The sequence below is a fragment of the Leyella stercorea DSM 18206 genome (genome assembly GCF_000235885.1).
Lineage (GTDB): Bacteria > Bacteroidota > Bacteroidia > Bacteroidales > Bacteroidaceae > Prevotella > Prevotella stercorea.
In genome coordinates, this window is the sequence record NZ_JH379399.1 from 1 (window position 1) to 48,623 (window position 48,623).

The following is a 48,623-nucleotide window of genomic DNA, read 5'->3' on the forward strand; positions in this document are numbered from 1 at the left end:
AGCGTGGCAATGTTGTTTTAGTAGCGTGGCAATATTTTTTAAGCAAAAAAGCTGTTGTCAGTTAATTTTTTGAACGACCCAAGGGAGTGATAAACTTCTTTAATACCATTAACTTCTGAGCTTGCGAAAGTTCAATTAATCAACAAGTTCCCCAAGAAAAGTGTGGTGGTTATTGTTAGATATAAAAACTTTTTTATAGATATTCTTTGTGGTTTAAAAAAAATGCACTACATTTGCAATGTCTAACCCAAAGTCAACTTTATAGTTGTCATAACGGAGTGAAAATCACCGTGCTGAAAGCCCTGTGGGGTTTAAGGTGGGCAGGCATATATACATAAAAGGCGTTACTGACGCTTTGGTTTTGACGTGTTAGAACTTCGCAACTTCAAACTGTAAGTCAAAAACAAAGCAACGGAAACGCCCCAGGAGGTGTATTGTATTCATGCACTTAGTGTCGTTGTCACCATTTGGTTGATGACGCAGTAAGGCGTATTATATATCTACATCGGCGTGGGGCTTTCAGCGTTGCTCGTTTCGACTTACAGGGCAATGCGAAGGCCTTAACACGTGGAACGGGCAGAGGACTGACTCCACGCTTTTTTGTATGTACCAGTAAAACTAAACAGAATTATTAATTGGTCTTTCTTGGGAGTCGGATAGATCGTCTTTAAATCCTAACATTATGGAAAAAAAGAAGAACGAAGAACTCCAGTCACGTAGAGATTTCTTCAAAAAAGCAGCTAAAGGTGTATTACCTATTTTAGGAATGGTTGTTGTGGGTCCTTCGCTTATGTCGTGTAGCAAAGATGACGATGATGATGATGATTACGATTATGGTGGTTCTGGTAGTGGTGGCTCTAGCAGTGGTGGTTCCGGCGGTGGTTCCGGTAGTAATTCTTGTACTGGATGTGCAAGTGGATGTTCTTACCGTTGTGGAAAAACATGTTCGTCCGGTTGTTATGGCTCTTGTGATAATGATTGCTCTAGTGGTTGCTCTGGCAGCTGTAAAACAGGAAGTAAATACGATAAGACCTGTAGGGTTTGTCAAAGTGCTTGTTCCGGAGGTTGTGTAAAGGGTTGTAGCGCATCATGTGCTAAATCATGTTCTCATGGTAATGCTATAGATCCTGATTAATATTGTGTAAAGTTCCATAAATGAGTATGATAAAAGAAGTTAGCTCTGATTGGGAACGTTCTTATAAAAGCATTACATTTATTGTTACCAAAGATTGTCAATTAGCTTGTAAATATTGTTATCTTGTTGGTAAGAATGCAAAAGAAAGAATGTCATGGGATGTTGCCAAGAAAACGATAGATTATATACTTAACAACCACAGCTTCTTCAATGAAGAAGCTGTGGTTTGGGATTTTATTGGAGGTGAACCTTTCCTTGAGATAGATCTAATAGACAAAATCTGTGATTATATTAAAACAGAGATGTTTAGATTGTGTCATCCGTGGTTTGATAATTATAGGTTTAATTTCTCTACTAATGGAATTAATTACAATTCTGAGAAAATTCAGAGTTTTATTAAAAAGAATATAACTCATTTGTCTATCGGAATAACAATTGACGGAACAAAGCGTAAACATGATCTCAATCGTATTTGGAAAACAGAGGATATGGAACGCGGTGTTGTGCCAAACCAAAGTGAAGAAAAGGGTTCGTATGATGATGTTGTCAAGAATATTCCGCTTTGGTTGGAACAATTTCCTGGCGCAGGAACAAAGGTAACGATAAGTAGTGCCGACATTCCTTACATCAAGGAGAGTGTGCTACACCTCTACTCGCTCGGCATACACGAGGTGAATATCAACTGTGTGTTTGAGGATGTGTGGAAAGAGGGCGATGATGAACTCTTTGAAAATCAACTCATGGATCTTGCTGATGCCATCATTGATAGTGGTTATTATCAAGATTATGCTTGTTCGTTTTTTACAGAACATATGGGAAAGCCTATGGATTGCCAAATGGATAATCAAAATTGGTGTGGCGCAGGCCGAATGCTTGCTGTAGATGCCGAGGGCAATTTCTACCCTTGCACACGCTTTGCCCAATACTCCCTTCGTTCTAAGAAGGCTTGGATTATAGGCAATGTGCGCGACGGAATAGACAAGAACAAGCTTCGTCCGTTTCTCACGCTCGACCGTTGCACACAGTCAACACAAGAGTGTATAGACTGTGAGGTGGCGAGTGGATGCGCATGGTGTCAGGGCGAAAACTATGACGCTGCCGATACGCCAACCATCTATCAGCGCAGCACGGCTATATGCAAGATGCACAAGGCCCGGGTGCGTGCCAACAACTACTATTGGAACAAGCTCTATCGCAAACTCGAAAAGGAGGGTGAGCGTGAAGCCTTTGAAAACAACAAACCTAAGTCGAACGCACCTAAATGTTAAAGCCGATATGATAAAGTACATTGTGATTTTGTTGGATGACACATCCACTTCGTTCTGTCATTACGCCAATAGCAAGACCGTCCAAAGACCGATGCCGTTGCAGACCTTGAAGGATGGCATACGTTATGCGATGAAGGAGAATCTGAATATTCAGTTCGTATATCCGGAGTATACGCTCCCCAAAGAGTATTTGGAGGTGATAGATTCCATTGACCATACGGATATAAAGCCTTTTGGTGTAAGTAATAAAATAGGCAGCACAACCCTTTGTGGGTCGGATATTGTTGTGTTCAATACATTGGAGGAAGCCGTTGACAGCCAGGTAAGAAGCGATACAACATACGTTGTACGTACTGATAAGGCGTGTCTATTTGCAGGCTGCGACGCATTGGGGACGATTCTTGGTAAGGTTGCACGTTTGAATGTTGTCATTACAGATGTTCAGACATTTACCGAAGACGATTTTGAATCGTACAAATCATTGCTTGGCAGACTTTCTGAAAAGGTGGAACGGCTTTATGTCTCAGGTAGGTCGCCGCAATTGAATCTGCTTACCGACCGGCTGCTGCTTGACCAAATGAACAACTGCGGTGCCGGCGAAACGACAATAACGCTTGCTCCCGATGGTCGCTTCTATGTGTGTCCAGCTTTCTATCAGTCTGCAGGAGGTTACGCTGTGGGTGACCTTGAACATGGTCTTGACATAAAGAATCAGCAGCTATATCGTCTTGACCATGCACCGGTTTGTCGTAATTGTGATGCATGGCAGTGTCGGCGTTGTGTATGGATCAATCGCTTGACTACGCTCGAAGTGAATACTCCGAGTCATGAACAATGTGTTGTGGCTCATTTGGAGAGAAATCAAGCAATGAAATTGTTGAAACGCTTGAAGACTAAAGGGTTTGGTTTTGACCAAGAGATAAAAGAAATCGATTATTTGGATCCGTTTACAATAAGGCGTGAGTGGTAATAATAAGGATTTATAGAATGAAAAAGTTATTTTATTTAATGTTATGGAGTGCATTAAGTTGCGTTCCATACAATGTGCAATCCCAAAGTTTGGAAAGCCTGTTCGGTAAATTGGGAGAAAGTGTGGCATTGGGAGCTATTTTGAAAAATCCCAATCTTCAGTCTCAGGATATGCGAAACTATATTGCATATGTTAATTCTGGTGACAATTGTATCAATAACGCAAAATATGCAGATGCAATGTCATACTATAAAGAGGCAAGCAACATAATAAATCGAACTTACGATGGAAATTTGAAAAAATTGTATTTCAATTATGGTTGGGGCGATGCTTTGAAACAATCTTATGATTATGCTTATAGTAAGTATAAATTACAACAGCCACAAACAAACAATTCTTATGGTGACAGTGGAGGTTATTATTATGTGCCATCCACACCGTCTACGGGAAATAACTACTCCAATTCAACAACTCCCAAAAGCAGAACTTGTAATCTGTGCCATGGAACAGGTAGAAAGATAAAGTTGCAATATGCTGCAGGTAAAGAGAAAATTTGTAGTGAATGTGGTGGAATAAAAGTTAGTGCTGGTCATTATCATGTAACTTGTGATTTGTGCCATGGGTCAGGAGTTCTTAATTATTAATTGGTAAATACTTTTATATTATGAGAAAAAAAATAGTTTTGCTTTTTGTAGCAATTCTTTCTTTAGCATTTTGTTCTTGTGAGGAAGATACTGGGGAAATATGCTTTGAATGTAATGGACTCGGGTTGTGTACCGAATGTGTGGGAACAAAACTCTGTATGGTATGTTATGGTGGCACTGATTTGTATTGCTCTTATTGTAGAAATACAGGTAAATGTCCTCATTGCAAAGGTTCGGGCAAATGTCCTAGTTGTAAAGGAAAAGGAACTCATTAAATATTAGAATATTATGGCAACAAAAAGAATAGTAGGACAGGTTTTGCCTGAAGAACGCGACGAGATACAGCAGCTCTTTGAACGTCGCAACGGATTGAATGAGCTTGCACGTATTGTTACAGCTGACAACATTGAGCTATATGAAAAACTCGTGAAGGATTTGGGTGAGACAGGCACACGTTTTCATCAATGGTGGGAGCGTATGGAACAGAAATACCAGTGGGAAGGTTGCGACGACAGCAGCTGGGAGATAAACTTCAATACATGTGACATATATCTTGTAGGAGGACAATGCGATGGATGCGGTGCTTAGTGTGATGATATTGCCTATGATGATAGGAACGTCGGAACTTCTGCTTATCGGAGCTTTGGTACTCCTTTTGTTCGGTGGCAAAAAGTTGCCGGAAATGATGCGTGGTCTTGGACAGGGCGTTCGCAGTTTCAAGGATGGCATGAAAGAGGGAAGCAAGGCGGAGGATTCTGAGGAAGACGAAAAAACATCGGCTGATGACAAACAATGACAACGGACTTATGACATTCGGGGGGCATCTTGAGGTTTTGCGCAAGATGCTCTTCCGTATTATTGGTGTAGCATTAGTGTTTGCCATTGTGATATTCTGTGCAAAAGATACCACATTCCGTTTGTTGCTTGCTCCGTGTGACAATGATTTTATGACCTATCGTTGGATTGAGAATATTGCACAGGAATTTGGCGTGGAATTTCGTTTTGCCCCGTTCCATGTGCAGCTGATAAACACCGAATTGTCGAGTCAGTTTATGACACACGTTTCAACATCAGTGTATCTTGCTTTACTTTTTGCTTCACCCTATGTCGTTGTGGAACTTTATCGTTTTGTAGCTCCTGCATTATATGAGAGCGAACGGCATTATTCTGTTGGTGTGTCTGTAGCGATATATGTGCTTTTTATACTCGGCGTACTGATGAGTTATTATGTGCTATTTCCATTTGCATTACGTTTCTTGGGTACTTATCAAGTGATGCCTGATGTCATGAATCAGATAAATCTCTCGTCATATATATCTACGTTTACTACATTAACGCTACTTATGGGGCTCGTTTTTCAAATACCTGTCCTATCGTTTTTTCTTGCCAAGATGAATATGCTTGAGGCTGGTTTTATGAAGCACTATCGTCGTCATGCTTTCATTCTGATAGCAGTAGTCGCTGCTTTTATAACCCCTCCAGATATATTTACATGTTGTCTTGTAACGCTGCCGATGTATGGGTTGTACGAAATTAGTATTGTGATTGTGGGTAAGGTGAATACTACAAGTGCTCTTTCAGATAAGCAGTAATCTATTGTACGAAAAAAGCGGCTGCAGGAAATGTGTTGTTTCCGTCAGCCGCTTTTGTTATAATCTAACAAACTCAACGCCTTTAGTTGAATGTTTTTTGTCTTAATTATAAAGCAAATAGCTCTAATTCATACTTGTTTTTATTGTTAGTTGATGCTATTTAATCAATAAGTTCCCCAAGAAAAGTGTGGTGAATGCTTGTAAGTTCGCCAAGAAAAGTGTGGTGTTTGTGTGAAAGTTCGCCGAGAAAAGTGTAGTGAATGCTTGTAAGTTCGCCTAGAAAAGTGTATCTTTGCATTGTAAGTGTCAGTAAATTAGTAAATTAAGTAATTATGGAGCGTAGCATATATTCGAGTTTGAAAAAATGGAAAGACTCGCCAACCCGGAAACCGCTGATATTACAAGGCGCACGTCAGGTAGGAAAGACCTATATATTGAAAGAATTCGGAGCACGCGAATACTCGGAAGTAGTCTATATCAACTGCGACGACAACAACGATATGCAGAATATGTTCGTCGACTATGATGTAGATCGCATCATACGCAGTCTGAGTGCAATCTCCGGCATATCAATAAAGCCCTCAACCACACTTCTTATTCTTGACGAGATACAGGAAGTGGAGCGTGGACTTGCCTCGTTGAAGTATTTTTGTGAGAAAGCACCCGAATATCATGTGGCTGTAGCTGGTTCGCTTCTTGGCATAACCCTGCACGAGGGCACATCGTTTCCCGTTGGCAAGGTGGATATGTTATACATGTATCCAATGGATTTTGAGGAATTTCTGTTGGCTATGGGCAAGGAGCAGCTCGTAGAATTGCTGCGCAATAACAGTTGGGCGACTCTGACACCATTGCGAGGTATGCTGACCGAACTGTTGCGTCAGTATTATTTCGTAGGTGGAATGCCTGAGGCTGTGAAGACATACGTAGAGCGTGGAGATATATGGGAGGTGCGTTCCATCCATTCTAAGATAATAGATGCCTATCGCAACGATATGTCGAAACACGTGCCCAAGCAGCAGGTGCAGCGCATAAACATGGTGTGGAACTCTATACCGTCGCAGTTGGCTCGCGACAACAAGAAGTTTATCTACGGGGCGTTGCGCAAGGGCGCACGTGCCAACGATTTTGAGATAGCAATACAGTGGCTTGTTGATTCGGGTTTGGTGCATAAGGTGCATCGCATAAGCAAACCGGTTGTGCCGTTGAAGTTCTATGAAGACATGGCTTCGTTCAAACTCTTTCTGCTCGACTGCGGACTGCTTGGTGCTTTGTCAGAAACACCTCCCGAGCAGATACTCATCGGCGACAATGTGTTTGAAGAGTACAAAGGCGCTTTCACAGAGAACTATGTCCTGCAACAGTTAAAGTCGTTGTCGCGCACCTTCGTCTATTATTACAGTAATGACAATTCGACATTGGAGATTGACTTCGTTGTTCAGCACGAAGCGCATGTAATCCCGATAGAAGTGAAGGCTGAGGAAAATCTCAGGGCTAAGTCGTTGCGCCAGTTCGTCACAGACAATGCAGGTCTGCACGGCGTGCGCTTCTCTATGTCCGACTATCGTGAGCAGGATTGGCTGACGAATGTGCCACTGTGGGCTGTAAGGTGGGCGTTTTAAGGCGTAGGCAATCTGCGAAGGCATACGAAAAAGCGGCAGCTGGAAACGTTTCGTTTCCGGCTGCCGCTTTTACTTTTCTTACTTAAAATGCTATGCTTAGGGTGCGTGGAGGGTGTGTCAAAACTATAGAATTGTGATGAATGGCTAACTGTAGGAGACTACGGCATTCTTGCCGTAGTCATTGCAAACAGTTGTATTTCAGTTACTAATGGCTACGGCAGGAATGCCGTAGCCTCCTACGATTAGAACCGTTTGCTATTCAATTTGCCAAATATTTTAGTTTTGACACACCCTCCTCCTATCTTTTTACTTTTAAAAGCAGAGCGTTTTACTTTTTTACTTTTTTACCTTTTTACTTTTACCCATTACTGCACAACGTACTTCTTTCCGTTTACGATGTAAATGCCCTTGTTGAGTCCGTCGAGGGCGTGGTCGGCATCGTTGGTGGTGCGCACGAGTGTGCCGCTGATGGTGTAGATGCGTACCGGGCGCGGAGTGGTGGGCGCGTTGACGGTGATGATCGACGTTGGGTTCTGGTAGTTGTCGTAGCTGAACGGCACGTTCTGCATGTCGCCCCAGATGTAACGCTCCAGACCAGGATAGTCGACGAACGGGTTGCGGTTCTTCTGCACGCCGTAGGCAGCCGTGTTGCGGTTAATCTCCTTCTCGCTCACGGGGTCCTGCTCTGCCCACTTCAGCAGCAGGTTGAGCGCCCACTCCTTGTAAGCAGGATAGGAGTTGCCGGCGAGCATCGGGCTCGACCAACCGCTTATCTTGCTCTCGTAGCATGTAGCCATGTAGAGATAGATGCGCGCGAAGTCGCCCTTGTAGATGTCGTTCGGCTCGAATACGGTGCCCGTGTAGCCGGGAGTTGTTGACTTACCGAGTTTGCTGAAACCCTTGTTTGATTTGTATGTCTCGCCCTTGGTCTCACCGAACGGATTGTTGCCGCGCATACCATTTACCTTTCCGTCGGTTGGCACTACGTGAACAATGTCGCTGACCATTGGCGATTTCTTGTTAAACCAACTTTTCGGGAACGAGTGTTCGCGGTTATATATATCGCCTTCTTTCTGATAGTTGCCACCATTATCGTTGAAGTTATAGTTGGTCGTGCAAGAATACATATCCCAGACTTTGCCGTCATCGCGGCGGTCGGTCTTCTGATAAGCCGAAATAAGTCCGTTATATGAAACAACGTCTGGGTTGCCGATAATCTTTGATAATGCTGTCTTCAGAGCCTTTCCCTTCTTGCCGTCGGCAGCGCTGTAGTAGGTGCCACTGTTGTTGGGGCCTTGTGCGAAGGCACCGACGAACGAGAAGATGGCGATAGTGAATAATGATTTGCGTAAAGAAATATTCATCTTCCTGTTTTTTTAGTTGTGTACCAGTGTGCCGATTTCCTCGCCCTGCATCACCTTCTTCAGGTTGCCCACGATGTCCATGTTGAACACGTAGATAGGCAGGTTGTTCTCCTTGCACATTGTGGTGGCGGTGAGGTCCATCACCTTCAGACCGCGTGTGTAGATTTCGTCGTAAGTGATGTCGGTGAACTTCGTAGCTGTCGGGTCCTTCTCGGGATCGGCTGTGTAGATGCCGTCGACGCGTGTGCCCTTGAGCATCACGTCTGCCTCAATCTCGATGCCGCGGAGCGACGAGCCGGTGTCGGTGGTGAAGTAGGGCGAGCCGGTGCCGGCAGAGAAGATGCAGACATATCCTGCCTCCATTGCCTCGATAGCCTTCCACTTAGAGTAGAACTCGCCGATAGGCTCCATGCGGATAGCTGTGAGCACCTTAGTCTTCACGCCTAATGCGCCGAGCACCGAGCTGAGTGCGAGCGAGTTGATGACGGTAGCGCACATGCCCATCTGGTCGCCCTTCACGCGGTCGAAGCCTTTCGATGCGCCGCTGAGTCCGCGGAAGATGTTGCCGCCACCGATGACGATGCCAATCTGCACGCCCATTTCGTGTACTTCCTTGATCTGCTCTGCGTATTCGCCCAGACGAACGGGGTCGATACCGAAGCTCTGCTTGCCCATGAGGCTCTCGCCACTGAGCTTGAGGAGAATTCTCTTGAATTTTGCCATGTTGTATGTTTTGTTTGTTTTATTTGTTATTGTTGGGGTGTTCTCTCTGCTTGGTTGGTGCACCCCCTTGTGTGCACCCCCTTGTGATGCAAATGTACTGCTTTTTCGTGATGTAGCCAAACCATTATAGGATAAACCTCACTTCCTTCATCCAATACGTGCGTTCTTGCCCATTTGCGTCGGTGAGATGCAGGCATCCGTTGGGCGCAACGCGGCTTATGCGTGCCTCGAAGTGCTCATGCGTGGTGCAGTCTTCGTAGGCGTGCAGCCCCTCGCGACGGAACAGTGCAGCGTTGTATTCGTGGATGATGCCGCTGATGTCGCCCTCTTCGGCGCGCCGGTAGTATTCGTTGAAGCTAAGAAGCACGGCATCAAGCACCTCGTTGAGTGGTGTCTCCCTACCTATTATATTATATAGCGACACGGGATTGGGCGCATTGCTGCGAAATTCGTGTTGGTTCACGTTCAGTCCGATGCCGTAGACACAACGCTCCAGGGTCTTGCCCTTCACGGTGGTCTCGATGAGTGTACCGCTAATCTTGCGGTCGCGCCAGTAGATGTCATTGGACCACTTCAGCGTGATGTGGTCGGTGTAGCGGTCGAGTGCCGCCTTCAGAGCCAGTGCGCCAGCCATCGACAGCACATATTGGTCAGCCACGCCGATGCTCTGTGCGTTTGCCAGTATGGAGAACAGCAGGTTCTTGCCGCGCTCGCTCTCCCACGAGTTGCCGGCTTGCCCACGTCCTGCCGTCTGATATTCAGCCACCGCCACCACCATCTCCTTAGGCGGTGGAATGGGGTGGGCGAGGAGCACATCGTTCGTCGACGTGGTCTCCGTGAGTTTTAGTATCTTCATTTTCAGAGTTTTGAATTCAAAATGCCAAGCACGGGTTGAACGCATCGACGATGTGCTCCACTTGCGCCGTCTCCTTCGTGCCGCCGATTACGGAAATCACGTCGAAGCGCAGTTCGTCAAGCACGTTCAGCATCTTTACATACGAGTCGGCAGCCATGCCGATGTTGCGTATCTTCTTTCGGTCGATCGCCTCCTCCGGCTTTGTTATGACATCGTTCGATCGCGTCTTCACCTCCACGAATACGATGGTGCGCAGGTCGGGCGACCGCGCGATGATATCGATGTCGCGGTGACCATCGCGCCAGTCGCGCTCAATAATCTCGTATCCCGAGTTGCGCAGATAGTCGGCAGCCATCTCCTCGCCCCATTTTCCCGTGTCGTTATGCTTTGCCATGTTGTTCGTTTTGCAGGCAAAGGTACTGCTATTTGGAGAGACGACAAAGCAAGTAGGCTTGTTTTTGTTTAATTCGACCTCTACCACGTTACGGAGTAAAGCCACTTTCTACTTCCAAACATGGCAATAGCAGTTGTTTGAATGTTAAAATTGGATGGTATTGACAGATTTTTCGTATAAACCTTGCTTGTTATGATAAAATATCATTAAATTTGCAGTGGCTCTCAAGTCTGTGTGTCAAATTGGGTTCGCTCAATATCGATACGCAGGCAGCCAACGCCGAGCTGAAAACTGAGAAGTCCAAACAACTTTCTCGGTAATAAGCGGGCTATGGGTGGGAAGAGAGTCAAGACATATAGAAGGCGTTTATCTTACGCTGTGTTTGAGACGAACTGGAATCTTGCAACCTCTCAGTATCTAAGTCTTGAATATGGTCAACGGTAGATGTCCCGGGTGTGATTTATCAATTCCCGTGGAGACCTTGTAAGCATGGATTGCACCATTTCGGATGCAATCAAATGTATTATATAGGTCTCTTAACGGTACTGGTTTTCATATCGGCGTGGGCTCTGACGTTGTCTGTTCGACTTAGATAGGCAATGCAAGAGCCTCAGTTCGTGGAATGGACAACAGGACGATTCCACGCTTTTTTGTGTCAATAATTGCGGACTTAACGTCAGACATAAAAAACGATATGAACGCATTGCTTAATGCGCATACTCCCAAAGGTCGAAGCAAATCTCCTCACGTTGGACTTACCTCCAACGTCCTCCCCGAAGCTCAACGCTCACAAACAGGGGTGTCCTCGGACTATGTGCAAAAGGCAGATCACGAATGGTTCGTGTTGCGAGTTACATATAACAGAACACAGAAAGCACATGGCATCATATCAACCTCTGCCGTTCAGTCATATATGCCTATGCATTATGTTATTAAGAAAGAGATTGGGAAGAAGAAGCGAATATTACAGCCTCTTCTTCCCAATCTCTTTTTTGTATATGCTACAAGGGAGACTGTAAACTCCATTATCAAGAAAAAGGGAGAAGAAACATCTGTTTTGAAATTTTATCTTGATAAGACAAAACCATTGGAGGACAATGGCAAACATCCCCCTCTCACCATTCCATTTACATCAATGACGAACTTTATCAAAGCTACAAGTACAGACAGTGAGCATGTACGGATAGTGTCCGCGGAACAATGCCACTATAAAAGTGGTGACATAGTAAAGGTGATTGGTGGAGAATTTAAGGGAGTAACAGGTCGTGTGGCTCGTATAGCAGGACAGCAACGTGTCGTTGTGGAAATATCAGGGTTATGCTTAGTCGCAACAGCTTATATTCCAAATGGATTTTTAGAAACAGTACAAAATCAATTATAAATTAAAAGATTCCTACAATGAAAAAAATGTTCGTATGTACGTTTGCTATTCTTTGCCTTAGTGCAAACATAACAGCGCAGACAACAAAAGATGTTCGTAAAGAACGTCAAGAGATGCGTAAAGCGTCCAAGAGTGAGTTAAACGAAAAAGCATCTAAAGCTGCAAGAAAAGATGCCAAGAAACTAACAAAAGAAGGCTGGATAACGGCACCAGGTGCCTTACCTTTAGAGAAACAATTGGACAAGTCTTACATGATGCAGATGGAATATGATGATGACATGTACCCTAAGTATCTTATGGGCGAAGCGATGAGTATTGGCGAGAATTATGATGCAGCAAAAATGCAGGCCTTGGAATTAGCTAAGCAGAATCTTGCAGGTCAGATACAAACAGAAGTAACTGCATTGATTAAGAACTCAGTAGCCAATCAACAACTTGCAAATGAAGACGCTTCTTCATTGACTCAAAGTATTATGGGAGCCAAGAATCTCATCTCTCAAAACATCGGTCGTACCATAACTGTCATGGAATGCTATCGCATAAAGACGAACAAGAATAAAGAAGTGCTTGTTCGCATAGCATATAATGGTGCTATGGCAAAGGCGGCAGCAAAGCGAGCTATACAAGAGGAGCTGAATGAAAAAGGGGAAGAAATACATAAGAAACTTGATGAGATATTAGGATGGTAAAGAGGCTCCTGTGCTGCTTGATGTGCATCACATTCTCCATCTGTTGTTTTTCTCAACAGACTAAAACAGTAGATGGAGAATACACATACTTTGTGCCTGAGAATGTTGATTTGGAAAAAGCCAAGCAAATAGCGTTGGAGCGTCTGAAAATCCAATTGATTGCAGATGAGTTTGGCACAACCATATCACAATCGAATTCTACATTGGTTAAAAATAGTAATGGTGAATCGGATGTAGATTTTCTTTCTGTTGGAGGAAGTGAGGTTAGAGGAGAATGGATAGAGACGATAGGCAAGCCACAATTCAACATATCCTACGAAAAAAACATGCTTGTAGTGCGTGTTGCGGCAAAAGGACGAATAAGAGAAATTGTTTCTGCATCCGTTGACTTCAAGGCTTTGGTTTTGCGCAATGGCACTGATGACAAGTTTGAAAGCAACTCGTTTAAAAGCGGCGACGACCTCTTCATGTCTTTCCAGTCGCCCGTGGATGGTTATCTTGTCGTATATCTTATAGACGCTGACCAGCAAGCCTACTGCTTATTGCCATACCAAAACATGAAGACTGGCTGTTTCCACGTAGAAGCAAATAAAAAGTATGTGTTATTCTCAGCACAAGAGGTTTCTCCCAAGTTGAAGCCATACATTGATGAATATACAATGACTTGCTCTCGTAAACAAGAAACGAACATTATATATACTATCTTTTCTACAAACATATTTACGAAGGCTGTAGACAATAAGAATGATGAAGGGCTACCAAGAGAACTGTCTTATGAGGAGTTTCAGAAATGGCTCATACACAATCAGAATAAAGATAGAAACATAACCTATAAAATGACAGCAATAACAATTAACAAATAAACAATGAAAAGATTATACCTGACTTTTATCACAGCTTTATTCCTATGCGCAATAGCGTATGCAAAGGATATTAATGTAGGAGGTTTTCATTATAGAATTCTTAATGATAAAGAAGTTGCCGTTATTGGAGCCGAAGTCAATGATACGGTGCTAAGAATACCTTCTACTGTTTCTATACAAAACAAGCAGTATACTGTTGTGGAAGTTGCAAATAAAAAACCAGAGAAAAAAGGGAATGGTTGGGGATCTTACAAGAATCAATACTGGGGTGCTGAGACGAAAGATATTATCATTCCTCAAACTGTAAAAAATATTAGAGCGGGAGCGTTCTATTTTAATTCTTTTCGGAATATATATTTACCAGAAGAAATGGAGTATATTTCGAACTATGCTTTTTGTAGTTGCACGATAAATTATATACGATTTCCTAAGCGTCTTAAAGATTTTTATTTAGACGCTTTTGCATATAGTAATATAGGAGCATTGGATTTTAGAGATACACAGTTCTCTTATTTTGATATAAAATGGCTGGGCTCAATCAGACGACTCCATACCTTAATACTTCCACAAGGTATAGAAAAATTGAAACCTGTGGGTTCTGATTACTGTAATGAAATATTTGGTTATTATGATTTTTCGCTTCATTTGTCTATAGATGGCAATACTATAATAAAATCACTTGAAGACAAGTATAGTTGTTCTGCTCTATTTGAAAAAGTCATAGATTTGCAAATCAGAAACATTGAAAAAATTGACTTTAAAGTTCTTGAGAATTTTCCTAATTTGAAAGAAGTGTATTTAACAAAACATATAAGAGAAATTGGGAATAGTGCTTTTGTTGCTCTTCATCAAATAGTCAACTTGAAAAAGTTTACTTAAATGACAATGTTGAAATAATTGGGGACAATGCTTTTAGAGGAAATCCTAAATTATCAAATATACATTTTCCCCAAAAACTAAAGTCAATAGGTAATGATGCCTTTCATGGTTGTAAAGGTTTAGCTCATATAGATATTCCTACTTCTGTTACCTATATTGGCTTTTGTGCCTTTTGGGGTACGGGCATAAAAAACGTAAAAGGTTTGAATTCAAATATTAAGTATGGTATGTACGGCTATAAAAGCGACAATCCTGAATCTCCTTTTATGGGAACTCCCTTTGATGAGAAATTCGAAAAGATACAAACAACATTTAGCTATATGGCATTAGGCAAAATAGCTAAAGAAATACCACAATGGCAAAAAAAGAAAGAATATGAAACCACTGAACAATGGAAACAACGAGTTACTGCTGAAAATCAGAAAAATAAAGTTGATGAGATTGTAAATCAGGCAAAGACTGAATATATAGCTCTGCACAAACCTAAAACAACAAAAGGAACATTAGGTACATACGATGCCGACTATGGAGCTTATCCTGTTAGCATAGAAGGTGCAAACACCATCTACGCAAAGATACCGTTAGAAGAAGCAATGCAGTTCAAATCTAATTGGAGCAAAGTAGCAATGCAGCCGACCTATGGTATTATAGATGACAATATCGCTGTGACATCTTGCATATTCAGTTTAGGCAACAAGTCGTGGAAGAGCACTGAGAGGGCTGCGAATGACAATCTGGATTATTTAAGCTATGACGTGCCGACTCTGAATGTTGATCTTGACGGAAAAACTTCGGTCGCTCAGAATGCGTCTCCTAAGAAAGCTGTAGACAATACTATCGACAAGAACATTCCGCAAACTGCATCATTACAGTCGAACACTTTTGTCATTGCAATAGGCAACGAGAACTACAACCTTGTGCCAAAGGTTGCGTTTGCCAATAACGACATGAACATATTTGCGCAATATTGCCAAAAGACACTTGGCATACCCATGCAAAACATTCGTAAATATAAGGATGCTACATTTGGTTCTATGCTCTCGGCTCTCAATGACATTAAAGAGATTGCCAATGCTTATAACGGCGACATGAATGTCATCTTCTATTATGCTGGACATGGTATACCTAACGAGAAAGACCAAACAGCATATCTGCTTCCTACCGACGCTGACGGCAAATCAACAGAGGTGTGCTTCCCTCTGGCAAGGCTTTACAAAGAATTGGGCGAACTTAATGCTAAGTCTGTAATCGTATTTATGGATGCTTGCTTTAGTGGAGCACAGAGAGGTAATGGTATGTTGGCTTCGGCTCGTGGTGTTGCAATTAAAGCCAAAGAACAAAAACCTATGGGCAAACTTATTGTTCTCACAGCATCATCAGGGGAAGAAACCGCTTATCCGTATAATGAGAAAGCCCATGGTTTATTTACCTATTTCCTTTTGAAAAAACTGAATGAGACAAAAGGAAAATGCTCTTTAGGAGAATTGTCTGAGTATATCACTACAAATGTAAGACGCCAGTCTATCGTGATAAATCGGAAACCACAAACTCCCGCAATAATTTTCTCTGATTCCGTAAAGGATGAATGGATGAACTATAAGTTGACAAGATAATTTTATGAAGAATGATTTAAATAAACTCCGAATCATAAAAGAGGAAATAAAAACTGCTTTATTGTATAAAGACTATGATAAAGCGATGGAAGGCATAGGAAAATTAGAAGATTTTATAGATAATAATAACGTATGTTGGTGTAATATCATAAACTGTAAATTAAGGGATTTCTTAAATAATCTACCTCTTCAGATTTATCCAGGAACAGTACCAAATAGTAAACCATTAGAGATAAGAGTTACGAAAACTCCAGAAGGTAAAAAGAAAAGTTTTTTTGACATAGTATCAATACCGGATAATTCAAAAGATTCTCCATTATTACACAAGTTTGATAAATATACAATAGGCAAGAATAAAGCGGTTGCCGCCGTTATTCCCAAAAATGAAAATGGAAAGTTTACAAAATAACTTAGCTTCGTATATAGCAGAAAATTCAAGGCTATTCAATAAACATGCAGAAAGAATCGTCTATGCCTTGTTTGGGTCTTCATGGGCAGCAATGTTTACAACAGAAACGAATTTAGAAAAGAAGCAATTTTATATCGTTATTTTCCTTTGTATTCTATACTTGTCTATCGAAATGGTGTATCGCTTTATAATGCAACACATCGCTCGAGTTTTACACAAGTATGTTCGATTTGGGAAATTAGAACCTAAAAAAGCAGCCTCTGCTTGGAATTATATAAGTGACAAGACTTCATATATTTTATTAATAAAACTGCTGCTAATAGGATTAATGGTTGTTGTATTTGGCATTCATTATTGTAACTTATATGTTTAAATGACTAAGGAAAATACTCCTGACTTAATGACATTCGGCGGACATTTAGAAGTGCTTTGTCGAATGTTATTTCGTATTATAGGGTAGTTGCAGGTGCGCTCTCTGTAATCGTTATTATGATTGTTGCTGCAATTATAACACCTCCTGATTTGATGACACTTGTGTTGATAACGATTCCTTTATACCTGTTGTATGAAGTAAGCGTTAGAATCGTTAAAATTGTTGAAAGTAAGTAGGTGGTATGCGGTAGTGGTACTTATATTATAAAAAAATAAGTACCACTTATTTTGTGTTGTCTTTCTTTTGCATTATCTTTGTATTTACTTTTTTAGTGACTTAGTATCTACGATGTACTTATTAAGTATCCACTTGAAGACATAAAACGACATGGAGAATACAGAACAGCAGAAGAAGGACGAGCAGTTTATGCGTCGTGCTCTGGTGGAGGCGGAGGCGGCACGCGACGAGGGGGAGATACCCGTGGGCGCGGTTGTCGTGGCTGGCGACCGTATCATTGCGCGTGCGCATAACCTCACGGAGACACTTGGCGACGTGACGGCGCACGCCGAGATGCAGGCGATAACGTCGGCTGCTAACCAGCTCGGCGGAAAGTATCTCACCGACTGCACGCTCTACGTCACCGTAGAGCCTTGCATCATGTGCGCCGGGGCATTGGGCTGGGCGCAGGTGCGGCGCGTGGTGTATGGTGCTGCAGACGAGAAGCGCGGTTTCCGCGCCTTCGCTCCAAAGGCTCTGCACCCGAAGTGCGAGGTGGTGAGTGGCGTTCTGGAGGAGGAGTGCCGAACGCTTATGACCGAGTTCTTCAGGTCGAAACGTGGCTGATTTATAAATAAATAAACAACAATAACGATATGAACAAATCAGAAACACAACACACCTGTTGTGGCGGAAGGCAGAACTTCTGGCTGTGGCTTGGCGCATTGGTTGTGGGCTCGTGCCTCGGACTGCTCGGCGTGGAGTGGGTGAACACGGCGGCTAACTTCGTGGCTACTGTCTTCACACGTCTCTTCCAGTTTATAGCTGTGCCGACCATAGCACTCGCCGTGACAACAACACTCGCAACGTTCGGTATGCAGCGCGAGACACGTCGCATCTTCCGCCATACCATCAGCTACACGCTGCTCACCACCATCGCTGCAGCTGCTGTGGGCATGGTGCTCTATATCATCATCTCGCCCGACAACTTGCCGATGGAGATGGTGAAGAGTAGTCGTTTGGGTGACGGCGTACCGCAGGAGGTGACCAATGGGTCGTACTTCGACTATATGATTGGCATCGTGCCCGACAACTTCCTGCGCCCGTTTATCGAGGGCAATGTGCTGTCGGTGCTGCTCATCGCCGTGGCTGTGGGCTTGGCGTTGGCGAAGATGCCCGAGGGGGAGAACAAGGTGCTGCTTATGCGCGGACTGAGTGCGCTGCAGGAGGTAGTGTCGCGACTCATACGCTGGCTCATCGCTGTGCTCCCCGTGGGCATCGTGGCGTTCGCTGCGCAGTTGTCGGCAGAGGTGTCGGCAGGCACGGTCGTAGCATCGATAGGCAAGTATGTAGCCGTGATATTGGGTGGTAATATGCTGCAGTTCTTCGTGGTGCTGCCACTGTTCCTCGTGGCTCGCGGACTCAACCCCGTGCACGTTATGCGCCGTATGATGCCGGCTGTGCTCATGGCGCTGTTCACAAAGAGTTCGGCTGCTACGCTGCCCGTGACGATACAGACCTCGGAGGAGCGTCTCGGCGTGGACAGCAAGGTGGCACGCTTCGTGCTGCCCATCTGCACAACCATCAACATGAACGGTTGCGCTGCGTTCATCTTCGTGACGTCGCTCTTCGTGATGCAGAACGGTGGCGTGGAGCTGTCGCTGCCCGTGATGCTGCTTTGGCTGTTCATCTCCGTGGTGGCTGCCATCGGCAACGCCGGAGTGCCGATGGGCTGCTTCTTCCTCACGCTCTCGCTGATGTCGGGCGTGGGTGCGCCTGTTGCGATAATGGGTGTTATACTGCCCGTCTTCACGGTGCTCGATATGATTGAGACCGCCGAGAATGTGTGGTCGGACTCGTGCGTCGCAGCGATGGTGGATAAGGATATGAAGAAATGATGGGCGGTGTTTTCCGCTGATGCTGATAAACCAAAAAGATGGAGCCAACGATTGTTGACTCCATCTTTTTTGTTTTAAGCCTTCTTAGGCTGCTTTTAAGCCGAACTAAGCCTTTTTAGGGCAGCGCGTTTAAGCCGAACTAAGCCTTTCTAAGCCTTACTAAGCCTCTTTGGGCATTGTTAACTTGCGTTTACTTGTTTTCTGCGTCAATAGCCTTTATCTTCTGGCGAACCAGTTCGAGGTCGTCGCGCAGGTGCTGCACCTTGCGGTTCATCTCGTCGATGAGGCTGTTGCCCTTCTTGGAGCTTGCGTTGAGGAAACCGAGGTTGTTCTCGTAGGTCTGTATCTCCTGCTTGAGCTGGTCGAAGCGGCGAACCAGACGTCCACGCTCGTTGTCGAGAGCCTCTTCGCCACGCTTTGCCACGTTCTTGATGTTAGCCTTGAAGTCGTTCAGACGGCGGCGCTTTGTAGAGATGTTCAGCTCCTTGTAGATGCGGTCGAGCACTTCGTGATAAGCCTCGTAGAGCTTATCCTTCTCCTTGTACGGCACGTGTCCCACCTTGTTGTACTCCTCAGTGAGTGCCTGCACCTTCTCGCGTGTAGCTTCGGCAGCGTTCTCAGCGAGTGCTTTCAGCTGCTCGATGATGCCCTGCTTCTTCTCGAGGTTGGCGTGCTCCTCGTTGCGCTGACCTGCGCCGGCTGCGTTGCGAGCCTCGAAGAACTTGTTGCATGCGCCGAGGAAGTCCTGCCAGAGCTGGTCGCCGAGCTTCTTCGGAACCATGCCAATGGTCTTCCACTCCTTCTGCAGCGCGATGAGCTTGTCGCTTGTCGCCTTCCAGTCGGTGCTGTCGGCGAGTGCCTGCGCCTTCTCCACGAGTGCCTTCTTTTTCTCGATGTTCTCTGAGAAGGTAGCCTTGAGGGTCTTGAAGTATTCAGCCTTGCGTCCGAAGAAGTCGTCGCAAGCAGCGCGGAAGCGTTCGAATATCTTCACGTTCATCTTCTGCGGAGCGAAGCCGATGGTCTTCCACTCGTTCTGTATGTCGATAATCTCCTTAGAGTGCTTCTCCCAGTCGGCAGCGCCCTTGTTGTCGGTCTTGCAGAGTTCCTCTACCTTCTCGCAGAGGGCGGTCTTGCGTGCGAGGTTCTCCTCCTCCTTAGCGCGGAGATCCTCGAAGTGCTGCTGGTGGCGCTTATTGATTACGGTAGATGCAGCCTTGAAGCGTGCCCAAACCTCCTCGCGCAGCTCCTTAGCCACCGGTCCGATCTCGCGGTACTGCTGGTGGAGCTCCTGAAGCTGGTGGAAAGCGCTGATTACGTCTTCCTCGTCGGCGAGCTTCTCTGCTGCCTCGCAGAGCTTTGTCTTTAGCTCGAGGTTCTTCTTGAAGTCGTACTCGCGAGCCTCAGAGTTGAGCTTGAGCAGGTCGTAGAACTGCTCAACATATAACTGGTAGTTGCGCCAAAGCTCGTTAGCCTTGTCAGCCGGCACGTTCTTGATGTCCTTCCACTGCTGCTGCAGCTCCTTGAACTCACCGAACGACTTGCCTGCCTCGTCGGGCGATGTAGCCATGGCTTTGATTTTCTCAATTATTTCGAGTTTCTTCTCCAGGTTGGCTTGCTTTTCAGCCTCCTGCTGCTGCATAATCTGCGCACGTTTCTCGCGGATTACAGCCATTTGCGCCTTGAAAGTTTCCTCGGTTTCGTCGGGCAAAACCTGATAAGCTTCAGGGTTTCCACCGCCGTTGATGTATTCCTTCAGGCGTGCTTCACGCTCTGCGATGTGGAGTTTGTAGAATACTGTCTTTAAAAGGTCGATTTCCTCCTTAACTGGAGCTTCGTCGCTTGCGACGATTTCCTTCAGGCGGTCAACGACTTCTTGTTTAGTTTTGTAGACTTTTGTGTTCTCTACTTGCTGAACGTCGGCTGCAGCGGTCTGCTCTACGGCAGTCTGCTCTACGTTCTGCTCTTCTTGTGCACCTTGCAACAGGGCGTTTTCTTGAGAGTCCATCATTTAACTGTTTTAAGTTTATGATAAGGGTAATTCACACGAATGTGGCGCGAAGCCACATCCTCACATTATTTATTATAGACTGCAAACTTAAATAAAATATTTTGAATAGCGACAAAAAACGCAATTTATTTTTGCATTTTGCTTTAAAGCAGTCGCTTATGTCGCAGTATAATCCACGAAAGGGCTGATATTATCACCGAGATAAGTATCGCCACGATGAAGCCGAACGGGTATTCTTCCATGCCGTTGATGAGGTTCATTCCGAAGAATGAGGAGATGAGTGTGGGCAACATCATGATGATTGACACGGAGGTGAGTGTACGCATCACGGTGTTCATGTTGTTGTTGATGATGGATGAGTAGGTGTCCATCGTCGATTCGAGGATGTCGGAGTAGATGTTCGTCGTCTCACGAGCCTGCGACATCTCGATGTTTACGTCCTCGATGAGGTCGGCATCCAGTTCGTCCACCTGCAGCTTGAACTTCAGTTTGGCGAGCAGGGTCTCGTTGCCACGGATAGATGTGACGAAGTAGGTGAGTGAGTCCTGCAGACGCGAGAGTGCTATGAGCGACTCGTTGTTCACGTTGTGGTCGAGGTTGTGCTTCGCTTTCTCGATGAGCGTGTTAATCTGCTTCAGGCGTTTTAGATACCACACGGCAGAAGAGAGGAAGAGGCGGAATGTCATGTCAACATAGTCGGTAAATCCCTCGCCGCGCTTCTGGTGGTAGGACACGAAGTCGATCATCATGTTCGTCTCGTAGTAGCACACGGTGATGGTCACGTCGCGTTTGTGGATGATGCCGAGCGGCACGGTGGTGTACGGCGTACGTGAGCGTATCTCCTTGACGTATGGGATACGAAGGATGATGAGCATCCAACCGTCGTCGTACTCGTAGCGGGCACGTTCGTCGGTATCGCTGATGTCGGAAAGGAAATAATCGGGTATGTTAAACTCGTCTTCCAGCAATTGCTGGTCTTCTTCTGTTGGACATGTAACTTGTATCCAGCAGTTTGGCTGCCACTCTTCGATTTGTTTGAGGGTAGAATTGGTGTTCCAGTATGTTCTCATAAAGCTGTCTCCTTGGGTTAAACGATGCTTGGGAGACCGCATTGTGAGAGCGTCCTCCTGCATTACAAATTCGGGTTTTCCGCGTGATAGTCGTCCATAAATTAGTTACACTTTGATTTAACGCCTGCAAAGTTACGTATTTTTGTCGAATAAGTCTTCCTCGTAGCTGTGTTTTTTGCACAAAAGGATGCAAAAAACATAGGCGCTTTCGATTTTTATTCGTACTTTTGTCGTTAGAGTTAGATAAACGTTTCAATTCGATTGCTGCACCGGCTTGAGTGTAGCGTAACAATAAAAGTACAGCTATGAAGAAGCTAATCGTTATGTTGAGTCTGTTCTGTGCGTGCACGATGCAGGCTCAGGAGCAGAAACACTCCACATTCTATTATCAGCGTGCCACTCTGTTTGAGGCGCTGCCTACCAGCAAGAGCGACATCATCTTCCTCGGCAACAGCATCACCAACGGTGGCGAGTGGGCGGAACTGTTAGGCAATCCGCACGCCAAGAACCGCGGTATCAGTGGCGATACAACCCAAGGCGTACTCGACCGTCTGAGCACTGTGACAAAGGGCAAGCCGGCGAAGATATTCCTGCTCATCGGTACCAACGACTTTGCGCGCGGCAAGAGTATGGACGAGATTGTGAAGAACGTGGAGAAAATTGTGGAGCGCGTGAAGCGCGAGTCGCCTGCGACGAAGCTTTACGTGCAGAGCGTGTTCCCCGTGAATCCGAAGTTCAACAAGTTTTCTGGTCATATGGACCGTAAGAAGAATATTCCTGCGCTCAACGCAAAGATAAAGGCTGTTGCCGCACGCCACGGCGTTACATACATCGACGTGTACAAGTCGCTCGTAACGCCTTCTACCGACGTGATGAACCCTGAGTACACCAACGACGGCCTGCACCTGCTCGGCAAGGGATACCTGAAGTGGGTTGAGGTGCTGAAACCGTATCTGAAGTAGTATTTATAGACTCTTAACAGTATGAAACATAAAAAACTATTGATAAGCCTCGGTGCGAGTCTTGTACTGTTGTTAGGCATCGTCACCGCAGCTTCGTTCTACCTTGTCGACTATGCCCTTGTGAGTGCTGAACGCGAGCGCAACTCCGATTTGGCACAGATAGAGAAGCGTTTCCCCGAACTGAAGTCGTGGGTAGACAGCTTGCAAGCCGTGGGCGCACTGCGCGATACGTTCGTTGTGATGCCCACAACGGGTAAGCGTGCCCATGCTTTGTTTGTTCGTTCGCCACGTGCGAAGGGGCGCACCGCCGTGCTTGTGCATGGCTATTGTGACAACGCCACACGTATGTTGCCCATCGCACGCATCTACAATCGTGAGCTTGGGGCTAACGTGCTGCTGCCCGACCTCTATGCGCACGGACAGAGCGACGGCGACGCAATACAGATGGGGTGGAAGGATCGCCTCGACGTGCTGCACTGGATAAACCTGGCACCCGAACTGTTCCGCACCGAAGCCGACTCGATGCGCCTTGTGGTGCACGGCATCTCGATGGGTGCCGCTACGACGATGTGCGTCAGTGGCGAACAGACACCGCAGTATGTGAAGTGTTTCGTGGAGGACTGTGGATATACGAGCGTGTGGGACGAGTTCTCGAACGAAATATCTGCCCGCTTCTCGCTGCCCGACTTCCCACTGATGTACACTGCCTCGTGGCTTGTGCAGGTTAAGTACGGCTGGAACTTCAATGAGGCATCGCCACTGAAGCAGGTTGCGAAGTGCCAGAAGCCGATGCTCTTCATACACGGCGACAACGATACGTTCGTGCCCACCTGGATGGTGTATCCGCTCTACGAGGCGAAACCGCAACCCAAGGCACTCTGGATAGCGCACGGCAGCAAGCACGCCGATGCGTATGGCGACTACAAAGAGGAGTACACGCACAGAGTGCTGGAGTTCGTAAAGAAGTATATGTAAGAGTCTTTTTACTTTTTTACCTTTTTACTTTTAAAACTATTTCCTTCGCTGTGCGCTCCGACGGACTGTCTGCACCAATCTTCTGCCATACCTCCTCGTAGCCGGCAAGCATCTGCTGGCGTGGCTCGCCGTTGGGAAGCAGGCGTGTGAGTTGCTCGGCTACGTTAGCTTCAGAGAACGTGTTAGCCACTAATTCGGGCACCACCTCGCGGTCGGCGATGAGGTTGACAAGCGACACGTATTTCACCTTCAGCACCAACGGACGCAGCAGTCCCACCAGTTTGGGCAGCGCGGTGTTGTAGCACACCACCTGCGGAACGCGGAAGAGTGCCGTCTCGAGTGTAGCCGTGCCACTCGTGACGAGTGCCGTGTGGGCATGAGAAAGCAGAGCGTAGGTCTCACCGCGCACCACGCGCACGTTGCTTCCGCTGATGTGTGCGTCGTAGAACTCGGGTTCGATGCCTGGTGCCGCAGCAAGCACAAGCTGGTAGTCGGCGAAACGCTGCGCAGCAGCAATCATCTGTGGCAGTGTGCCCGCTATCTCCTGCTTTCTACTGCCGGCGAGCAACGCTATGATAGGACGCGCATCGAGCCCATGCTGACGGCGGAAAGTGGCATCGTCTACGTTGTATGTAGTCTGGAACTGTCTTACCTCCTCAGCAGTAGGGTTGCCTACGTAATGGATGGGGTAGTGGTGCTTCTGTTCGAAGAACGGCACCTCGAACGGCAAAATAGAGAAAAGCTCGTCGACGTTGCGCTTAATCTCCTTGATGCGATACTCCTTCCATGCCCATATCTTCGGTGAGATGTAATAATAAACGGGAATGTGCGTGTTGTTGTGCACGAACTTCGCAATCTTCAGGTTGAAGCCCGGATAGTCAACAAGTATCACTACGTCGGGCTGCCACTCCACGATGTCGCGCTTGCAGAACGCCATGTTGCGCAGAATTGTGCGCAAGTGGAGCAGTACGGCGATGATGCCCATATACGCCAAATCGCGGTAGTGGCGCACACGTGTGCCTCCGACAGCCGACATCAGGTCGCCGCCGAAGAAGCGGAACTCCGCTGTGGGGTCTTCCTTGAGCAGAGCTTTCATAAGATGCGAGGCGTGGAGGTCGCCCGATGCCTCGCCAACTATTAAGTAGTATTTCATGATTTTTTTTAGGTGGTGTTTAAGCCGAGGGCAGGTGGCGTTTAAGCCGAACTAAGCCTCTTTAAGGGTGTGTTTAAGCCGAACTAAGCCTCTTTAAGCCTTTCTAAGCCTTTGCTAACTAAGCCCTCCACGATGGGGAGGGTTGGGAGGGGCTCAAAACTTGTTTTGCCAGTTGCGCAGCAGGTCATAATCCGTAACATCGATGCGTGTCGGTGTGATGGATATGTAGCCATGTGTGAGCGCCCAGTTGTCTGTGTCCTCCTGCTCCGGCTCGTCGTTGCGGTAGGAGCCAGTCATCCAATAGTAGTCGTAGCCGTGCGGATGGCGCTGTTTTACGCATTCGTTGTACCATGTGCCCATAGCCATACGACATACTTTTATGCCCTTAAACTCAGTGAGTTTCGGGAAGTTTACGTTCAGGCACACGCCCTTGGGCAGACCCTCGCTGAGCACCTTTTGCACAATCTGACGCACATACGGGCGCAGCGGCTCGAAGTCGGCATCCGAAGAGAAGTCGCAGAGCGAGAAACCGATAGACGGGATGTACTTCATGCAACCCTCAAGTGTCACACCCATTGTGCCGCTATAGTGAACATTTACCGAAGCGTTGTCGCCGTGGTTGATGCCGCCCAAAATCATGTCGGGTAGGCGGTCAGCGAATAGCTCCTGCAGCGCAATCTTCACGCAGTCGACCGGTGTGCCGTTGCACGACCACATCTGCATACCCACCTCGTCGCGGCGCAGCTTGAGGCGTAGCGGAACTGTGGCAGAGAACGCCGTGGCGAAGCCCGATCGAGCCGATTCGGGAGCGCATACGATGATGTCGGCAATGTCGCGCAGCATGTCAATGAGCGAGTTTATACCCTTGGCATGATAGCCGTCGTCGTTAGAAATCAGTATCAATGGCTTTTTCGTATTCATAATTTTGGTTTTATTTCTTATGCAAAAGTACGAAAAAAGGTTTAAACGAGCCTATTCTCATATAAAATATGTACCTTTGCCGAATAATTTTGACTTCAAATGGGAAAGATAATAGCATTGGCCAACCAAAAAGGTGGCGTAGGCAAGACAACAACAACAATAAACTTGGCAGCATCGCTCGCTACATTCGAAAAGACGGTGCTCGTGGTGGACGCAGACCCGCAGGCAAATGCGTCGAGCGGACTTGGTGTGGACATCAAGGAGATTGACTGCTCGCTCTACGAGTGCATCATCGATCATGCTGACGTACACGATGCTGTCTACACCACCGACATCAACGGGCTCGACGTCATTCCCAGCCATATTGACCTCGTTGGAGCTGAGATCGAGATGCTCAACCTGAAGAACCGCGAGCGCGTTATCAAGAATATGCTCGACCAGATACGCGACGACTACGACTATATACTTATCGACTGCAGTCCGTCGCTCGGACTCATCACCGTGAATGCCCTCACCGCAGCCGACTCGGTCATCATTCCCGTGCAGTGCGAGTACTTCGCACTCGAAGGCATTACAAAGCTCCTCAACACCATTAAGATTATAAAGAGTAAGCTCAATCCGGCGTTGGAGATAGAAGGCTTCCTGCTCACCATGTACGATAGTCGTCTGCGCCTCGCCAATCAGATATACGACGAGGTGAAGCGACACTTCCAAGAACTTGTGTTCAAGACTGTCATACAACGCAACGTGAAGCTCAGCGAGAGTCCGAGTCATGGACTCCCCGTAATACTTTACGATGCCGACTCGGCAGGGTCGAAGAACCACTTGGCACTCGCCAAGGAAATAATCAACAAAAACGAAAAAAGAGTAAACAAACAAGACGATGGCAGTACACAAGAAATACAATAGAAGCGTATTAGGACGCGGACTCGACGAGATAGAAGGCGGACGCGGACTCGACGCTCTTATCGACACCGGTGGTGTGCGCACGCAAGGTACGTCCACAATCAATGAAATTCCGCTCAGCCAAATAGAAGCAAACCCCAATCAGCCCCGCCGCGACTTCGACCCTGAAGCACTGCAGGAGTTGGCTAACAGCATCAGTGAAATAGGTATTATTCAGCCTATCACGCTGCGTCAGGTGTCTGACGACCGCTTCCAGATTATCGCCGGCGAGCGTCGTTGGCGTGCTTCGCAGATGGCAGGACTCACAGCGATTCCGGCTTACATACGCACCATCGCCGACGAGAACGTTATGGAGATGGCTCTCGTTGAGAATATACAACGCGAAGACCTCAATGCCATAGAGATAGCACTCGCCTACGAACATCTGCTCGATGCCGACGGAATGACGCAAGAGAAGGTGTCGGAGCGTGTAGGAAAGAGCCGCACAGCCATTACCAACTATCTGCGTCTGCTCCGTCTGCCGGCTCAGGTGCAGATAGCCCTGCAGAAGAAAGAGATAGACATGGGACATGCTCGTGCCATCTTGGCAATCGATTCGCCATCGTTGCAGATAAAGCTCTTCAACGAAGTGCTCAAGAACGGCTACTCCGTACGCAAGGTGGAGGAGATGGCACAGATGCTGAAGAATGGAGAGGACGTGAACAGTGGCTCGAAGAAGATTGTGGCAAAGTCGAAGCTTCCAGAGGAGTACAACGCGCTGCGCACCCACCTCTCCGAATTCTTGCAAACGAAAGTGCAGATGACATGCTCGCCGAAAGGCAAGGGAAAGATAACCATTCCTTTCGCCAACGAAGAGGAGTTGGAGCATATCATGGCTGTGTTCGATAAGATGAAGTAAACGTTCTGTGCGTTACTTGTAGATAAACAAATCATAAAGAAGAACAGTGAAAAAGGACATTACATATATATTACAAACATTGACACTTACTGCGTTTCTGCTGCTGTTCGGTACAACGGCAAAGGCGCAAGAGCAGGTCGTAGCTGATAGTATGGATGTTCAGTTCACGTCTATAAAAGCCGATAGCATCTTCGTAGCCAGCGACACCATCATAGGCAAGCCTAAGCGCGACTGGAGCACGTGGCGACCCAACCCGAAGCGTGCAATGTGGCTCGCTATTGTCCTGCCTGGTGCCGGACAGATATACAACCGCAAGTATTGGAAACTGCCGATCGTGTATGGCGGATTCGTTGGTTGCGCCTATGCCATGCGTTGGAACAACCAGATGTATTCCGACTATTCGCAGGCGTATCTCGACTTGATGGACGACGACCCGAACACGCAGAGCTATAATCAGTTCTTGCATCTCGGAGCGAAGATTGACGAGACAAACATACAACGCTATCAACAACTCTTCAAGAAACGTAAGGACAAGTTTCGTCGTTGGCGCGACCTGAGCTTCTTCTGCTTGGTGGGAGTCTACGCACTCTCCATCATCGATGCCTACGTCGATGCATCGCTCTCCGAGTTCGATATCTCGAAAGACTTGAGCTTGAGGGTGGAGCCTACGATACTCAACAACGACCGCGAAAGAAATCCGTTCAAGGCTAATAGCTTGGGATTGAGTTGTAGCCTGAATTTCTAAAGACAAACAAACGAATATGAATAAATCACTGATACTTATAGCCGCAGCATTTTTCGGCTTTACCAGTCTGGCTCTCGCGCAGAGCGAGAATAATGACGACGAAATCGTTATAACCGATGCTCATGGTAAGCAGGAGGTTATCGACCTGCCCGAGGCACTTACCAACGATTATGATAGTCTGCTCAACAACTACAATAGCAAGACCTATCTGCATGTTAACTTCGACTGCAACATGCCCGATGTGAACCCCGTGTATAGTGCGGAGGTGTATAAAGAACGTCTGAGCCGTATGCCGACAATCATTGAGATGCCATACAATGATGTCGTACAGAAATTCATAGACCGTTACAGCGGACGCTTGCGCCGCTCGGTGAGCGTTATGCTCGGCGCACAGAACTTCTATATGCCTATATTCGAGGAGGCACTCGAGTCTTACGGCTTGCCGCTCGAACTGAAATATCTGCCAGTGATAGAGTCAGCACTCAACCCGAACGCCGTTTCGCGCGTCGGTGCCACTGGTCTGTGGCAGTTTATGATTACTACCGGCAAGAAGTATGGCTTGGAGGTGAACTCGCTTGTCGACGAGCGTCGCGACCCCGTGCGTGCATCGTACGCCGCAGCTCACTACCTGCGCGACCTCTATAAGATATTCGGCGATTGGAACCTTGTCATAGCAGCCTACAACTGCGGACCAGAAGCCATTAACCGAGCCATCCATCGCTCAAACGGCGAGAAGGACTATTGGCGCATCTATCCCTATCTGCCGAAGGAGACCCGTGGCTATGTTCCGGCGTTCATCGCCGCCAACTATATTATGAACTACTACTGCGAGCACAACATCTGTCCGATGCGTGCCGACTTGCCCGTGAAGACCGACACCGTGGTAGTCAACCGCGATGTACACTTCGAGCAGGTGGCTAAGGTGCTTGGTATGGATGTCGACCAGGTGAAGCAGCTCAACCCACAGTATCGTCGCAATGTGGTTAACGGCAGAACGAAACCGTCAGCACTGCGCCTGCCCGTGGCTATGGTGGGCAATTTCATCGATAACGAAGACTCTATCTACGCCTATCGCCCTGACGAACTGCTCACAAAACGACTTGAGGTGGCTGTGAACACAGAGACCCCAACCGTGTCGTACCGCTCTAAAGGCAGAGGTAGACACAGTAAATCGAGAACACGTAGAGGCTCGAATGGCCGTCGTAGGAGCGTGACTATACGCCAAGGCGACACACTCTCTGAAATCGCACGCCGTAGTGGAACAACAGTGAGCAAACTGAAGCGACTGAATAATATCAGCGGTACTAATATCCGTGCAGGCAAGAAGCTCCGCGTCAAGTAGTAATGATGCGGAAGTCTTCCTACTGCTGCATACATATATATACCTTATTAATATATAGGAGACCTAAATCATGGACGACCAAAATCTGAAAGACAAGCAGCGTGAGCTTGCTGATGACCAAATGATTGAACAAGCCTTCAAGGAAGTACTTGATATATACGTGGCATCGCGTCACCGAAAGAAGGTAGACATAATAACAAAGGCGTTCAACTTCGCACGACAGGCGCACAAAGGTGTGCGCCGGTTGTCGGGCGAACCATATATTATGCACCCTATCGCCGTGGCTCGCATCGCCGTAGAGGAGATGGGACTCGGCTCTACAAGTATCTGCGCCGCACTCTTGCACGATGTAGTGGAGGACACCGACTACACCGTAGAGGATATCTCGAACATCTTTGGCGAGAAGATAGCGCAGATTGTAGACGGACTGACAAAGATCTCGGGCGGTATCTTTGGCGACAAGGCATCAGCGCAGGCTGAGAACTTCAAGAAGTTGCTGCTCACGATGAGCGACGACATACGTGTCATCCTTATCAAGATATGCGACCGTCTGCACAATATGCGCACGCTACAATCGCAGCCTGCCAATAAGCAGTATAAGATTGCAGGCGAAACGCTTTACATCTATGCTCCGCTTGCCAACCGCTTAGGTTTGAACAAGATAAAGACCGAACTTGAAGACCTCTCGTTCCGCTACGAACATCCGGAGGAATACGATTATATAAAAGGAAAACTTGCAGATACGCAAGCGCAGCGCGATGTGCTCTTTGAAAACTTCACCGCTCCGATACGTGCTGCCCTCGACAAGATGGGCATCAAGTATGATCTGAAGGCGCGTGTGAAGAGTCCTTATTCTATTTGGAATAAGATGCAGAACAAGCACGTCACCTTCGACGAAATCTACGATATTCTTGCTGTACGTATAATTTATACGCCGAAGGAACGCTCGGAGGAAATCAACGAGTGCTTCAAGATATACGTCGCAATCAGTCAGATATATAAGTCGCACCCCGACCGTTTGCGCGACTGGGTGAACCACCCGAAGGCGAACGGCTATCAGGCTCTGCACGTGACGCTCATGTCGAAGCAGGGTAAATGGATAGAGGTGCAGATACGTTCCGACCACATGGACGAGGTGGCAGAGCAGGGCTTCGCTGCCCACTGGAAGTATAAGGAGCAGGGACTGGAGTCGAGCGTAGAGACTGTTGATGAAGATTCGGAACTCAACAACTGGCTCTCTACTATCAAGGAAATCCTCGACGACCCACAGCCCGACGCAATGGATTTCCTCGATACCATCAAGCTGAACCTCTTTGCAAGCGAGATATTCGTGTTCACACCGAAGGGCGAAATAAAGACAATGCCTGCACAGTGTACAGCTCTCGACTTCGCTTTTCAGATACACACCTTCCTCGGTTCGCACTGCATCGGCGCAAAGGTGAACCACAAACTCGTGCCACTGAGCCACAAGCTGCAGAGCGGCGATCAGGTGGAGATACTCTCCTCTAAGTCGCAGCATGTGCAGGCGTCGTGGATAAACTTCGTGTTTACGGCAAAGGCGAAGCAGAAGATTATGGCGATATTGCGTCGCGACAATCGCGAGTTGCAGAAACGTGGCGAACAGATACTTGATGAGTGGTTGCGCAAGAACGAGCTTGAGATGACTACCCCCGTGCTCAATAAACTCTGCGATCTGCATGAGGCGAAGAAGCATGAGGACCTCTTCTTGATGCTCGGCAAGCGTTCTGTCTTGCTCGGTGATAAGGATTTAGACGAACTGCGTGAACGTAAAACCGATCAAAATGGCGGTTGGCGCAAGTTCGTGCCGTTTCTCAAGAAGGGCGATAATAAGGAGGGTAAGAAGCCCCAACTGTTTGTTGTTGGCGAGGGCTTTAATAAGAAGAAGCCTGTCGTTATCAATGAGGAGAATATATCGCAATACATCTTCCCAACATGCTGCCACGCCATACCGGGCGATGACATCATGGGATATATCGATAACAAGAACCGCATAGAAATTCACCGTCGCGACTGCAGTGTGGCTTCAAAGTTGAAGGCAAGCTTTGGCAACCGCATCCTTGATGCGAAGTGGGATATGCATAAGGTGATGTTCTTCGATGCTACAATCGAGTTGCGTGGCATCGACCGCAAGGGTATGCTGCGCGAGATATCAGAGGTCATATCTGACAAGCTCGATGTCAATATGCACCGCATCACAATCTCGAGTGAGGATGGTATCTTCGACGGCACCATTGAGATTCGCGTTCACGATCGCAGCGAGGTTAGCGTCATCATGGATGAGCTAAAGAAGATTGAAGACCTCAAAGAGGTGCTACAGATATTATAAATATAAAATCCGCAATGCTTGTTGATTAGCATTGCGGATTTTTTTTATGCGTTTTTGCCAGAGAAGGCATTCAAAGTGTACTTTCGTGACCTACTTCTCGCCGTTCACTTCGAGCGAGCATGTGATGCCACGGCGCATCATGTCCTTCATTGTTGGCTTTAAGCGGGTGAGGAAGCCCTCCCATGAGCGGTTCTGCTGCTTTGTCCAGCCGGCTTCGGCGAGAGCTATGGCGCGTGGGTAAGCCTGGTAGTAGATGCGCTCAACGGTCGGGATACACTCGCTCCAGAGTGTGCCAGCCACACCGAAGAGGTTGTTCTGTTCAAACTTCTCATTCATGCCCCATGCCGGGTCGAGCGAGTAGGCGTCCTTCAATGTCGTTGCAGGCATACCCCAGTTCACCTCCGGCATGTCGCCCTTCGACATTGGGTAGTCGAAGTAGCAGTGCTCGCCGGGGCAGAGCATAATGCGTGCGTTGTTGCGCACGGCTGCGTCGAGTGCCTCCTGCGTCTGTCCGCTGCGCCAAGCGAAGGTTACGCAACCGGGCTGAATCTCCTTGAAGTCAGACTCGTACCAGAACATAGGTGTCTTGCCGTACTTGTCGCGCAGCAGTTCGATCATGCGGTCGAACAAGTAGCCTTGCAGACGCCAGTTCTCAGAGCGGTCGGTGGTCTTGATGCCGAGCTTCTGCTTCAGTGCCTGACACTTCGGGCAGTCGGTCCAGCAGTCGAGCGCCGGGTTGCCAGCCTCGTCGCCACCGAGGTGTATGTATTTAGACGGGAATATGTCCACAATCTCCTTGAACACATTGCCAAGGAACTCGTATGTGAAGTCGTTGCCTGGGCAGAGCAGTTCGTTAGACACGCCGCATGTTGTGCGCACCGGCACCTGACGCTGGTGGCATGTCAGTTCGGGGAACACGCTGATGGCAGCTACCTCGTGTCCCGGCATCTCAATCTCCGGCACGATGTCTACGTGATACTCAGCACCGAGCTTTACGAGTTCGCGCATCTGCTCCTGTGTGTAGTAGCCCTTGTACGGCATCTGTATGTCGTCCTGACCCCAGCGCGACGAAGCCTGCGCTGTGAGCTGCGGATATTTCTTTATCTCGATGCGCCAAGCCTGGTCGTCAACCAAATGGAGGTGCATGGCGTTGAGCTTATAGCGCGCCATCTCGGGTACAAAAGCCTTCAGATCCTCGAACGGGATAAACGTACGAGCAGGGTCAACCATCAGTTCGCGAACATGCGTGCGTGGTTTGTCGCTGATGAACAGAGCCGGGATAGCGTCGGCACACTCTGTAGAGCCGTTGCCGCGCAGCAGTTGGTCGAGCGTCATGAGCGCGTAGAACACGCCGCGTGCAGTCTTGCCCTTCGCCGTCACGCCCTTCGAGTTGATAGCGAGCGTGTACGCCTCGTCGTCGCTGAGTGAGTTGTCGAGTGCCAGCGTAATCTGTGTGCCGCGTTGACGACTGTTCACGATGTTGCCGATGCGCTCTGTGAGCACGCGGCGCGCCTGCTCAGCCTCGTTCGAGAGTCCGTCGGCAGCTATGATGTTCCAGGCGGTTTTCACCTTCAAGTCGGCACCCTTCTGCAGTCGCAGTTCTGCGGGGAACGGCACGAGGCAGTAGGGTGGGTAGCTCACCTGATACTTCTCTTTCGCGTCGTTGAAGAAGAGGCTCCAGCCCGCAGCCTTGCGGTAGAGTTTCTCGCTGCCTGTGGGCACGATGAGCTTCACGTTCTGGCGGTTGATGCCGTAGAACGCCGTAGCATCGGCCTTTGGCGGCACCTTCGAGTCGACGCGCACGGTCTTCAGTCCCTCGAGTCGTGCGAAGGCGTACTCTGCAATCTGCGGAGCGCCCTTGATTGTTATCTCCTCCAGCGCCGTGCAGCCCGAGAAGGCAGCCGCGCCGATAGTCTCTACGCCAGCCGGAATGGTTATCTTGCCCAACTTGTCGCACGCGAAGAACGCCTGCGAACCGATTGATTTCGCTGCCGTGGGCAGCGTGATCTGCTCAAGTTGGTGGCGCGAGTGGAATGCGTTGTTAGGGATTGCGGTGCTCTGCGCCTCGCTGAGGTCTACTGAGCGCATCTGGAAACAGAGGTCGCGCAACTGACGGTAGTCGCTGTTGCCCGTCGTTGACAGTTCGCCCGTGAGCTTGAGGCTTACAGCCATCGACTTCTGTTCAGGTTTCAGGTCGTCCATACGTGCTACAGTCTGCGCTGAAACTACGGCAGAGAGGAGCGTAGCGGCAGACAATAGGAAGAATTTTCTCATTGTTTTATTGTAGATTTAGTTTATAAATTAACGGTGTAAAGGGTGGGGCGGAAGGGTGAAAGCTTTATGATTGCCATCGTGCACCGAACGCCGTCCGATTGGATTGCGTCCGCTGCCCGATTGGATTGCGTTCGCCGTCGGATCGGATTTCGTCCGCCGTCCGATGAGTTTTGTTGGCGATGCATATCGTAGGAGGCTACGGCATTCCTGCCGTAGCCATTAGTAATAGAAATGCAACTTATTACTACTGTTTGCAATGGCTACGGCAGGAATGCCGTAGCCTCCTACGGTTTGCCATGCAACTCGTGTTTCTGTAGTATCTGCATCTTGCGTTATGCATCACACCATCCCGTCGAGCTGCTTCTTCAGCTCCTTCAGCTCGTCGCGCACGCTGATGAGTGTGGCGAGAATATCCGAACTCTTGTCCACGCCCGTGCGGTTCTTGTTGAGCATCTTGCGTGCTGCCGATAGCTTGAAGCCGCGCACCTTCACAAGGTTGTGTATCACGCGAATTTGCTCGATGTCCTTCTCCGTGTACTGGCGCACGTTCTGTCCCACGGTCTTGGGCTTCAGATGCGGAAACTCCGTCTCCCAAAAACGCAGCGTGCTCTCTCGTATGTCGAACATAGCAGCCACCTCCTTAATAGAGTAGTACAACTTCACGTTCTTATTGGTATTCAATGCCATATTATTTGCAATTTATTTGCAAAAGTAACCAAAACAAAGTACCTTTGCAAACGTTTTAGAAAGAAATTAAAAAACAAAACGACAATATTATATAATATGATGACAGCTAACGAAATCCGCGACTCGTTCAAGAAGTTCTTCGAGTTGAAAGGACACACCATCGTGCCGAGTGCGCCGATGGTAATCAAGGATGACCCAACATTGATGTTCACAAACGCTGGTATGAACCAGTGGAAGGACATCATCCTCGGCACACGCGAGCCCGAACCGCGCCGCCGTGCCGACACACAGAAGTGCCTTCGCGTGAGCGGCAAGCACAACGACCTCGAGGAAGTAGGTCACGACACATACCACCACACAATGTTCGAGATGCTCGGCAACTGGTCGTTCGGCGACTACTTCAAGGAAGGTGCCATCGACTACGCTTGGGAGTACCTCGTAGACGTGTTGAAGCTCAACCCCGCCGACCTCTACGTAACCGTTTTCGAGGGTTCGGAGGAAGAAGGACTCACACGCGACGATGAGGCTGCATCATATTGGGCAAAGCACGTGCCCGCCGACCACATCATCAACGGCAACAAGCACGACAACTTCTGGGAAATGGGCGATACGGGTCCCTGCGGTCCGTGCTCGGAGATTCACCTCGACTCACGTACACCAGAGGAGAAGGCAAAGGTGCCCGGACGCGAACTCGTGAACAAGGACGACCCGCAGGTTATCGAGATATGGAACATCGTGTTCATGCAGTACGAGCGCAAGGCTAACGGCTCGCTCGTTCCGCTGCCGATGCACGTTATCGATACCGGTATGGGCTTCGAGCGCCTCGTACGCGCCATGCAGGGCAAGCACTCCAACTACGACACCGACATCTTCCAGCCTATTATCAAGGAAGAGGAAGCTATCACTGGCATGAAGTACGGCGAGAAGGAGGAGACCGACGTGGCTATGCGCGTCTGCGCCGACCACCTGCGTGCCGTAGCGTTCTCTATCGCCGATGGTCAGCTGCCTTCCAACGCTAAGGCAGGCTACGTAATCCGTCGCATCCTGCGCCGTGCAGTGCGCTACGCATACACCTTCCTCGGACAGAAGGAGGGCTTCCTCTACAAGCTCATCCCCGTGCTCACACGCGAGATGGGCGAGGCGTTCCCCGAGCTGAAGGCTCAGCACGACCTCATCCTCCACGTTATAAAGGAGGAGGAAGACTCGTTCCTGCGCACTCTCGAGAAGGGCATCAACATGCTCAACTCGGCTATGGACGAACTGAAGAAGCAGGGCAAGACAGAACTTGACGGCGTGCAGGCATTCCGTCTGTTCGACACATACGGTTTCCCGCTCGACCTCACCGAGCTTATCTGCCGCGAGAACGGATTCACCGTTGCCGCAGACGAGTTCGACGCCGAGATGCAGAAGCAGAAGGAACGCGCACGCAACGCTGCCGCTGTTGAGAACTCCGACTGGGTTATCCTGCGCGAGGGCGAACAGCAGTTCGTAGGCTACGACTTCACCGAATACGAGTGCCACATCCTGCGCTACCGCAAGGTGACACAGAAGAAGAATACATACTTCGAGCTCGTGCTCGACAACACTCCGTTCTACGGAGAGATGGGCGGTCAGGTAGGCGATACCGGCGTGCTCGTTAGCGAGGACGAGACCGTTACAATCACCGACACAAAGCGCGAGAACGGACAGTCGGTACACATCGTGAAGGCTCTGCCGAAGAACCCGGAAGCCGATTTCATGGCTTGCGTAGACGTAGACGCTCGCGAGGGCTCGGCTGCCAATCACACCGCTACCCACTTGCTCGACTACGCTCTGAAGCAGGTGCTCGGCGACCACGTAGAGCAGAAGGGCTCATTCGTATCGCCCACAACGTTGCGTTTCGACTTCTCTCACTTCACCAAGGTGACTGACGAGGAACTGCGCAAGGTAGAGCGTCTCGTCAACGACCTCATCCGTCAGGACCTGCCGCTCGACGAGCATCGCGACACTCCGTTCGAGGAGGCTAAGAAGCTCGGCGCTATCGCCCTCTTCGGCGAGAAGTACGGCGACAAGGTGCGCGTAGTGCGCTTCGGTCCGAGCTGCGAGTTCTGCGGCGGTATCCACGCACAGTCGACTGGTCGCATCGGTATGTTCAAGATCATCTCTGAGAGCAGCGTAGCTGCCGGCATCCGCCGCATCGAGGCAAAGACCGGCAAGGAGTGTGAGGAACTGATGTACGACATCGAGGACATGCTGAAGGCTATCCGCGGTCTGTTCAACAACGCAAAGGACCTGCAGGGTGTCATCGGCAAGTACATCGAGGAGCACGACGCTATGAAGAAGAGTATCGAGCAGTTCCAGGCTGCTGCCGTAGAGCGCACAAAGAACGACCTCATCGCTAAGGCACGCGAGGTGAACGGCGTGAAGGTCATCACTGCTGTCCTCCCGCTGGAACCGGCTGCTGCCAAGGACCTCATGTTCAAGCTGCGCCAGGCTGTTCCGGCTAACCTGCTCGCCGTTGTAGGCTCGGTAGCTCATGAGAAACCGATGCTCAACGTCTGCATGAGCGACGACCTCGTGAAAGATCACTCGCTCAACGCTGGTCAGATGGTTCGCGAGGCTGCCAAGCTCATCCAGGGCGGTGGCGGCGGTCAGCCTCACTTCGCTCAGGCTGGCGGCAAGAACGTCGACGGACTCTCTGCTGCCGTAGATAAGGTTGTAGAGCTTGCGCAGCTCTAATCAATAGGAGGTGCGGGCATTCCAGCCCGCATCACGCACACCCACATAGGAGGCTACGGCATTCTTGCCGTAGCCTTTATTATATGCCCTTTTTCTATTCTTTTCTCTCCTTCGCATTAACCCGAATAGTTAACAAGTGTTTCACAACGTGAAATACTCTGCATATAATTCTCTATTCTGCAATTTTAGGAGTACCTTTGCAAAGATGTCCGGCACATTCGTAATATCATACTATATAATATGATGCACATGAAAACGTTCTCATGGCTTTCGGACTATCGCATACGTAGACATAACAGATGAAAAGAGTTCTCGACTTCATAATAGCTGCTGTGTGCCTCGTTGTCTTTGCGCCGTTATTTTTGATTTGCATCGTTGCCATTTGGCTCGAAGACGGTGCGCCAACGATATATCGGCAGGAGCGCATTGGGTTGCACGGCAAGCCATTCTACATATATAAGTTCCGCAGCATGACGCGCGACGCCGAGAAAGACGGACCGCAGTTGTTGCTCGAAGGAGCTTTGAACGACCCGCGCCTCACGCGTGTGGGTCGGTTCTTGCGTGCCCATCATCTCGATGAGCTGCCGCAGTTGTGGAATGTAGTTCGTGGCGATATGGCGTTCATCGGTTATCGTCCCGAACGCAAATTCTACATCGACCAGATTATGGAGCGCGACCCGCGCTATGAGCAACTCTACGCTATCCGCCCAGGCGTCACCTCCTACGCAACGCTCTACAACGGCTACACCGACACCATAGAGAAGATGTTGCGTCGCCTCGAGCTCGACCTTTATTATCTTGAGCACCAGTCGCTTTGGTTCGACTTTACCGTGCTCGCAAAGACATTCATAAGTATCGTATTTGGAAAGAAATTCTGATGGTACACGCATAGGAGGTTATGGCATCCTGCCATAACCACGCTCTTGCTATAACCACGCATCCTGCTATAGCAATAACCACGCATCCTCCTAAGTTACATAATAACAAAAAACGCGCGCAACCATTCAGTTGCGCGCGTTTTGCTTTATTCGTTAGTCGTAAGTTATGATTCAACTTTCAACTTTCAATTCTCAACTATTTACTGCTTAGTCGCAGATAAGGTTCTCGCCAGTCATCTCCTCCGGCTTCTCCAGACCCATGATGTGGAGGATAGAAGGAGCCACGTCAGCGAGGCGTCCGTCCTTAACGGTAGCCGAGTTGTTGTTGGTTACGTAGATGAACGGAACCGGGTTGAGCGAGTGAGCTGTGTTAGGAGTCTCGTCCTCGTTGATAGCGTTGTCAGCGTTACCGTGGTCAGCGATGATGATAACCTCGTAGTCGTTAGCCTTAGCAGTCTCTACTACGTCCTTAACGCAGTTGTCGATAGCGTGTACAGCCTTAGCGATAGCGTTGTAGATACCAGTGTGACCTACCATGTCGCCGTTAGCGAAGTTAACAACGATGAAGTCGTACTCCTGAGTGTTGATAGCGCCAACCAGCTTGTCCTTCACCTCGTATGCGCTCATCTCCGGCTTCAGGTCGTATGTAGCAACCTTCGGCGACGGAACAAGGATGCGGTCCTCGCCCTCGTACGGAGTCTCGCGGCCACCGTTGAAGAAGAATGTTACGTGAGCGTACTTCTCTGTCTCTGCAGTGTGAAGCTGACGCTTGCCCTGAGCAGAGAGATACTCGCCGAGAGTGTTTGCTACGTTCTCCTTCGGGAAGAGGATGTTAACGCCGGTGAACGATGCGTCGTACGGAGTCATGCAGAAGTACTGCAGACCCTTGATAGTGTGCATACCAGCCTCCTCGTGCTCCTTCTGTGTGAGCACCTCGGTAAGCTCCTTGGCGCGGTCGTTGCGGTAGTTGATGAAGATGACAACGTCGCCTTCCTCAATCTTGCCGTTCACGGTAGAGTTGCAGATAGGAAGAACGAACTCGTCGGTTACGCCCTCGTCGTAGCTCTCCTGCATTGCCTTCACCATGTCGTCAGACTGCTTGCCCTTGCCCTCAACGAGCAGGTCGTAAGCTTCCTTTACGCGCTCCCAACGCTTGTCGCGGTCCATTGCATAGAAGCGGCCTACGATGCTTGCGATGTGCGCACCGTTCTTGTCGCAGCACTCCTGAACCTGCTCGATGAAGCCCTTGCCCGACTTCGGGTCGGTGTCGCGGCCATCCATGAAGCAGTGTACGTAAACGTCGTTCAAGCCGTACTCCTTACCAATCTCGATAAACTTGAAGAGGTGGTCGAGCGAAGAGTGTACACCGCCGGTAGAGGTGAGGCCCATGAGGTGGAGCTTCTTGCCGTTCTCCTTAGCGTAGCTGTAAGCCTTAACGATCTCCTTGTTCTGGAGGATAGAGCCGTCCTTGCAAGCGCGGTTAATCTTAACGAGGTCCTGGTAAACGATACGGCCAGCGCCGATATTCAAGTGGCCAACCTCAGAGTTACCCATCTGACCCTCCGGCAGACCTACGTCTTCGCCGCATGCGAGGAGCTGTGAGTGTGCGCTCACTGCTGTAAGGTAGTCGAGATACGGAGTCGGTGTGTTGTAGATAACGTCACCTTTGCCATGTTTGCCGATGCCCCATCCATCGAGGATCATCAATAAAGCTTTCTTTGCCATAATTCTGTGTATGTTATTATGTTAAAATAATGTTTCCTATTTACGTGCAAAGTTACAACAAATAATCCATAAATTATCCACTCTTGATGAGGTATTCTTATGTTTTTTCGTTACTTTTGCATTGGTTTAAACTTTATTACTGACTAACGGTATAATACTCGAATATGATAAATAAACTATTGTTGTCGGCTGCTATCGTTCTTAGTGGTGCGACTACTGTTGAAGCCGCTCAGAAGAAGTCGGCGAAAGTGGAGAAACAGTTGGCTGCGCAGTGTGATGCCGGCTTGCGTTCCATCACTGAGGATGCGGCTCGTGCGCACGTATATTTCCTTGCCGACGACCTCTTGGAGGGTCGTCGTGCTGGCGAGCGTGGCTCGTGCATCGCCAAGCAGTATATCATCTCACAGATGCGCCAGGCAGGTTTGAAGCCTTTCTTCGAGTCGTATGAGCAGCCTTTCGAGGCTTGCGCCGTGCAGAAGCTAAAGAGCGGTGTGCGCTACTTCGTTGAGGCTGACTCGATAGCCGAGATAAAGAAGCAGGTGCACCGTACGATGCACCTTAGCAATGTGCTCGCGGTGCTGCCGGGTAAGAAGACCGATGAGATGGTTGTTGTGGGGGCGCATCTCGACCATGAGGGCGTGTACAGCGACCTCGAAGGCGACAAGATATACAACGGAGCCGACGACAATGCGTCGGGTGTGGCTGCAGTGCTGCAGATAATGAAGGCTTTCGTAGCGAGTGGCGCAACGCCGGAGCGCACTATCGTGTTCGCATTCTGGGACGGCGAGGAGTTCGGACTGCTCGGTTCGCGCTACTTCACCGACAACTATAAGGACATGCAGAACGTGAAGGGCTACCTCAACTTCGATATGGTGGGCAGCGGTACGGACAGTCGCTATCTCATGTATTTCTTCACGGCTGCGCATCCGAAGTTTGGCGAGTGGCTTAAGGCAGACATGGCGAAGCACAACTTCTGCTTCGACCCCGACTACCGTGCTTGGGACAATCCCGTCGGTGGCAGCGACCAACAGTCGTTCCACTTGAAGGGTGTGCCTATCGTGTGGTATCACACCGGCGGTCAGCCCAACTACAACTTTCCGTCGGATGAGGCTGACACGGTGAACTATCCGAAACTGACGGACATCACCCGTGCGTCGTACCTCACCACGTGGCACTTGGCGAACGAAGCGGAATATTAATAAAAAAGCGTGATGGAGCACTGTTTGCAGTGCTCCATCACGCTTTTTTATTCGTTGAGAGTTAATACAGCAGCATGAGTCCTGCGAACGCAGCCCAGCTTATCATCTTCATCGGGTTTATCTTCACGAACTTCGTGCCTACGAATGTTGCTACGAAAATGGCGATGCTCACCCAGAAGTTCCACGGGTTGATAGCTGGCGACGAGAAGTTCTCGGGGGTCATAAGCAGAAGGGCTGCTGCAGCGATGAGTCCTACCACGGCAGGGCGCAGACCCGACATGATGTTCTGCACCGTCGGCGTGTTCATGTACTTCATAAATACACGGCAGATGAGAATCATAAGTATGAACGACGGCAGCACGAGGGCGCACGTCGCTGTCGCGCTACCCAAGATGGATGCCCATTCGCCCATGCCGGCTTTGTGTATGGCGGTGTATCCGCAGTATGTAGCTGCGTTGATACTTATCGGACCTGGTGTCATCTGGCTTATAGCCACGATGTTCGTGAACTCAGGTGCTGTGAGCCACGCATGGTTGTACACCGTCTGGTTCTGTATGAGCGACAACATACCGTAGCCGCCACCGAATCCGAAGAGTCCGATCTGGAAGAACGTAAGAAATAGCTGGAGGTATATCATTGTTGAATTTTGAATTTTGAATTTTGAGTTTTGAATTCACCATTGAATAACTCAATATTTACTATTCTGTTGGTTTGATTAGGATGCCGTACAGGTAGCCGCACATTCCTGCCACTACGAGCACGTAGATAGGGTTTACGCCCAGGAGCCATATCAGCAGTGCGCTGCCTACGGGTATCCAGCAGTTGGTGAGGGCGATGCGTGCCGACTTTGCCAGTGTGAACACGGGGGCGGCAATCAGAGCCACCACCGCAGGGCGTATGCCGTTGAATGCCGATGCCACCACAGCGTTGTCCTGGAACTGGTGGAAGAACATTGCGATGAGCAGGATGATGAGGAACGAGGGGAGGGTGACGCCGAGCGTAGCGCAGATGGCACCGGCGAGCTTGCGCATACGATAGCCGATGAACACACTCATGTTCACTGCCAATGCGCCCGGGCACGATTGCGCCACGGCGATAAGGTCGAGAAACTCCTCGCGCGTCATCCATTTGTGCCTGTTCACCACTTCTGCCTCTATCTGTGGTATCATTGCGTAGCCACCGCCGAGCGTGAAGATGCCTATCTTGAAGAACACGCGGAACGCTGCTAAGTAAAAGTTCTGCATACTGTTTTGCTATGAAATCGCCTTTATTGTTAGTTCTGTGAAGTGTATTTCGGGCGTTATGCCCGAAGCGTGCACTTCTGTCGTCTGCAAAGGTACATTATTTAAAGCAAACTCCCACAGAATTTCGCTAATTCTGTGGGAGTTTTTTATGTTTCGCGGTTGCGAAACGTTGTTAAGTTTGAGAGTTGTCGTTACTGTTTCTCAATCCACTGGCGTGCGTTTACGAATGCCTCAATCCACGGAGTCACGTCGTCCTGACGACGGTCAGCCGGGTACCAGGCGTTCTGCCATGGGAAGATGGCACGCTCCAAGTGCGGCATCATTGCCAAGTGGCGTCCGTCAGCCGAGCAGATACCAGCCACGTTGTAGTCGGAACCGTTCGGGTTGCCCGGATACTCGGCGTAGTTGTAGCGAGCCACAACGTTGTACTTGTCCTCTGACTCTGGCAGCGAGAACTTGCCCTCGCCGTGAGCTACCCAGATGCCGAGCTTGTCGCCGCTGAGCGATGAGAACATCACGCTATTGTTCTGCGGAATTTCAACACCGAGGAAGTTGCTCTCGAACTTGTGCGAGTCGTTGTGCAGCATACGTGTGCGCTTCTCGTGGTCGGGGTTGATGAGGTTCAGCTCTACCATGAGCTGGCAGCCGTTGCAGATACCGAGCGAGAGAGTGTCCTTGCGAGCATAGAACTTGTCGAGTGCCTCCTTAGCCTTCGGGTTGTAGAGGAATGCGCCTGCCCAGCCCTTAGCCGAACCGAGAACGTCCGAGTTGGAGAAGCCACCGCAGAAGACGATCATGTTCACGTCCTCGAGTGTCTCGCGACCGGTGATAAGGTCGGTCATCATCACGTCCTTCACGTCGAAGCCTGCGAGGTAGAGCGAGTAAGCCATCTCGCGCTCGCCGTTCGTGCCCTTCTCGCGGATGATTGCAGCCTTGATGCCCGACGCTGTGCGGCGGTCAGCCGAGATGCCGTAGCTCTCGAGCGAGCCCTTGAACGACGGGTGGAACTGCATTTCAACCGGCTGCTTCTTGTAGTTGTCGCGGCGCTTTGCAGCACAACCGTTGAAGCTCTGGTCGCGGTCGAGCAGGTACGATGTCTTGTACCATGTGTCGCGCAGTGCGTCGATGTCGAATGTATGTGTGTACTCGTCCTTCTTGATGACGATGGTGCGTTCTGCCGGAGTGGGGTAACCGATCTTTGCGTAGCCGATGCCGTTCTCCTCCATGTACTCCTTGAACTCCTCCTTGTACTTGTCCGAAACCTGAACAACAACGCCCGGGTTCTCGGCAAGCAGCATCTTGATGACGTCGTTGCCCGCGAGGCTGTGGAGGTTGACGTGCATACCGCCTTCAGTGTTGGCGAAGCACATCTCGAGCAATGTGGTGATCAGACCGCCTGCAGAGATGTCGTGACCTGCCATAATCCAGCCCTTCTCTATCATCTCCTGAACCGCGTTGAAGCAGTCGGCGAAGTATTCCGGGTTCTTCACGGTCGGTACGTCGTCGCCCACGAAGCCGAGGCTCTGTGCGAATGCGCTACCTCCGAGTCGCTGCTCGTCGAACGAGAAGTCGATATGGTAGAGTGATGAGTTCTTGTCGTTCACGAGTACCGGCGAAACAACCTTGCGGATGTCCGATACTTCGCCGCCTGCGCTCACGATTACTGTGCCCGGAGCGATGATCTTCTCGCCGTTCGGGTACTGCTGGGTGAGCGACAGAGAGTCCTTACCGGTCGGTACGTTCACCTTCAGAGCCAAGCAGAACTCGCTGAGAGCCTTCACAGCACTGTACAGACGAGCGTCCTCGCCCTTCTGCGAGCGGCACGGCCACATCCAGTTGGCAGAGAGCGAAAGGCTATTGAGTCCGTCGGCGAGCGGTGCCCAAACGATGTTGGTCAGAGCCTCTGCTACAGAGAGTACAGAACCTGCCTCGGGTGATGCCAAACCAGCTTGCGGAGCGTGTCCGAGAGCCGTAGCGATACCCTTCTTGCCGCGGTAGTCGAGTGCTACAACACCGCAGTCTGAGAGCGGCAGCTGAATCTCGCCCTGACACTGCTGGCGTGCTATCTTACCGGTTACGGAGCGGTCCACCTTGTTTGTCAACCAGTCCTTACAAGCCACAGCCTCAAGCTGCAGCACGCGGCTTACGTATTTGTCGAGAACGTCGTCCTTGCCGTTCTCCGATGTCTCTTCGTGTGTATATTCAGCGTCGCGGTAGTGGCGCTCTACGGTCTCGTCGCGCATGATGGTCTTCGGCGAGTGACCGAACATCTGAGCCACGTCGAGGTCGAAAGGCTTCACGCCGTCGCCCTGCTTGAATGAGAAGTGGGCGTCGCCGGTTGTTTCGCCCACAACGTACAGCGGAGCACGCTCGCGCTCTGCGATGCGACGTACGTGGTCGATGTGCTTCTCGTCGATGAGCAAGCCCATGCGCTCCTGGCTCTCGTTGGCGATTATTTCCTTTGCAGACAGTGTCTTGTCACCGATAGGCAGCTTGCTCATATCAATCTCGCCACCGCACTCCTCTACAAGTTCCGAGAGACAGTTGAGGTGACCAGCCGAACCGTGGTCGTGGATAGAAACCACCGGGTTCACATCCTCTTCGCACAGGGCGCGAACGAGGTTGTATGCACGCTTCTGCATCTCGGGGTTGGCACGCTGCACGGCGTTCAGCTCGATGCCGTTGCTGTAGCGACCAGTGTCAACAGAAGATACCGAACCGCCACCCAAGCCGATGCGATAGTTGTCGCCACCTACAACGACAACCTTGTTGCCCTTCTGCGGTTCCTTCTTCAGACAGTCGCGCTTTGTGCCGTAGCCTACGCCGCCGGCGAGCATGATTACCTTGTCGTAAGCGTACTTCTCTGCGCCTTCCTGATGCTCGAAGGTGAGCACCGAACCGGTGATGAGCGGCTGACCGAACTTGTTGCCGAAGTCTGACGCACCGTTAGAAGCCTTAATGAGAATCTGCTCCGGTGTCTGGTACAACCACTTGCGTACGGGCATGATGTCCTCCCAGTCGCGTGTGAGGTTGTCGTCGTCCTTAAGACGCGGATAGGCTGTCATGTACACGGCTGTTCCGGCGATAGGCCATGAGCCTACACCGCCGCCCATACGGTCGCGAATCTCGCCACCGGTACCGGTAGCTGCACCGTTGAACGGCTCCACGGTAGTCGGGAAGTTGTGTGTCTCTGCCTTCAGCGAGATAACGCTCTCGATGTCCTTCACCTGGAAGTAGTCGGATGTCGACTGGTCGTGCGGTGCGAACTGCTCCACAACCGGACCCTGCGCGAAAGCCACATTGTCTTTATATGCAGAGAGAATCTTGTTGGGGTTCTCCTTTGTTGTCTGCTTGATCATAGCGAACAGCGACGACTCCATCTCCTTGCCGTCGATGATGAACGTACCGCCGAAAATCTTGTGGCGGCAGTGCTCAGAGTTGATCTGTGCGAAACCGAAGATTTCAGAGTCTGTCAACGGGCGGCCAAGCTCCTTCTCTATCTTGTGCAGATACTCAATCTCCTCGGCTGAGAGTGCCAGACCCTCCTGCTCGTTGTATTCTTCTATGTTCTCCACGCGCTTGATTGGTTCCGGCTCGTGGTTCACTGTGAAGATGTCTTGGTCGAGACCCTCGTACATGCGCTGCAACATAGGGTCGTGGTCGGCATCTTTCGAGCTTACGGGGAAGTACTCCTCAATACGCGAAATGCCGTGGAGGCTCATATTCTGAGTTATCTCTACGGCATTCGTACTCCATGGAGTAATCATTTCGCGGCGTGGACCCACAAAGAAGCCCTCGACAGTCTCACCCTCGATGAGAGTGGCACCGCCGTAAAGCCAACACAGTTCATTGATCTCGTCTTGTGAGAGCTTGTGATCTGCTGCTGTAGCAATCACGCTCTTGCTTGGAGTCATGAAAAATAGAATCATACTGCTTGTATATTGTTTTGGATGAAAAACATTTTGTTGTCTGCAAAGTTACGACTTTTTAGCAAAATGAGCGCATGTTTGCATGGTTATTTTGATTATTTGATAGATAGATTGTGAATATTCTCGAGTGTGTAGGTAAAGGGCAGAGCATCCGCATCGGTCGACGCGGATGTCTGCGACGGTCGACGCGGATGTCTGCATCGGTCGACGCGGATGTCTGCATCGGTCGACGCGGATGTCTGCAACGGTCGACGCAGATGTCTGCATCGGTCGATGCGGATGGTTTAAGCTCTGAGTGTGAACTCGAATCTAAGTCCTCCCTCCTCGTTGTTGTGTGCGCTGATAGTTCCGCCGTGCAACAGTACGGCGTTCTTCACGATGGCGAGCCCGAGTCCGGTGCCGCCCATCTTGCGCGAGCGTCCTTTGTCCACGCGGTAGAAGCGTTCGAAGATGCGTGACAGATGCTCCGATGGCACGCCCACGCCGTTGTCGGAGAAGGTGAAGTGCCACTTGCGGTGGTCGTCGAACAGCTCGTCGGAGCTTAGCTCTGCGTCTATGGTTATCGTTGTGCCCACACCGGCGTAGGCGATGGCGTTGTCGGTGAGGTTGCGGAACACGCTGTAGAGCAGACTCGTGCTGCCGCGCACCACGATGTTCGGCTGCAAGCGGTTGCAGAACTTCATCTCCTTCTGCTGCAGTTGCAGTGCCGTCTCCTTCTGTATGTTCGATACGATGTCCGATATGTTCACGTTCTCCTCGCTCATCATCTCCGGTGCGTCGTCCATGCGGTTGAGCGTAGAGATGTCCTGCAGCAGCGAGGTGAGGCGTTGGCTCTGTGCGTAGCTACGCTGCAGAAACTGCTCGCGTGTGCTATCGTTGATGTTCGGGTTCTCGAGTATGGTCTCCAGATAGCCCTGTATGCTTGCCACGGGTGTCTTCAGCTCGTGTGCTATGTTCTGCGTGAGCTGTCGTTTCAGCACGTCCTGCTCGCGGCGTGTGGTCTGCAATCGCTTGTATATCTTGATGATACGCTCGGCTATCTCGCCCAGTTCGTCGTTGGGGAACACGGCGAGGTCTTCCGTGTCGAGCGACTCGTTGTGGTCGGCTCTTGAGGCGAACGTGCGTAGCTTCGTGATGTTGTCGCTCAGTCGGCTGATGAAGCGGTAGAGTATGATGGTGAGCAGCAGTATGGCTCCTATGGCGAACCAGATGTAGTGCTGGTCGGCTTGCAGCGAGCGTGCGAGGTCGCTCGTGTAGGGCAGGGCGGAGCGTATGATGAGCTGCTGCTTGGGAAAGTAGGTGGCAGAGTAGAAGAAGTCGCCGTGTACGGTCTCGCTATTGCGGTCGACGGTCGAACCTGCACCGTGCTTCAGTGCCGCTGCTATCTCCGGTCGTGTAGAGTGGTTGTTGATGTGCGAGTAGTCCTTCAGCTTGCTGTCGTAGAGCACATCGCCATTGGCGCGTATCAATGTCACGCGTATATTCTGTATGTAGTGGGTTTCTACATAGCGGTCGAGCGCCTCCTCCGAGAAGTCGGGGAAGAGGCGCAGATATTCCTCCATGCGCGAGTTGTAGTCCTGCAACTTCAGGTTGAGCGTGTCAATCTTGAACTGTTTCTCGCGCTCCTGCTGGAACACGATGAACGCCACGGCGAACACAAGGAACACCGAGAGGATGCTGAGGTATAGTTTTTTGCCGACAGATATCTTCATAATTAGTAATTTAGGAGGGTATGGCATCCTGCCATACCCAC

At 49.4% G+C, this 48,623-nt stretch carries 43 protein-coding genes and 1 pseudogene; 28 read left to right on the top strand and 16 right to left on the bottom strand.

The genetic code is table 11. The features are described 5' to 3' along the window. The first annotated feature begins 812 nt into the window (after window positions 1–812). From HMPREF0673_RS14125 to HMPREF0673_RS04135, 8 genes are all read left to right on the top strand, one after another. Window positions 813–1,073, top strand: coding sequence for a hypothetical protein (locus tag HMPREF0673_RS14125; protein WP_157591625.1), 261 nt, complete (start codon window positions 813–815; stop codon window positions 1,071–1,073). A gap of 88 nt (window positions 1,074–1,161) precedes the next feature. Continuing rightward, window positions 1,162–2,403, top strand: coding sequence for a radical SAM peptide maturase, CXXX-repeat target family (locus HMPREF0673_RS04110; protein WP_157591626.1), 1,242 nt, complete (start codon window positions 1,162–1,164; stop codon window positions 2,401–2,403). Between the two features lie 7 nt (window positions 2,404–2,410). Beyond that, window positions 2,411–3,373, top strand: coding sequence for a CXXX repeat peptide maturase (locus tag HMPREF0673_RS04115; RefSeq protein ID WP_007898441.1), 963 nt, complete (start codon window positions 2,411–2,413; stop codon window positions 3,371–3,373). A gap of 17 nt (window positions 3,374–3,390) precedes the next feature. Then, the gene (locus HMPREF0673_RS14130; RefSeq protein ID WP_157591627.1) at window positions 3,391–4,017 is read left to right on the top strand and encodes a hypothetical protein; all 627 of its coding nucleotides are present in this window, start codon (window positions 3,391–3,393) and stop codon (window positions 4,015–4,017) included. 288 nt (window positions 4,018–4,305) lie between these two features. After that, window positions 4,306–4,605 carry a CXXX repeat peptide modification system protein gene (locus HMPREF0673_RS04120; RefSeq protein ID WP_007898446.1) on the top strand — a complete coding sequence of 100 codons (300 nt, stop codon included), beginning with the start codon at window positions 4,306–4,308 and terminating at the stop codon, window positions 4,603–4,605. Between the two features lie 19 nt (window positions 4,606–4,624). Next, window positions 4,625–4,813, top strand: coding sequence for a Sec-independent protein translocase subunit TatA/TatB (locus HMPREF0673_RS04125; protein WP_216589873.1), 189 nt, complete (start codon window positions 4,625–4,627; stop codon window positions 4,811–4,813). Then, window positions 4,800–5,609 carry a twin-arginine translocase subunit TatC gene (gene tatC, locus HMPREF0673_RS04130; protein WP_007898449.1) on the top strand — a complete coding sequence of 270 codons (810 nt, stop codon included), beginning with the start codon at window positions 4,800–4,802 and terminating at the stop codon, window positions 5,607–5,609. Before HMPREF0673_RS04125 ends, tatC begins: the two co-directional genes overlap by 14 nt. Window positions 5,610–5,941: 332 nt before the next feature. Continuing rightward, window positions 5,942–7,231: an ATP-binding protein gene (locus HMPREF0673_RS04135; protein WP_007898452.1), complete on the top strand. Its 1,290-nt coding sequence runs from the start codon at window positions 5,942–5,944 to the stop codon at window positions 7,229–7,231. Between the two features lie 365 nt (window positions 7,232–7,596). On the opposite strand, the gene HMPREF0673_RS04140 is transcribed toward HMPREF0673_RS04135, so the two are convergent. From HMPREF0673_RS04140 to HMPREF0673_RS04155, 4 genes are all read right to left on the bottom strand, one after another. Beyond that, window positions 7,597–8,595 (bottom strand): endonuclease, encoded by a 999-nt coding sequence (locus HMPREF0673_RS04140; protein ID WP_007898453.1) that lies wholly within the window; start codon window positions 8,593–8,595, stop codon window positions 7,597–7,599. A 12-nt stretch (window positions 8,596–8,607) separates the two neighbouring features. Continuing rightward, window positions 8,608–9,318, bottom strand: a complete 711-nt coding sequence (gene pyrH, locus HMPREF0673_RS04145) for a UMP kinase (RefSeq protein ID WP_007898454.1) — start codon at window positions 9,316–9,318, stop codon at window positions 8,608–8,610. Between the two features lie 124 nt (window positions 9,319–9,442). Further along, on the bottom strand, window positions 9,443–10,174 hold the full coding sequence (locus HMPREF0673_RS04150) for a biotin--[acetyl-CoA-carboxylase] ligase (RefSeq protein WP_007898455.1): 732 nt from the start codon (window positions 10,172–10,174) through the stop codon (window positions 9,443–9,445). A gap of 16 nt (window positions 10,175–10,190) precedes the next feature. Further along, on the bottom strand, window positions 10,191–10,568 hold the full coding sequence (locus HMPREF0673_RS04155; protein WP_007898458.1) for a YraN family protein: 378 nt from the start codon (window positions 10,566–10,568) through the stop codon (window positions 10,191–10,193). 694 nt (window positions 10,569–11,262) lie between these two features. Here HMPREF0673_RS04155 and HMPREF0673_RS04160 point away from each other — a divergent pair. From HMPREF0673_RS04160 to HMPREF0673_RS04200, 10 genes and pseudogenes are all read left to right on the top strand, one after another. Beyond that, a complete protein-coding gene (locus tag HMPREF0673_RS04160; protein ID WP_172633638.1) occupies window positions 11,263–11,949 on the top strand; it encodes a UpxY family transcription antiterminator in 687 nt (228 codons plus the stop codon). A gap of 17 nt (window positions 11,950–11,966) precedes the next feature. Continuing rightward, the gene (locus tag HMPREF0673_RS04165; protein WP_007898462.1) at window positions 11,967–12,638 is read left to right on the top strand and encodes a hypothetical protein; all 672 of its coding nucleotides are present in this window, start codon (window positions 11,967–11,969) and stop codon (window positions 12,636–12,638) included. Window positions 12,639–12,730: 92 nt separating this feature from the next. After that, window positions 12,731–13,501 carry a DUF4384 domain-containing protein gene (locus tag HMPREF0673_RS04170; protein WP_245544225.1) on the top strand — a complete coding sequence of 257 codons (771 nt, stop codon included), beginning with the start codon at window positions 12,731–12,733 and terminating at the stop codon, window positions 13,499–13,501. Window positions 13,502–13,504: 3 nt separating this feature from the next. Further along, window positions 13,505–14,380, top strand: a complete 876-nt coding sequence (locus HMPREF0673_RS04175) for a leucine-rich repeat protein (RefSeq protein ID WP_007898464.1) — start codon at window positions 13,505–13,507, stop codon at window positions 14,378–14,380. Window positions 14,381–14,397: 17 nt separating this feature from the next. After that, window positions 14,398–14,538 (top strand): annotated as a pseudogene (locus HMPREF0673_RS15040) (leucine-rich repeat protein); the annotation flags it as partial. Window positions 14,539–14,583: 45 nt separating this feature from the next. Further along, complete coding sequence (locus tag HMPREF0673_RS04180; RefSeq protein WP_083825692.1) at window positions 14,584–15,993, top strand: caspase family protein; 1,410 nt, start codon at window positions 14,584–14,586, stop codon at window positions 15,991–15,993. A gap of 4 nt (window positions 15,994–15,997) precedes the next feature. Then, window positions 15,998–16,402, top strand: coding sequence for a hypothetical protein (locus HMPREF0673_RS04185; RefSeq protein ID WP_007898466.1), 405 nt, complete (start codon window positions 15,998–16,000; stop codon window positions 16,400–16,402). Continuing rightward, window positions 16,383–16,775: a hypothetical protein gene (locus HMPREF0673_RS04190; protein WP_157591628.1), complete on the top strand. Its 393-nt coding sequence runs from the start codon at window positions 16,383–16,385 to the stop codon at window positions 16,773–16,775. Before HMPREF0673_RS04185 ends, HMPREF0673_RS04190 begins: the two co-directional genes overlap by 20 nt. 387 nt (window positions 16,776–17,162) lie before the next feature. Continuing rightward, complete coding sequence (locus HMPREF0673_RS04195) at window positions 17,163–17,618, top strand: nucleoside deaminase (protein WP_007898470.1); 456 nt, start codon at window positions 17,163–17,165, stop codon at window positions 17,616–17,618. 29 nt (window positions 17,619–17,647) lie between these two features. Next, complete coding sequence (locus tag HMPREF0673_RS04200) at window positions 17,648–18,889, top strand: dicarboxylate/amino acid:cation symporter (protein WP_007898471.1); 1,242 nt, start codon at window positions 17,648–17,650, stop codon at window positions 18,887–18,889. Between the two features lie 190 nt (window positions 18,890–19,079). Here HMPREF0673_RS04200 and HMPREF0673_RS04205 read toward each other — a convergent pair whose 3' ends face one another. Then, window positions 19,080–20,897, bottom strand: a complete 1,818-nt coding sequence (locus HMPREF0673_RS04205; protein ID WP_007898472.1) for a DUF349 domain-containing protein — start codon at window positions 20,895–20,897, stop codon at window positions 19,080–19,082. A 143-nt stretch (window positions 20,898–21,040) separates the two neighbouring features. Next, a complete protein-coding gene (locus HMPREF0673_RS04210) occupies window positions 21,041–21,967 on the bottom strand; it encodes a magnesium transporter CorA family protein (RefSeq protein ID WP_040596381.1) in 927 nt (308 codons plus the stop codon). Window positions 21,968–22,272: 305 nt separating this feature from the next. Here HMPREF0673_RS04210 and HMPREF0673_RS04215 point away from each other — a divergent pair, with 305 nt between their 5' ends. Both HMPREF0673_RS04215 and HMPREF0673_RS04220 read left to right on the top strand, forming a co-directional pair. Next, on the top strand, window positions 22,273–22,929 hold the full coding sequence (locus tag HMPREF0673_RS04215) for a GDSL-type esterase/lipase family protein (RefSeq protein ID WP_007898474.1): 657 nt from the start codon (window positions 22,273–22,275) through the stop codon (window positions 22,927–22,929). A gap of 21 nt (window positions 22,930–22,950) precedes the next feature. Beyond that, the gene (locus HMPREF0673_RS04220; RefSeq protein WP_007898475.1) at window positions 22,951–23,904 is read left to right on the top strand and encodes an alpha/beta hydrolase; all 954 of its coding nucleotides are present in this window, start codon (window positions 22,951–22,953) and stop codon (window positions 23,902–23,904) included. Between the two features lie 16 nt (window positions 23,905–23,920). Here HMPREF0673_RS04220 and lpxB read toward each other — a convergent pair whose 3' ends face one another. Then, window positions 23,921–25,057, bottom strand: coding sequence for a lipid-A-disaccharide synthase (lpxB, locus tag HMPREF0673_RS04225; protein ID WP_007898476.1), 1,137 nt, complete (start codon window positions 25,055–25,057; stop codon window positions 23,921–23,923). 153 nt (window positions 25,058–25,210) lie between these two features. Further along, window positions 25,211–25,978: a 5'/3'-nucleotidase SurE gene (gene surE / locus HMPREF0673_RS04230; RefSeq protein WP_007898479.1), complete on the bottom strand. Its 768-nt coding sequence runs from the start codon at window positions 25,976–25,978 to the stop codon at window positions 25,211–25,213. A gap of 99 nt (window positions 25,979–26,077) precedes the next feature. Here surE and HMPREF0673_RS04235 point away from each other — a divergent pair, with 99 nt between their 5' ends. From HMPREF0673_RS04235 to HMPREF0673_RS04255, 5 genes are all read left to right on the top strand, one after another. Continuing rightward, window positions 26,078–26,887: a ParA family protein gene (locus tag HMPREF0673_RS04235; RefSeq protein ID WP_007898481.1), complete on the top strand. Its 810-nt coding sequence runs from the start codon at window positions 26,078–26,080 to the stop codon at window positions 26,885–26,887. After that, window positions 26,862–27,782: a ParB/RepB/Spo0J family partition protein gene (locus HMPREF0673_RS04240; RefSeq protein ID WP_007898482.1), complete on the top strand. Its 921-nt coding sequence runs from the start codon at window positions 26,862–26,864 to the stop codon at window positions 27,780–27,782. The genes HMPREF0673_RS04235 and HMPREF0673_RS04240 overlap by 26 nt, the downstream gene beginning before the upstream one ends. A 79-nt stretch (window positions 27,783–27,861) precedes the next feature. Continuing rightward, window positions 27,862–28,527, top strand: coding sequence for a DUF5683 domain-containing protein (locus tag HMPREF0673_RS04245; RefSeq protein ID WP_245544226.1), 666 nt, complete (start codon window positions 27,862–27,864; stop codon window positions 28,525–28,527). Window positions 28,528–28,543: 16 nt separating this feature from the next. Continuing rightward, window positions 28,544–29,869 carry a lytic transglycosylase domain-containing protein gene (locus HMPREF0673_RS04250; RefSeq protein WP_007898484.1) on the top strand — a complete coding sequence of 442 codons (1,326 nt, stop codon included), beginning with the start codon at window positions 28,544–28,546 and terminating at the stop codon, window positions 29,867–29,869. A gap of 70 nt (window positions 29,870–29,939) precedes the next feature. After that, window positions 29,940–32,216, top strand: coding sequence for a RelA/SpoT family protein (locus tag HMPREF0673_RS04255; RefSeq protein ID WP_007898485.1), 2,277 nt, complete (start codon window positions 29,940–29,942; stop codon window positions 32,214–32,216). 90 nt (window positions 32,217–32,306) lie between these two features. On the opposite strand, the gene HMPREF0673_RS04260 is transcribed toward HMPREF0673_RS04255, so the two are convergent. Next, the gene (locus HMPREF0673_RS04260; protein WP_007898486.1) at window positions 32,307–34,490 is read right to left on the bottom strand and encodes a family 20 glycosylhydrolase; all 2,184 of its coding nucleotides are present in this window, start codon (window positions 34,488–34,490) and stop codon (window positions 32,307–32,309) included. A gap of 339 nt (window positions 34,491–34,829) precedes the next feature. Beyond that, window positions 34,830–35,177, bottom strand: coding sequence for a MerR family transcriptional regulator (locus HMPREF0673_RS04265; protein WP_007898490.1), 348 nt, complete (start codon window positions 35,175–35,177; stop codon window positions 34,830–34,832). Between the two features lie 96 nt (window positions 35,178–35,273). Here HMPREF0673_RS04265 and alaS point away from each other — a divergent pair, with 96 nt between their 5' ends. Together alaS and HMPREF0673_RS04275 are read left to right on the top strand one after the other, a co-directional pair. Then, window positions 35,274–37,895, top strand: a complete 2,622-nt coding sequence (alaS, locus tag HMPREF0673_RS04270; protein ID WP_007898491.1) for an alanine--tRNA ligase — start codon at window positions 35,274–35,276, stop codon at window positions 37,893–37,895. 299 nt (window positions 37,896–38,194) lie between these two features. Then, window positions 38,195–38,773, top strand: coding sequence for a sugar transferase (locus tag HMPREF0673_RS04275; RefSeq protein WP_007898492.1), 579 nt, complete (start codon window positions 38,195–38,197; stop codon window positions 38,771–38,773). Between the two features lie 207 nt (window positions 38,774–38,980). Here the strand turns inward: HMPREF0673_RS04275 and gpmI are convergent, their stop codons facing one another. After that, window positions 38,981–40,498: a 2,3-bisphosphoglycerate-independent phosphoglycerate mutase gene (gpmI, locus tag HMPREF0673_RS04280; RefSeq protein ID WP_007898494.1), complete on the bottom strand. Its 1,518-nt coding sequence runs from the start codon at window positions 40,496–40,498 to the stop codon at window positions 38,981–38,983. A gap of 164 nt (window positions 40,499–40,662) precedes the next feature. Between gpmI and HMPREF0673_RS04285 the strand changes: the two genes are divergently transcribed. Then, a complete protein-coding gene (locus HMPREF0673_RS04285) occupies window positions 40,663–41,697 on the top strand; it encodes a M28 family metallopeptidase (protein ID WP_007898496.1) in 1,035 nt (344 codons plus the stop codon). Between the two features lie 61 nt (window positions 41,698–41,758). Here the strand turns inward: HMPREF0673_RS04285 and HMPREF0673_RS04290 are convergent, their stop codons facing one another. The 5 genes from HMPREF0673_RS04290 to HMPREF0673_RS04305 all read right to left on the bottom strand — a co-directional run bounded on the left by HMPREF0673_RS04290 (window position 41,759) and on the right by HMPREF0673_RS04305 (window position 48,585). Next, window positions 41,759–42,334 (bottom strand): chromate transporter, encoded by a 576-nt coding sequence (locus HMPREF0673_RS04290; RefSeq protein ID WP_007898497.1) that lies wholly within the window; start codon window positions 42,332–42,334, stop codon window positions 41,759–41,761. Between the two features lie 61 nt (window positions 42,335–42,395). Beyond that, window positions 42,396–42,941 carry a chromate transporter gene (locus HMPREF0673_RS04295; protein WP_007898499.1) on the bottom strand — a complete coding sequence of 182 codons (546 nt, stop codon included), beginning with the start codon at window positions 42,939–42,941 and terminating at the stop codon, window positions 42,396–42,398. Between the two features lie 191 nt (window positions 42,942–43,132). After that, window positions 43,133–46,870: a phosphoribosylformylglycinamidine synthase gene (purL, locus tag HMPREF0673_RS04300; protein ID WP_007898501.1), complete on the bottom strand. Its 3,738-nt coding sequence runs from the start codon at window positions 46,868–46,870 to the stop codon at window positions 43,133–43,135. 95 nt (window positions 46,871–46,965) lie between these two features. After that, a complete protein-coding gene (locus tag HMPREF0673_RS14135) occupies window positions 46,966–47,115 on the bottom strand; it encodes a hypothetical protein (RefSeq protein ID WP_007898504.1) in 150 nt (49 codons plus the stop codon). A 39-nt stretch (window positions 47,116–47,154) separates the two neighbouring features. Beyond that, complete coding sequence (locus HMPREF0673_RS04305; protein WP_410517972.1) at window positions 47,155–48,585, bottom strand: sensor histidine kinase; 1,431 nt, start codon at window positions 48,583–48,585, stop codon at window positions 47,155–47,157. Window positions 48,586–48,623 lie beyond the last annotated feature (38 nt).

What these genes read in the sequence shown, in the direction of transcription:
- HMPREF0673_RS14125 (WP_157591625.1), top strand. Translation starts at nt 813, where the DNA reads ATGATGATGATGATTACGATTATGGTGGTTCTGGTAGTGGTGGCTCTA.
- HMPREF0673_RS04110 (WP_157591626.1), top strand. Translation starts at nt 1,162, where the DNA reads ATGATAAAAGAAGTTAGCTCTGATTGGGAACGTTCTTATAAAAGCATT.
- HMPREF0673_RS04115 (WP_007898441.1), top strand. Translation starts at nt 2,411, where the DNA reads ATGATAAAGTACATTGTGATTTTGTTGGATGACACATCCACTTCGTTC.
- HMPREF0673_RS14130 (WP_157591627.1), top strand. Translation starts at nt 3,391, where the DNA reads ATGAAAAAGTTATTTTATTTAATGTTATGGAGTGCATTAAGTTGCGTT.
- HMPREF0673_RS04120 (WP_007898446.1), top strand. Translation starts at nt 4,306, where the DNA reads ATGGCAACAAAAAGAATAGTAGGACAGGTTTTGCCTGAAGAACGCGAC.
- HMPREF0673_RS04125 (WP_216589873.1), top strand. Translation starts at nt 4,625, where the DNA reads ATGATAGGAACGTCGGAACTTCTGCTTATCGGAGCTTTGGTACTCCTT.
- tatC (WP_007898449.1), top strand. Translation starts at nt 4,800, where the DNA reads ATGACAAACAATGACAACGGACTTATGACATTCGGGGGGCATCTTGAG.
- HMPREF0673_RS04135 (WP_007898452.1), top strand. Translation starts at nt 5,942, where the DNA reads ATGGAGCGTAGCATATATTCGAGTTTGAAAAAATGGAAAGACTCGCCA.
- HMPREF0673_RS04140 (WP_007898453.1), bottom strand. Translation starts at nt 8,595, where the DNA reads ATGAATATTTCTTTACGCAAATCATTATTCACTATCGCCATCTTCTCG.
- pyrH (WP_007898454.1), bottom strand. Translation starts at nt 9,318, where the DNA reads ATGGCAAAATTCAAGAGAATTCTCCTCAAGCTCAGTGGCGAGAGCCTC.
- HMPREF0673_RS04150 (WP_007898455.1), bottom strand. Translation starts at nt 10,174, where the DNA reads ATGAAGATACTAAAACTCACGGAGACCACGTCGACGAACGATGTGCTC.
- HMPREF0673_RS04155 (WP_007898458.1), bottom strand. Translation starts at nt 10,568, where the DNA reads ATGGCAAAGCATAACGACACGGGAAAATGGGGCGAGGAGATGGCTGCC.
- HMPREF0673_RS04160 (WP_172633638.1), top strand. Translation starts at nt 11,263, where the DNA reads ATGAACGCATTGCTTAATGCGCATACTCCCAAAGGTCGAAGCAAATCT.
- HMPREF0673_RS04165 (WP_007898462.1), top strand. Translation starts at nt 11,967, where the DNA reads ATGAAAAAAATGTTCGTATGTACGTTTGCTATTCTTTGCCTTAGTGCA.
- HMPREF0673_RS04175 (WP_007898464.1), top strand. Translation starts at nt 13,505, where the DNA reads ATGAAAAGATTATACCTGACTTTTATCACAGCTTTATTCCTATGCGCA.
- HMPREF0673_RS04185 (WP_007898466.1), top strand. Translation starts at nt 15,998, where the DNA reads ATGAAGAATGATTTAAATAAACTCCGAATCATAAAAGAGGAAATAAAA.
- HMPREF0673_RS04190 (WP_157591628.1), top strand. Translation starts at nt 16,383, where the DNA reads ATGGAAAGTTTACAAAATAACTTAGCTTCGTATATAGCAGAAAATTCA.
- HMPREF0673_RS04195 (WP_007898470.1), top strand. Translation starts at nt 17,163, where the DNA reads ATGGAGAATACAGAACAGCAGAAGAAGGACGAGCAGTTTATGCGTCGT.
- HMPREF0673_RS04200 (WP_007898471.1), top strand. Translation starts at nt 17,648, where the DNA reads ATGAACAAATCAGAAACACAACACACCTGTTGTGGCGGAAGGCAGAAC.
- HMPREF0673_RS04205 (WP_007898472.1), bottom strand. Translation starts at nt 20,897, where the DNA reads ATGATGGACTCTCAAGAAAACGCCCTGTTGCAAGGTGCACAAGAAGAG.
- HMPREF0673_RS04210 (WP_040596381.1), bottom strand. Translation starts at nt 21,967, where the DNA reads ATGAGAACATACTGGAACACCAATTCTACCCTCAAACAAATCGAAGAG.
- HMPREF0673_RS04215 (WP_007898474.1), top strand. Translation starts at nt 22,273, where the DNA reads ATGAAGAAGCTAATCGTTATGTTGAGTCTGTTCTGTGCGTGCACGATG.
- HMPREF0673_RS04220 (WP_007898475.1), top strand. Translation starts at nt 22,951, where the DNA reads ATGAAACATAAAAAACTATTGATAAGCCTCGGTGCGAGTCTTGTACTG.
- lpxB (WP_007898476.1), bottom strand. Translation starts at nt 25,057, where the DNA reads ATGAAATACTACTTAATAGTTGGCGAGGCATCGGGCGACCTCCACGCC.
- surE (WP_007898479.1), bottom strand. Translation starts at nt 25,978, where the DNA reads ATGAATACGAAAAAGCCATTGATACTGATTTCTAACGACGACGGCTAT.
- HMPREF0673_RS04235 (WP_007898481.1), top strand. Translation starts at nt 26,078, where the DNA reads ATGGGAAAGATAATAGCATTGGCCAACCAAAAAGGTGGCGTAGGCAAG.
- HMPREF0673_RS04240 (WP_007898482.1), top strand. Translation starts at nt 26,862, where the DNA reads ATGGCAGTACACAAGAAATACAATAGAAGCGTATTAGGACGCGGACTC.
- HMPREF0673_RS04250 (WP_007898484.1), top strand. Translation starts at nt 28,544, where the DNA reads ATGAATAAATCACTGATACTTATAGCCGCAGCATTTTTCGGCTTTACC.
- HMPREF0673_RS04255 (WP_007898485.1), top strand. Translation starts at nt 29,940, where the DNA reads ATGGACGACCAAAATCTGAAAGACAAGCAGCGTGAGCTTGCTGATGAC.
- HMPREF0673_RS04260 (WP_007898486.1), bottom strand. Translation starts at nt 34,490, where the DNA reads ATGAGAAAATTCTTCCTATTGTCTGCCGCTACGCTCCTCTCTGCCGTA.
- HMPREF0673_RS04265 (WP_007898490.1), bottom strand. Translation starts at nt 35,177, where the DNA reads ATGGCATTGAATACCAATAAGAACGTGAAGTTGTACTACTCTATTAAG.
- alaS (WP_007898491.1), top strand. Translation starts at nt 35,274, where the DNA reads ATGATGACAGCTAACGAAATCCGCGACTCGTTCAAGAAGTTCTTCGAG.
- HMPREF0673_RS04275 (WP_007898492.1), top strand. Translation starts at nt 38,195, where the DNA reads ATGAAAAGAGTTCTCGACTTCATAATAGCTGCTGTGTGCCTCGTTGTC.
- gpmI (WP_007898494.1), bottom strand. Translation starts at nt 40,498, where the DNA reads ATGGCAAAGAAAGCTTTATTGATGATCCTCGATGGATGGGGCATCGGC.
- HMPREF0673_RS04285 (WP_007898496.1), top strand. Translation starts at nt 40,663, where the DNA reads ATGATAAATAAACTATTGTTGTCGGCTGCTATCGTTCTTAGTGGTGCG.
- HMPREF0673_RS04290 (WP_007898497.1), bottom strand. Translation starts at nt 42,334, where the DNA reads ATGATATACCTCCAGCTATTTCTTACGTTCTTCCAGATCGGACTCTTC.
- HMPREF0673_RS04295 (WP_007898499.1), bottom strand. Translation starts at nt 42,941, where the DNA reads ATGCAGAACTTTTACTTAGCAGCGTTCCGCGTGTTCTTCAAGATAGGC.
- purL (WP_007898501.1), bottom strand. Translation starts at nt 46,870, where the DNA reads ATGATTCTATTTTTCATGACTCCAAGCAAGAGCGTGATTGCTACAGCA.